The organism is Spirosoma gilvum, assembly GCF_054776815.1.
Genome location: NZ_BAAHBH010000001.1, coordinates 865,071 through 922,741, shown reverse-complemented (window position 1 = coordinate 922,741; position 57,671 = coordinate 865,071). Strand labels below are relative to the sequence as shown.

Sequence of the window (57,671 nt, the reverse complement as noted above, 5' to 3'; positions counted from 1 at the left end):
TGCCAGCATCAGTACGGGTTATTCGGCTCCATCTAGTCAGGAAGTGCATCCCTCGGCGGGTGGATTCAGCACCACACTCAATGCCGAACGAGGAATTAGTTATGAGGTGGGTGTGCGTGGTTCGGCCTTCAACAGCCGACTTCGGTTTGATGTGGCGTTTTATAAACTTCAGCTACGCGAAACCATTGTTCGTCGGTCCGATGCCGCCGGAGCCGATTATTTTATCAATGCAGGGCGCACCGATCAGCCGGGCCTGGAAACCCAGCTCAGTTATGACTTTGTGTTGCCTAATACAACCCATTCGCTCTCGCTGCTCCGCCTTTGGAACAACCTGACCCTGACCAATTACCGGTATCGCGACTATCAGCAAGGTGCTGTGGACCTATCGAACAATCGCATTCCGGGCGTGGCCCCTACAGCGAACACAACCGGCATCGACGCCGAAACCCGGTTTGGGTTGTATGCCCACCTGACCTATTTGTTTTTGCTGGAATTCCAGTTGAACGACGCCAATACGGCCTTATCAAACCCAACTCAGTTGCTCCAGGGAACACTAGGCTATCGGAGGAATCTGGGTCAGCACTGGACACTCGATGTGTATGCCAGTGGCGACAACCTGCTGGATCGGGCTTATTCACTGGGTTATGATCTGAATGCGGTGGGCAATCGATATTATAATGCCGCACCCGGCCGAAATGGGTTGGGTGGTGTTCGGCTAAGTGTGAAATGGTAAAACTTTGGCTCAGGTCGTGAAGAGTGGTTAACCCACATGACAGAAGGCGATAAGTCTGCCGCATTAGATTCTTATTTTTGGCACTTATCAATAAGCTTTCCCTTGCTCACCGTATCCAATCTTACCAAAGCCTACAACGGTCGTACCGTTCTGAGCATACCTGAACTACAGTTTTCGTCGGGTATTCATTATTTCCGGGGCGGTAATGGCTCTGGGAAAACCACATTCTTCCGAACCGTTGCCGGACTCCTCCCCTTTTCCGGGCAAATCTGGCTGGCCAACCAGTACGAAATCAACTGTGATCCAGTCGCGTATCGACTCCGGGTTAATTATGCCGAAGCCGAGCCACTTTACCCCTCGTTTTTAACGCCCCGTGATCTGACCGGATTTGTCGGGAAAGCCAAGCAGGCTCCGGCAAGACAGGTTGAACATATCGCCGGTATTTTAGGGGTCGATACCTTCTGGACGCAGGCAACGGGTACCTTTTCGAGTGGGATGCTCAAGAAGTTATCGCTGCTATTAGCCCTGCTGGGAAACCCTAAGCTCGTGTTGCTGGATGAACCTCTGACAACCCTTGATGTAGCCACGGCAGCAAAGCTTTTTGAATACATTCGTCAACTCCATACGGAACAGGGCGTTTCGTTCTGGCTAACTTCCCACCAGGATGTTAGTCTGACCGGACTTTCGCTGACGGGTATGTGGCAGGTGGGCGAAGGCGTTATCAAACCGACAACCTAACCCGGATCATGCTGACGTTCCTCAATCGAATTTTTGTCGGTCCCTTTTACGCCCGGAATGCCGGTACCTTTCTGGTAATCATTCTGCTGGCCTTTGGCTTTCTGAGCGCCCGCGAACACAAAGCCCTGATTACGGCTTGCCTGGGTTCCTGGTTCTTGCTGGGCCTTGTATTTATCCTATGGGGGTTTTATCTATTGAAGGTCAGCGCCTTTGTTCGGCAGGAATTAGCCGCACCGGAGCATCTGTTTCTGCAAACATTCTGGCTGTTACCAACTCCTATGCGCTGGGCGCTTTGGCTCACGCTGGAAATTGCGTTACTGGCTCCGGTACTTGCCTATGGCGGCTGGATGGTGCAACTGGCCACGGTCTACCAAAAATGGGATTCGCTAGCGGCTATTGTCGCCTACATACTGAGCCTGATCAGTGTGGGTGCCTACCTGAATGATTTCCGGCTTCGGCACCCGAGTCCAGATACTATCCAGCTTCCCCATCTCCGCATACAGCTCCCATACGAACTGTTTTTTCCGGCCTACTGGCTTCGACATGAGCCGCTTTCGCTGGTGTTAACCAAAGCGTTTTCGGGCCTGTTGCTGGCGGGCGTTTGCCGACTCTATCCCACCGACGATTACGACCAGCGATTATTGCTCATCGGGTTATTGTTGTCGGTATTGGGTCATGCACAGGTGGGTGGCCAGGTGAGTGAATTTGAACAAAAGTACCTGTTAGTCCTACCGAACTTGCCTATAGCCTGGTGGCAACGACTGGTACGCTATGCATTAACCTACGGCCTGATCTGGCTTCCCGAACTCTTGATTTTAGTACGAAACTGCCCGACTGCCATCCGGCTTGATTACGTAATCTGGCTTTGGCTGGCAGGCTGGGGCTGGCTGCTGCTTATGCATAGTCTCGCTTACGGCCGCAACATTCTGCCCGAACGTTGGCTCTCGGGCATTTTTGGCGGCTTCATCGGCGGCTTACTCTTAATCATGTTTGGTGTCCCTATAGGAATTTGGCTTGTGCTGGGCTGGTTGGGAGCGGTAGGAATTGGGTATCGAGCGAATTCGTTTCACCCTCATCCTCTGCCCCCTCTCCCAAAGCAGGAGTGAGGAAAACCACTCCGTTAAGCTCCTCTTTTCACCGATACCAGCCGTCCCTGTCGCATCAGTAGGCAGAACAACTACCCAATTAGGCCCCTCTCCCAAAACGGGAGAGGGGTTGGGGTGAGGGTAAAACCCCCTACTCACTTTTCAGCACGTTTGCTGGATTATTCCGGGCGGCTCTTAGCGTTTGTGAGCCAATCATCAGGCAAGCCGGAAACATCACGAAGAGTACGCCCAACAAAAGCTCGTCCAGGCCAATCGGTTGATGATAAGCAAAGTTGCTCAGAACGACTTTATCGAAAAACAGATAGGTCGCTGGAAGGGCGACAAAAGCAGCCAGAACGAGCAGGCCTAAAAAACTCTTGCTTAGCAGGTAAACTAACCCTTCGTCGCTGGCTCCTAATACTTTGCGGATACTGATTTCCTTCAGTCGGGTTTCGGTGGTAAAGACAACCATGCCCAGCAATCCCAAAAATGCAATGCAGATGGCCAGAAAGGCAACAAAGCCAATCACCTTGACCATAATCGAAAATTGCCGATAAGCCTCTTCGATCTGATCATCGTAGAACTTAGCCTCGATCGGGTGCAGCTTATCGACTTTACGCCAGGCTTCCTCAATACTTGCCATTGTAGCGGGCAAATCCGTCGTACTCACCTTCACATTCAGATAGCCGCCGGTATTGTCCGTAAAATAGCGGAACATGACCGGTTCAATCTTATTCGACATCGTTCCGTAATGAAAGTCCTTCAATACGCCAACAATGGTAAGTTTCTTTTTATCGACAACCACCTGTTCGCCCAGCGCTTTTTGCGGATTCCGTTTCGCAATGTTAAATCGATTGAGCACCTGCTCATTGACAATGATTTCGCTCTCCTCCTCTCCTTTTGTAGGCTGTCGGGTAAAATTTGTACCGGCCAGTAACTTATGCTTGTGAATCGGTAAATACTGTTCGTCGACCATATTCTGCCAAACCAGGGCTGAGTCCTGACTATCTTTATACTTCATGGTCGTTCCGCCCATGCTGCCCAGGCTGGTGATCAACTGGGATTTCGAAACGTTGGTTACAGCGGGAATCTGGGCTAATTCCTTAGCCAATACATCCCCCTTATTTTCCTTCAATTTTATATTCAGGATATTTTCGGTTGTAAAACCCAGGTCGAAGGTCAGAAAGCTCCGGTACTGTGCATAGCCAATCAGGGTTGTTGTGATGAACATCAGCGAGAAGGTGTACTGGATGACAATCAGCGTTTTCCGCATGGTAACCCGCCGAAACACTTTCAGGGTCGACATGTCTTTTAGTACCTGAATCGGCTTAATCCGGGAGAAAAACAAAGCCGGTAGAAAGCCAGCCACCAGCCCCACGACAATGGCCATTCCAATGAAATACAGCACAACCCGAGCCGAAAGCTCCAGCGACACCAGGTTATCGATAAATGGATCGAGCGAACGAAATTGGGTTCGTAGAAACAAAAACAGACCAAACGAAACGATCAGCGCCAGCAAGGCAATGATCACCGACTCGGCCATAAACTGCCCCAGCACATGACCTTTCAGGGCACCGATGATTTTCCGGACACCAACCTCTCGAGAACGTCGCAACGACCGGGCCACGGACAGATTGGTGTAATTGAAACAGGCCGATAGGATAATAACCAGCGCCATGCCGCCCAGCACCCAAACCACAATGGGCATCATCGTCGGCCCAATGGCATTGTGAAGTTTTGGCCCCAGCGACGCTTCCTTCAGGGGTTGTAGCGACACCGAAACAGTCCGATTGGCCAACCGGGTATTTTCCTGTTTATTAAACGTATTCAACGCGGTCAGCACCGACTCTGGCTTCGTCTGTTCGGGCAGAACCATGTAGACGTAGTTCGACCAGATATTATCCCAGCCGTAGAAATTAGGGTCCTGCTTGGCAAACTGCGCTTCGGCGGTCGAAAAGGAAGCCAGGGCTTCGAACTGTAGGTGCGACAGTTTCGGCACATCGTCCAGTAAGCCCGTCACTTTATAGGTCAGTGTATCGAACCGGACCGTTTTCCCCAGCGGATCGATGTCCCCAAACAGCTTTTTAGCCGCTTTTTCAGTCAGCACCAGCGAGTACGGGTCCTTTAGCGCCGTGGCCGGATTACCCTCCAGCAATGAAAAAGTAAACACCTTAAAAAACGACGCATCAGCCCAAAGTCCACCCAATGGAATCGTTGCCTCACCCACGGTAGCATCGCCCCCAAAGCCATTTCGCAGAATGGTAACCTCTTCAATGCCTGACACGCTTTCCCGAATTTTTTTACCCACCTTTACCGAGGTCGACGCCAGATCGATCTGGGGCTGTTCGGGCGTTTTAAAGGCTGTAATCACCCGATAGATTCGATCTTTTTTCTCGTGGAAATCATCATATGCCAGCAAATCGGCCACGAACGAAATCACCAGCAACCCCACCGACATACTGACGGCCAGCCCGGCGATGTTGATGAACGAGAATAACTTGTTGCGCACCAGGCTGCGCCGGGAGGTTTTGAGATAGCTGCCAAGCATAATCCAATGGATGAATAGGTTGATAAAATCAGGTTTACGAATCGTGTACAGTCGAAAAAACTTCAGCACATCCAGGCAGTAAATCAACCGGGCTTTTCGGGGGCCTTTTGTTGCCAGATTGCGTTCAAAATACTCATTCAGATCGCCCTGCAAATCCTCCAGAATTGTAGGACGGCAGTACCACTCCAGTAATCCCTGTGCCCAGCGAGGTGGCTGGGGCGGCTTCGTATTATTGACGTTGACTGATTTCATAGTGAACCCTCCAGATTGAAACCGGGAATGATATTCCAGAGCGATTCGCGCACTTCTTTGGCTTTCACCAGACCGACTTTCCCGGCATGTGTCACTTCGTAATACCGTTTGCGTTTGCCCCCGCGTGTACTGGTTGCATCGCCCAGATGACTTTTTACGAGCCCCTTCTCTTCCAGCCGGTTGAGTACGGCATGAACGACGCCCAGTTTTGCCGCCCGGCCCGTATGCTTTTCTAACTCATCGCAAATGGCAACGCTGTACGCGTCATTGACCAGTGCGGCAATGGTCAGCAACACTAGTTCTTCAAACTCACCGAGGTTTGTCCCCTTCATGATTAGGCAGTTAGGTAGAATAGCTATTTACTCACCAAATGTATGTAAAATAAAATCATTAATTCAGTATTTGTATGTAAAATATTTCCTTTTTGTAGAGACCGGTCCGCCGTTGCGGCAATCCCTTGCGTCTCCTGACCGGATGGTTTATTGCTGACGCGTATGAGACGCAAGGGATTGCGTCTCTACTGCCCTGTTATCCAGTCTAATATCTGATTTGACCGGGCGCCAGTTTCGCCTGTACTTGGGCTTTTGCCTTCCCCCCGAAGTTCGCTGACAATCAGCTCAATAAGTGGTTGCTGAACGTGATCTGGGAAGGGTACGTCAATTTGTTCTGTGCCTGACTCGGTTTCGAGTTTTATAATAAACTTTTCGAAGAAGGAAAACGTGAGCTTGCCTTTGGAACCGATCAACTGGGTTTGCTCAAGCCGTTGTTCTTTATTCACAGTCCAGCACCAGTTGCCCGAACCGAGCACACCAGATTCAAACTCAAAGTTGGCCACTACGATGTCGTCGGCTTCGTACATGCCCGCCTGATTTCGGGAAATGCCGTTGGCGGTTTTGACGGGACCAAACAAAAATTCCAGAAAATCGAACTGATGAGAAGCCAGATCATGCAACAACCCTCCACCCGAGAGGGTTGGGTTAACCCGCCAGTTTGGTACGGAGGCTTTACCCAGTTCCCGATCTGCCGGTTCCCAGTTCAATTGAACATGCACATACCGAACATCGCCAATCACTTTCTGATCAACCAGCTCTTTTACTTTTACGAAGTATGGCAGAGCTCGCCGGTAAAACGCGACAAACAGCGGAACGCCCGTTTCCCGACTTACCTGGTTCATAGCTTCGCATTCAGCGGCATTCAGGGCCATTGGTTTTTCGACATAGGTAGGTTTACCGGCCCGCATTGCCCGAATAGCATAATCGGCATGGCTGTCGGGGGGCGTGGCTATGTAGATGGCATTAACGTCAGGATCATTGATTAAGGCATCGGCATCGGTGTACCACTTGGGGACGTTGTGACGCCGGGCATAATCGGCCGCTTTTTCGGCATCTCTGCGCATAACTGCCACCAGACTCGAATGAGGTACTTTGTTAAAGGCCGGGCCGCTTTTCACTTCAGTTACGTCGCCACAACCGATAATTCCCCAAGACAAATGATCCATAAATAATACGTGTTTTGAATAAACTGCTACTTCTTAAAAGCAGTTTATGCCCTGGTTTACCGATGCCCAATTCGCTTTTCAGCAAATGGTCGCTTAACTCCGATATACAGTCCTTTTTGGTTCACCAATCCTCCACTTGTGTCTATTCCCGACGAAAACTCTGCACCTATTTTGATTTAATCCACTTTTAGTTAAATATTTTCACATTCATAATACATAGCGATCTTTTTAATATACCTTATAGTAAAGAAATACACAATACAGTTATCATATGGATATATTGAGCACAAAATACAAACCGCATAGTCCCAACCTATTAAAACCACATTACCGATTCCATGTATATGGAGGCAACAACCAATCAGCATGAGCAGAAACTGCGCACCATAATGAAAAATGCCCCACTTGGCTTAATTGAAATAAACCAGGTGGGATCTATTGTGGAAGCCAATCGGTATGGCGAAAAATGGCTCAACCTAATTCAAACGTCCTTTGCCTGTCCTAGTGACAACTTATTTACGCTACTTGAACTGATTGGTTTTCCTGCGATCGAAAAAGTCCGCTATTTCCCTCAGGAGGAAGGGCTTATTTTACTCGATGAACGCCATCAGGTGACCTTACCCAATACGCCCGATAATCAACCGAACTATTTCACGTTTACGGTCACCAAGTTTGGTACAGACTGCATCATGTTCAGTCTGGAAGATATTACGCAGCGCCATCTGGAAGAGCTACAGCGACAGGAAGCCGAACTAGGTAAAGCCATTACCCAGAGTAAGCTCGAAATTGCCTCCGGCGTATTACACGATATTGGCAACGCTGTGGTTGGTTTTGGTTCTTACATGACACGGATTCGACGAGCCGTTGATCAAAATAGTCCCGATAACTTAACCAATCTGACACTTTTCATGGAACGTCAACAAGAGCAGATGGCTACGGCTATCGGAGCCGACCGGGCGGCAGCGGTCGTTACCATGCTCAAGGGTATTGTCAAAGTCCAGCAAGACACGCAACAGGAGTTGCGCAATTACATTACCGAACAGCTCAATATCATTACGCACATTCAGGAAATTCTGACCATTCAACGGCAGTATGTGGCCGGTAATGATAGCCAGGAGCGAAAGCCTGTCAACCTACGCAGCATCCTTAACGACTGTATGGCCATGCTGTTCGCTTCGCTGGATAAACGAGGCATTGCCGTTACGCTGGAAATACCCAACGAAATCCCGATGCTAAAAGGAGATCGTACCAAGCTGATGCAGGTTTTTCTTAACTTACTTAAAAACAGCATCGAAGCCATTGATAATTCGGCCGTTACAAAGCACATCTTAGTTCAGTTGTCGCTCCAGTCTCCATGGGTGTCGGTTGCGATTCAGGATAGCGGTTCTGGTTTCGACGAGTCAACAGGCCAGCAGCTATTTACCCGTTCATTTACAACGAAAACATCGGGCTCCGGCCTGGGCCTTTACAATTGCAAAATGATTATTGAGAGTCATGCTGGCTCAATCCAATTAACCAGTCCGGGACTGGGTCAGGGAGCACTGGCTACGGTCAAATTTCGTACGGACAAGTAGTGCCTCACAACGTATTTCACTGACATATTCCTTTAAAACCAACAGGTGTGATGACCGATATTACCAATACGGCCGTGCTCGTCATTGACGACGAAGAACTAGTACGCAATAACATCGAAGAAATATTAGTGCCTCACCGGAACGTACCGGAAGACGAATCTATGCGTCTGGCAGCCAATCTGCTCTTCGAGAGCCCACAACCCTTACTAGCACCCCGAACCAGTAATCTACCAACGTTCACCGTCGATAAAGCGGCTAATGGTATGGAAGGGCTGGAGATGATAAAACAGGCACTAGCTGCCGGTCGCCCGTATGCCGTTATTTTCCTGGATATGCGAATGCCGGGATGGGATGGCCTGGAAACAGCCATTCATATCCGGGAGTATGATAAAAAAGCTGAAATCATATTTGTAACGGCCTATAGCGATCGATCGATTGAAGACGTGATTACCCAGGCCGGACAGAATGTAGGGTATCATTGTAAACCTTACGCTGCTGAGGAAATAGTCCAGTTGGCCACGAAAGCGATTGCAGACTACCATAAGCTCCGTAATCTCGAAACCCTGATTGCCGACATTTCCTCGATCAGTCTGAAAGGCCACCAGTTGACGCATTTGCTGCAAAATATTTTTCAGCAACTGACCACGCATCTGCAAACCGATCTGGCCGTACTGGGCAAACTCCATGAAGACTTCTCGTACGAAAAGATATTCGCAATTGGTACAGTTGAGGAATCGATCAATCTGGAACGCTTGAAAGATATGGTTCAATCGACGGCCTGGTATGGCGAAGACGTGGTACAGATGGACGAACTGGTACTCACCCGGCTGGACAAATACACGTTATTCGCCATCTTAAATAAGCCTGACCAGTTAAAAACCGAGAAATTATATCTACTTAAACTCTACGTTCAAAATGCCGCTAAGGCCATTCGGAATGCTGAACTTCATGAAGAGTTGATCCAGAAAGAGAAGCTATCCGCTATTGGTCAGGCCATGAGCATGGTGCTGCATGATTTACGGACTCCGCTCAATAACATTCGGATGATGACCACGATGATGCGATCCGAAAATATTCGAAGCGAATGGCTGGATTTAATAGATGAGTGTGGCGATCAGGCGGCTTTGCTTTTTACGGATTTTCTGGATTTCGTGAAGGGAGCGTCGATTGACAAGCAGGCAGTCAGTGTATCGAAACTCCTTGACAATAGCCTTCAGTTCTTAACAAATCAGGTAGAATTACAGGAGGTTCACATTCAGAATGATATTCCGGAGAGCCTAATCTTATGGGGAGATGAGAATAAACTCCGCCGAGTGTTTATCAACTTGTTCGCCAATGCCGTTGACGTATTGAAAACCTATAAAATTGCGAATCCAACCATTAGCCTGACGGCCAGGGAGAACCAAGCCACTCATCAACTGGAGCTGACAATTAAGGATAATGGCCCTGGTATTCCCGGCGACATTCTCAAAACATTGTTTGATCCTTTTGTAACGCGCCAAAAAGCCAATGGAACAGGATTAGGGCTAGCCATTGTCAAGCAATATATCACAGCGCATGGCGGAGGAATAACGGTAGCTAATCAGGATGGGGCTGTGTTTACGATCAGTTTGCCAATTCCTGACGTTTCTAGTGGTCAGCCTACTCATATGGCCGATTTCCTAACCGCTTCTGTTCATTAATCCCTGATTTGCTAAACACACGAATTTTGCACGATTCAGTATGGTTTATCGGTACGAACCGGTTTGTTTTACCGCCGAATAGCAGGTACTCAACTGAGTTGTGATGAAATCGTTTATGTATTATCTGGTTGTGGCCGGTTTAACACTAGCCACTATTTATTGCTTCAATTTCCTCCCCCAGCAGCCGGTCAATCATGGGCAGTCTGGAAAACTGGTACTGGGTGAGATTTCCGCTTTTTTAAACGTATTTGTTCTGGCTTACCATTTTAGCCATCCACCCCACCCCAAATTCTTTATTTCCAGGCAACGCCAATTGCTTCTCTACATTCATATTGGCTCGGGCTGTCTCGAATTAGCCAGTTGTCTATTGGCTTACTTCACCGAACATGCAGGTTGGGCAATGCTGGCAGCAGGCGTTGCCTTAGCCGGGCATATACCAACGTCCTATTCTCAAACTCCGATCGTATCAGGCTCAAAAGCGGTTATGGTGTCGAGCTATGTATTTGTCACAACACTCCACCTGTTCTGCGCGCTCCATCTGCTACAGGAACCTCACTCGGCGTCCTGGTTACTCAGTCTGTTTCTGGTGTTGAACACCTACGTTTGGGTGCGGGTATTTTATTTTCTGTTTGGCCGGATTGGGCTGTTCACCGAATCACTATACACTACCTCGGTGTTATTTGCCGTACTGCTTATCCTGCCTTCTGTTTTGGGTGCTATGGGTAACGTTTTGTTCATCGGTTACCTAATCGCAACAGTATCTTCATATTACCTGCTCATGCGGCCTAATCGCCAGAAGCGTTCGCAACTGGTCGTCGAAAATGCTCGTCCGTGGCTGGTTGCCAAAGTCAGGAAGGAGTTGAATGAGCACTCGTAGCCTACCGCTTTCTCTATATATGAAAAATCCCGTAACATGTCAGGCCACGGGATTTTTTATAATCAGCTTTTCTTTTGCTTACTGGCCAGGGCCTGTTTTTCCGATATGGCCGTGATGGCAGTAACCAGTCGGTCGAGGTCTTTAGGCGTGTGATATACGTGCGGGGTTACCCGTACGCCCTTAATGTTTTCCCACTCAATGGCTGTTGTATGAATTTTGTATTTGTTCAGTAGCTGTCCGTCAATCTCCGCCGGTTTCATACCATCGATGGAAAACAGCGCAACGGCCCCGGCAAATTCAGGCTTGAGGGATGTATGGATTTTCACCCCCGGTAAATCCTTCACCCGCTCCATCCAGTAATTTTTGAGGTAATGCGCCCGCGCAAACTTCCGCGCCGATCCAATGCTGTTATGAAAATCGACGGCAGTGCCGATGGCCATTTCCGAAGCAAACGAACGCGTACCCAGGCTCTCAAACTTTCGAATATCCGGCCCATCGGGTTCGTTGTTTGACAGCAGTGCCCAGATGTTACGAATCTTGTTTTGCTTAATATAGAGCATGCCACTACCAAATGGCGCACACAGCCACTTGTGCAGACTTGTTGCATAATAATCGGCACCCAGATCAGGGATTTTGAAATCGAACAGCGCAAACGAGTGCGCTCCATCGGCAATTACCTCGATGCCACGCTTATGGGCTTCATCGGCAATTTTTCGTACGGGCATCACCTGCCCAATCCAGTTGATCATGTGCGTGACATGGACCACTTTAGTACGGGGGGTAAAGGCCCGGATATACTGCTCCGCCAGGGCATCTTCATTCTCACTAGGCAGGTTCAGATCCAGGAATACCAGTTTGATGCCATCCCGTTTTTCACGCTGCTTCCAGGCGTTGAGCATATTGGGGTAATCCTGTTTGGTCAGCACCACCTCATCACCGGGTTTCAGATTTAGTCCAAAAATGACAGTATTCAGCCCCTCCGTTGCATTTCGGTTGATCGCAATTTCTTCAGGTGAGCAGCCTCCCAGATCGGCCAGTTTTTCCCGCAACGACTCACGGCCCTGGTCCAGAATCCGCCACATGTAATACGAGGGGGCCTCGTTGCTGTACTGATAAAACCGGATGTGCGCATCCTGCACGACCTTGGGTTGCGGGCAAACACCCCCGTTATTCAGATTCAGCAGGTTTGGCGATACAGTGTACTCCGATTTTACCCAAGCCCAGAAGTCTTCATCCTTTGCCCACTCGGTAGCTGATTTGAGTCCGGCATCGGCGGTTGAGACAGGACTGGCGAAGGTTTCAGGAAGAAACGATGGAAGAGTAAGGGCGCCGGTGGCTGCGGCCGCGGATTGACGGAAAAACGCTCTGCGAGTCGACATTGTAGCTATGTATATGAGGATGAGTGCTGTACCGGTAAATCTACATGTTTTTTCGGTTGTTCATGCGTTTGAGATTCCCTTTTCGATAGGACGAACAGGATTGTAACAAAAATAACCCTGTTCATCCTGTCGAAAAGAATCTGATTAGTTTTGTCTATGCAAACGACTGACGCGATTGATAGCTATCGCCCACTTCTGTTTTCCATCGCTTATCGGATGACCGGCGAGATCATGATCAGTGAAGATATTGTTCAGGATACGTTGACGAACTGGCTCAGCCGGTCATCGGAAACCATTCAGGATATGAAAGCGTATCTGGCCAAAAGTGTTATAAACGCATCGCTTAATCACCTGAATGCCGTCAAACGTCAGCGCGAAGCGTATAAAGGTACCTGGTTAGCCGAACCAATCGTAAGTCCACACCCAGTACTGGATGCCAAACTCGATATTTCCTACGGTTTCTTATTACTGCTGGAAAAACTTTCACCCCTGGAACGAGCCATTTTTTTGCTGAAAGAAAGTTTCGAGCTGGACTATTCCGAGCTGGCCGAGCAGTTCGACATAACCGAAGCCAACTGTCGTCAGCTCTATCACCGGGCGAAGGAAAAAATAGCCAGGTCGAACCGTCGATTTACGCTCGATCCACATCAACAGCAAACGTTACTCAACGCCTTTTCCCAGGCCAGCGAAACCGGCGACATCGACAGTCTGATGCAATTACTAAAAACGGATGTTGTGCTGTATTCCGACGGAGGAGGCAAAGTACCCACCGCCATTAATCCGTTGTTTGGGCAAACTGTGGTTGAGCGTTACCTTCGGTCACTGATCGACAAGCGAGGTGAGGAATTAACCGTCAGAGTGGCGCTGATCAATGGATCAATCGCCTTTCTGTTTTCTGATCGTGACACGCAAACGCTGACAACAATTATGGTGCTGGATATTGATGAACAGGGCATTAGTCACATTTTCTCCCTCCGCAATCCCGACAAACTGGCTCACCTCCAGAAAAAATAACCGAAGGCTGTCACAAAACCGACGGTTGGTTTGTCTTGCGCGAAACAGTTTCAGGTTTCACGCATATGGTACACAAACATCCCCGTTGGGTGCAGGTCCTCCTGCTTTATTTCATGCTAGCCAACAGCGTACCGGGCATCTGGGCGTTCGGTTGGCCCCACGATTTTTATAGTCATTTTCCAGGCTTCGGCCATGTATGGGTCGCTGTCGATGGTCCGTACAATGAGCATCTGGTTCGCGATGTAGGTGCGTTTTTTCTAGCGCTTACCGTCCTCAGTTCGTTGGCTCTTTTCGCTCCACATCTCGTTACGGCCAGAGCAGTTGCGATCAGCCTGCTGGTGTTCAATGTACCTCATTTATGGTATCATATGGGGCATTTGCATAGGCTGCCGATAGCTGATCAGATTGGCAATGTGGTAACGCTTTCACTGAGCGTGATTTTACTGATTCCCCTCCTGCTATACAGACCCAACACAACTCAAAAAATTAACCCCTGATTTTCCTGATGAATAAAATCTTAGTTCTTGGCGGTACGGGTGTACTGGGCTCGGCCGTGGTCAATTGGCTACACAACAAACAGGTTGATTTTCTGATCGGCAGTCGGCATCCGGTCAAATCGGAGTCTTACAGCCTTGTCAATCAATTGGCGGCTGATAACTGGAAGCATGTCGATCTGATTTCGGGCGAAGGTTTGACGGAATCGCTGGAGGGTGTCGATACGGTTTTTCACCTGGCCAGCGGCAATGGAAAAATTGGCAGGGAATCTTTCGAAGCTGTTTTAACGCGGAATTTAGTAAACGCCATCCCGACGTCAGAGGTAAAGCATCTGATTTACAGTTCTATAGTGGGAATCGATAAAATACCGTATTCGTATTACCAGGCCAAGCTCGAATCGGAAGCCTTAATCCGTAACAGTCAGGTTCGATATACCATTCTACGAGCCACTCAGTTTCACAACTTAATCGATTTTTTTATCGGTAAGCTGATGCGCTATCCCATTGGTTTTTTGCCTGGAAAGCTACTGGCCCAGCCCATCCATGTTGACGCGGTCGCCCACGAGCTTCATCAACTGGCCTTGGCTGGCAATCAGAACACCATACTCAATCTGGGAGGGCCACAGGTATTGGATTTCAAAACACTGGTTCGGTCGTGGATGAACTACCAAAACTTGTCGAAACCAATCCTGCCCCTTCCTGTGCTGGGGACACTCATGAAGGGTTTCGCCATAGGGGCCAATACCTGCCCGGAAAAGGCCATAGGCTCAAAAACCTGGGAAGACTATTTACAGGAAACCTGACACGTTGCTGGTTCGTCCGCGATTGTATCGTGGGCGAGCCAACATGTAGTAATTTAGTTTGGGACTTTAGCCTTTTCTGGCTATCTATGCGATCATACAATGTTCCATCCACTAATGACTCGTTTTTTCTTTTCGCTTAGCCTTATTCTTTGGGCTGTCTCGGCCAGTGCTCAAACCACACCCAAAATAAAAATACTTCTTATCGGCACATTCCATTTCGGTCCCACTGGCGACAAGGGTAAAATTGCCTTCGACGATTTATTCTCGGTAAAACGACAACAGGAACTTCAGCAACTAACGAATCAACTAGCTCGACTGAAACCAGATAAGATTTTTGTTGAAAATGAACCCGATCGGCAGGCCCATTGGGATAGCTTATATGCACAATACCAGTCTGGGAAACTCGACACCAACTCGGTAAGTAATGAAATTTTCCAGGTGGCCATGCGAACCGCCCGTAAAGCTGGACTTCCGCGCGTTATTTGCGTCGACCATCAACAACCCCTCCCCTACGATAAGTTGCAGGCCTTTGACGCGCGAACCAGTAAAGATTCGGTAGCTCTTCGTAAAATGGCTGCTTACAAACTACTCAGCCTGTCCTATCCGTATCCAAAGAAAACCAAAAAGCTAGCGAACTCAACCCTGATCGACTATCTGCTTTATGTCAACTCACCCGAAGCAGGGGCTGGCGACCGCGCCGATTTTTTTGTATATGCTCCATCTTCCGGCTACGACAACGACTACACAGGCGTTGAATTCATAACAAGCTGGTACGACCGGAACGCGAAAATTTTCACGAACATCCTCCGTCAGGCCGAACCAACCGATCAGTTTCATATTGTTCTGTTTGGGTCTACGCACATGCTTTCTTTACGCCACTACTTCCAGATGCACCCGTATTTTGACCTCATTGACTTAGCCGACGTGTTGAAGTAAGCAGTCAATCAATACCAGTAATCCAAAGCAGCTTTGGCAATTCGGGCAATAACGGCTTCGCGTGTTTTCGTGTCGGTTTTGGCGTCGGAGACGAACACGGCAATGGCTATATGACGCCCGTTGGGCAAGGTAAAAATGCCAACATCGTTGGTAGCGGCTGTCACGCCGTCGATCGTCCAGGAAGTGCCGGTTTTATGCGCTACCGGTGTGCCTGGCGGAAGTAATCCTTTCAGTCGCTGAAGGCCTGTTTGGGTATCGGTCAGCAGATGGAGCAGGAATGCATGACTAGTTTTGGAAAGCCCCTTCCCTTCCTGAACGGCTCGCAATAAGGTAATTACCTGGGTTGGTTTTGCCCAGTTCCGGTACTGGACTGCGTTGTCGCTACCGATCTCTTTCTCCGTATTCAGGACCATCACTCCTATAACACCCAGCGTTTTCAGGTACGACATCACTACCTGCGACCCACCAACTACCCGCAACAAAACATCACTGGCCGACCCGTCGCTTTCTGAAACAGCAAACCGAAGAAGTTCAGCAATCGTTATGTCGGTTCCCTGAGGGAATTTGTCTCGAATCGGACTGTGCTGTCGCTCAGATATATAGTCACTCTGCGTCACATGAATCACCTGGGTTAGGGCAAGCTTCCCCTGATCGACCTGATGCAGCACGGCCATACCGATTGGCAGTTTATAAACACTCTGCATTGGGTACTGCTCATTCTCCTGAAACCCTACCGACTCTCCCGTTTCCAGTAACGTAGCCGCAACACCTACACGCCCTTGGGCATCCTGCGCAATCTGCTCGATCTGGCGACGAAGCTGCTCGACTGATTTAGGAATTCGTTTCTCCACTTGGGCGTTCGTGGAAACGGTCATAACCAACGTAGTCGTAACGAGAAGGAAGCTTTGGAATAAACGTGTGTGTACCAGCATGATTGAGGGAAAACTGTCGGAAAATTAGTCATATCTCCCAACTTTCCGACAGTCAACCTGTCATAAAGCCATCCATGTAAAATAGATTCAGGCGGTTTGGCGTAACGCGTATCTTTCACTTCTTAGCCGCATCGTTACGTACAGTCTGGCGACGATTGGTGCTAAGTGTTCATTGGTTCTGTCCCCTAATTCGCACGCTCGTTTATGTTTGGCAAGAAAACTGAGGCTACTGACAAAGCCCCTAAACCTAAAAAGTCACCCCTTCGGGAATGGCTCGACTCGATTCTGTTTGCGGTTATAGCCGCCACACTTATTCGGTTCCTCACCTTCGAAGCCTTCGCTATTCCGACCCCTTCCATGGAGAGCGACCTGATGGTGGGCGATTACCTGTTTGTCAGTAAGCTCCACTACGGCGTTCGTACACCCAAAACGCCCTTGCAGGTCCCCCTCACCCATCAGAAAATCTGGGGCACCGAGATTCCGTCGTTTAGCAAAGCGATTCAGTTACCCATTTATCGGCTACCCGGCTTTACGACCGTAAAAAATGGGGATGTCGTTGTGTTCAATTATCCACCCCCAAAAACGGGTGAGACCGATTACCCTACCGACCTGAAAACCGATTTTATCAAACGCTGCATCGGCATTCCCGGCGACATCATTGACATTAAGCAGGAGCAGGTGTATGTGAACGGCAAAATGATGCCCACACCCGACCGGGCACAGACCACCTATTTCATCAAAACCACCGAAGAACTTGATGAGCGCTTTTTCCGCAAATACGACATTGTCAACGATTTTAAATCGGCGGAAGGGCCTTTCATCAACTGGCAGCCTCTTGCCGTTTACAACGATACAACCAAAACGTATAAGCTGGTCGGTTATCGGGTCAACACCACCAAAGATATGATTGCCAAATTTAAAGAGTTCGACTGGGTTAAAGGCATCGAGTCCATGATGGAACCAGCTGGTCAGGCAGGGCCCGGCATTTACGGCAGTTCAGCATTTACCTGGAATCAGGACAATTTCGGGCCGCTTACCATACCAAAACAGGGCATGACGATCCCAATCAACCAGCAAACCATTGCGTTATACGGCCCCGTCATCGAGCGATACGAAGGCAATGAAAAGGTAGACGTAACGCCAACGAGCATTAAAATCAACGGGCAGCCTATAACATCCTACACCTTCAAACAGGGCTATTATTTTATGATGGGCGACAACCGGCACAATTCGGAAGACTCTCGCTATTGGGGTTTTGTGCCTGCCGACCACATTATTGGTAAAGCCGTCTTTGTCTGGATGTCTATTGATCCGGTTCCGGCCGATGTGTGGCACAAAATCCGCTGGAATCGCCTGTTCCGATTAATTGATTAAAGGCGAATAGGTTTCTCCTTTCCAGCAGTTCACAGTACAGATTAATCTAGTCGGTAGATATACTTATACAACCAGAGGCCAGAATTTTGTTAGCGGATTCTGGCCTTTGGCGTATAAATAGCTTAATATCTACTGAATATCAGCTTTTTGCAAACCAATCATTTCTAAATTCTTTAAGCCTTTCTTTTGGTGAGTTAAATTCGGACTTACTTATCCTTGTCGCTCAAAAACCCCGATCCACCACCCAAAATCGGGCATTCGGCAACATTCATTTTCGGACGCTGGCTTTACATATCAATTTCGGCCCATCGATTTAAGCACCTCACTACAGCGGAGTAATCCCATGAAAAAAATACTTCTTTTGCTTTTACTGAGCAGTACAGCTTTTGCTCAATTTGGACCAGGTGGCGGTGGACCCGGTGGTGGTCGATTTGGTGGCCCCGGCGGTCAGGATGGTTTTGGTCAGAAAAAAGAAAAAACGTTTATCCCCGGCACCGATACCGACACGCAACCCAAAGGGAATGGTAAAATTTCGGGTATCCTGATGGATTCAACAACCAGCAAACCCGTTGAATATGCCACCATTGCCTTGATCAATACGCAAACCAACAAGCCCATTGACGGTACCACCGCCGACGAAAAGGGAAAGTTCACCCTGTCGAAACTGGCACCCGGCACGTACAAACTTCAGTATTCGTTTATTGGCTACAAAAACCGCCTGTCGGCTCCGATCACCATTGCTAAAGGTTCAGAAATCAACGTGGGCGTCATCAACCTTCCGGCCGATGTTCGGACTCTGGCCGAAGCCACCGTAACGGGCCAGGCAGCTATGATTGAAGAACGAGTGGACCGTCTGGTGTACAATGCCGAAAAAGACGTAACGACCAAAGGGGGCGATGCCGCCGATGTGATGCGGAAAGTCCCGATGCTGACGGTTGACCTCGACGGCAACCTGACCCTTCGTGGGAGCAGCAACATTCAGGTCCTGATCAACAACAAGCCGAGCACCATTGTCGCTTCCAGCGTAGCCGATGCGTTGAAGCAGATTCCGGCCGATATGATCAAGAGCGTTGAAGTGATCACCAGCCCTTCTGCCAAGTACGATGCCGAAGGATCGGGTGGCATTATCAACATTGTTACTAAGAAAACCACCTTACAGGGTCTGACCCTCGACGTAAACAGTGGGGTCGGCAACCGGGGATCGAACCTGGGGCTGAATGCGAACTACCGCACCGGTAAAATGGGCTTTTCATTAGGGGGATTTGGCCGGGCCGAGTACAACGTGAAAGGTGAATTTCAAAATACACAGACCACCAAAACGGCTACCGGCAATCAGGTAACCATTCAAAACGCCAATACCCTTTCTCAGCGGCTGTTTGGCAACTATCAGTTGGGCTGGGATTACGACATCGACAAAAATACGTCGCTGACAGCCAGTGTACGCTACGGCGCACGGAACGGTAGTGTCACCCAGAATGGCCTGCTGACAACCACCTACCTGCCTGGTGTCACTAATCCTGTGCTCAACCTTCGTGATGTGTCAACGAAAGACAACAATGGCAATCTCGACGCAAATGTAACCTACACCAAAACCTACAAACCACAGCAGGAACTAAGCGTTCTGGGATTGTTTAGCCAGAACAATCGCCAGAATGATTTCACGGCCGATCTGCTGAGTGCCACAGATATGCATACCATCCTGTCGCGGCAGCGGAACGACAATCCCAGCCAGAACAAGGAATCGACGTTGCAGATTGATTACCAGACACCCCTGAGCCAGAAAACATTGCTGGAATTTGGAGGTAAAGGCATTGTCCGTCAGGTAAATAGTGACTATACCTATTTCATTGCGCAGGGCGCTACCGGCGATTATGTGGTAGACAATACCCGGTCAAACAATTCGCTGAACTATCAACAGCAGATTCTGGGTGTTTATGCTTCATTTACGGCCGCACTGCCTAAAAAATTCACCCTTAAAGCGGGGGCTCGGTATGAATATACGCTGCTGGATGCCCGGTTTGGCTCGGAGCAAACGGGTACACCTATTTCACTGTCGAACTATGGGAACCTGGTACCTAGCGTCAATATTTCGAAGAGTCTGAAAGGCAACAAAACCCTGAAACTGGCCTATAACCGTCGGCTCCAACGGCCTGGTATCCAGTTCCTGAACCCCAACGTCAATTCATCGAACCCAACTAACATCAGCCAGGGTAACCCATACTTATCGCCTGAACTAACCGACAATGTGGAGTTGAGTCTGTCGATGCCTCTGAAAGCGGTTTACCTGACGACGTCCATTTTTGCCCGCCGGACCAACAACGAGATTACCAGCGTACGGGATACAGCTTCCGTACTGGTGAACAACATCGCCCAAACGGCCATTCGGACCAATTACCAGAACGTTGGCTACGAAGACACCTATGGCATGAACGTGTTCGGCAACATCAACTTCTCATCGAAACTACAGCTTAATGGCGGCTTCGATCTGATGCACGTTAATTTGACAAACAATAACGCCAACCCGATTTATGCCGCATCCAATTCGGGCTGGGTATTGGGCGGACGGCTCTTTGGCACCTACACCATCGGTAATGGCTGGGGCCTTCAGGGCGGTGGCGGTATGATGGGTCGCCGAATTCAGCTACAGGGGTATCAGGGCTCGTTTGCCTTCTACAACATCGGTTTCCGGAAAGAGATTGCCCAGAAAAAAGGGAGCATTGGTCTTGTTGCCGAAAACTTCCTGAACCATCCCTTTACGGTCCGTTCGGAGTCGAGCTCATCGATCCTGAGCCAGTCGAGTATCAATAGCTTCTACAATGCGGGTGTTCGATTGACCTTCAGCTACAAAATTGGTAAGATGAAGTTCGTCGACAGCAAACGGAAGAAGTCAATTGAAAACGACGATGTAAAAGGTGAAGGCGGTGGCGGCAACGATGGCCAGCAGCAACAGGCAGCCCCTGCTGGTGGTGGACGGGGTCGCCCATAGATACACATCCCGTAGTTGGTGGACCAGTAACAAAAACTGGACGCAGTCCCCACGGGCGAACACGCAAATTCCTTTATACTGAAAAACTGCTTGTTATGCTATAGCTCGACGTTGAAACTTCTGTAGTTTCAACGTCGAGCTTTTGGTACTTTCTTCTTATTTTCATAGTCCACTAAGTCAGATCGTGCTTTACTTAATGGTCGGTCAATTGTATCAGCTTCCGTTATAGGCAATAAGTCAAATTTCATTCACCAGCAGACGGCTTGCTTTTCTGCTTCTGCCATTCGAACAGCCCATACCCAACGAGTAATCCGTATTCCACAAAGACAAGGGGTATATTCTCGTTGTAAGGATAGGTTTGGTAAGCACCATAAGATAGGATGGCAAGTCCCGACCAGATAAAGGGATAGCGAAACGGGGTAAATAGAGCTACTGCCAACAGCGAGGTAATATACCAGGGGTGAACCGTTGTGGACAACAGCCAGTATAGGCTCAGCGTCAATAGTAGTTGAATCGATAGTTTACGAGATGATGCCTCTCCACGGCTCCAGACCGCGATGGCAATCGTACCGAAGGCAATCAGTATGAATAGATATGGACCCGCTTCTTTGATAATGCTACGTCCTGAAAGTACAAAACCAACCGCCCGGATTAAATAGTAAATGCTGGCATTGAATTCAAGCTTTTGGAAATAAAGACTCAGACTGCTAAACACATTCCGGATCAGATTTATATCAATAAACGGCACAAAAAGCAATCCTGTAAAACCCAGAGTAACTGTAGCATACACAAATCCACGCTTCCAGCCTACGTATCGAATCAACAGCGGAAAAAAAATGATCGGCAGGAGTTTTGTACCGATACTGAGGGCCAATGCCATGGAAGAGGCTACCCATCGTTTTTGCAGATAGGCCCAAACGGCGAAAAGAGCGCAGAAAATTAGAATTGCCTCATAATGTACATTTCCCGTAAGTTCCAGAATTACCAGTGGATTGAGGCCGTATAGCAGGGCTAGATTTGGGTTTTTCCCGAACCATCTAAGGAGAGTTGACAACAACCACAGCGTACCAATTTCTGCCAGCAGAATCGGGATACGTAAGCCAATCACATTACCCAGCAAATGATGGGGCGAAAGAAAGGCGGCTAATCCAAACAAGGCCTGATTGACGGGTGGATAAACCGTGAAGAAATTGGGGGAGTTCAGGCTCCTGTACAGCGATTCGGTTAATCCAGCCGCCAGGGCTAAAGGAGTATGGATAATCTGGCTGGGCAGATAAAGATACGGGTTATAACCATTAGCAACCAGATGCCCATCCCAGATGAATCGAGCATAGTCATCCGATAGGTTCGGAATAACTGCCAGCAGACTGAGTCGGAATAAAATGGCCGCCAGAAAAAGAAATCGGTCGGGCTCAGGTTGAGTAACTGACGGGAGTAATGACTGACTTGGAACGGACCACAGCGGTCGGGTAATCCGAACATAGCCCCAAAAGGAAAGTCCGTATAACAGAATCAGGAGGTTAAATTGCGGACGAGCCACCCCATATCCTATCAGGCTATACAAAGCCAATGAAAGAAGTAGCCAGCCAATCCGGAAGGGCGTAATCATGGCTGTAGAACAGTCTGCTTCGGCGCGACGTTCGTTTCCTGGGCCCAGCTATGCACCAGCGTATAACCAACCACCAAACAATACCCAATGACCAGCAAACTATGGAAAACTACCATTGAATAGTCGTCCAGGTATAGCCCCAGGCCGAGCCCTGTCAGAAAATACAGCCCAAGTCCAATTTCCCCAAAAACAGATTTGGGTAATGTTTTCTTTAGGTAAACATTGCTGGTCCAGTCAACTGGCGTTGTCATACTATTGAATTTTGGCGTACGGACAAAGGGCGTCTTTTTTCCAAACAGGCCTTCCAGCACGGCCAGACTGTTGTGCAACGACAGACCCAACATGATGGAAATAAAGGTAGGAAAGAGCCAGAAAAATCGTACGGATCGACTAACGATATTCGCTTTTACCTGAGGGCCATTTAACATTTGCTTTATCTCAGCTTGATAGTAAGCAACTCCATAAAAAAGGGTCGAAATGAGGGTGGCCAGTAAAAATAGATTGGATAGTTTTTGGTCGATAGCTGCCCAGTCGGGATGGCGGTGGTGAATCCACAAAACAGGTAAGCTCAGCATAGCCATCCCTAGAATAAGTACCAGCAGGGAGCTATTCAATAAATGAAAACAGGCTTGTATTTTTTTCTGGACCGAGATGCCTGATTTCTGCCATACCTTCCCCAAAAGCTTCCGACTACATTCGGCTGGCCCTTTCATCCATCGATACTGCTGCGACTTAATCGCATCCATCGTAATCGGCAGTTCGGCTGGCACCCCGACATCGACCCGGTAAACGATTTTCCAATTCGTTAGCTGCGCGCGGTAACTTAAATCCAGATCTTCGGTTAGGGTATCCGCTTGCCAGCCGCCACTGGCTACTATTGCTTCGCTACGCCAAATACCGGCCGTTCCACTAAAGTTTAAAAATAGCTCGGTGGCATAGCGGGCATATTGCTCAATAAGAAAGTGGGCATTCAGGCCAAAAGCCTGAATCTGCGTTAGAAGCGAATAGTTCTGATTGGTGTGTAACCAGCGTGTCTGAACAACACCAATGTCGGGCTGCGTGAAACTGGGAAGCACACGTAGTAAAAAATCGGCATCCGGTAGAAAGTCCGCATCGAAAATCGCAATGTACTCGCTATCGATCAGGTTAAGTCCGTAGGCTAGTGCACCTGCCTTAAACCCCGATCGGTCGGGCCTGCGGATGTGTACCACCGGAAGATCTGCTGCTTTATAAATAGCTACTTTTTCAGCAATCAGCAACGTAGTGCCGTCCGTCGAATCGTCCAGAATCTGAATGGACAGCTTGTCCAAAGGATACCGCAACCGGGCGATTGTATCAATCAGCCGCTCTACTACGTATAACTCATTATAGATGGGCAATTGAACCGTGATCGAAGGCAGCTCTTCCCAATCGATAGCCGTCTCTGGAAAGCGGTCATTTCTCAAACACCATCGACCGTATGCGTACCGTACAAGAAGCCCCAACTGACCGATACTGAACAGAACGACCAGGAGAATCAGCAGGTTGTAAAGAAAGAGAATGAATAACTCCATGGTGTCAAACCCAGCTCACGATCCGCCTGATTACCAGTATTTAAAGATGGTTGTCAGGATTTTATAGCCCGCCAGAACCGTACCTTTAATTGTGCCTGAAATCTTTGAGTGACCGATCCGTTTTCGATAACTCACGGGCACTTCGGTTGTTTTACAGCGCAACTTGGCCGCTTTTAACTGCATTTCGACGGTCCAGCCATATGTTTTATCCTGCATGTTCAGGGCCACTAACGTATCGAACCGAATGGCGCGAAAGGGACCTAGATCCGTGAAACGTACGCCATACAACCAACGTAGCAACCGGGTAGCCAGCCAGTTCCCGAAGAGCTGCTGGGGTGTCATGGACCCCCGTTGTCGGTTACCCAGCGCCCGCGAACCAATCACTAAATCAGCTTTCTGTTCCAGAATTGGGGCAATGACGTAGGGCAGTTCTGCCGGAAAATCAGAATAGTCGGCATCCAGAAAAACAACGATGTCGGGTACTGGCTGACGTTGTTTAGCGTAGGCAATGCCCCGTAAACACGCCCGCCCATAGCCTTGAATGGGTTCGTCGAGCACGGTAGCACCAGCACGGGACGCTTCAACGGCGGTCTGATCGTTGGAGTTGTTGTTGACGACAATAATTTCCTGTACGAGCGCATCGGGTAGTTCACGGATTACCTGTCCAACTGAATTTTCCTCGTTGAAGGCGGGTATGATCACGACGATAATGGGCTGATTCAAACGTAGCGTGGCAATAAGGGCGAAAAATAAAGGTGATGTCTCATAATGGCTGACCTATTTTCAAAAGATAACCCTCATAATCAGCCCATTCGTCAATGTCGGTTAGTTCTTCAAGCTGGGCGTAGGTTAAGCCATGCTGTAAGATAGCCAATTCGGTCAACTGTCTTAACTCGGGTTGGCTCCAGGGCATATGATGAAATAAAAAAGGCTGAAGTTGTTTCATGCCCAGCAAATAATACCCGCCGTCGGTAGCTGGCCCGATGACCACATCTACGGTATCAAGAGCTGCAAACGCGTTATGAATGTGACTGGGGGTTATATCAAAACAGTCACTGCCAATAATCACTACTTTCCCGGCCCCCGCTCGAAATTGTTCCTCAAACGCATTGTGCATACGCTCGCCCAAATCCATGCCCGATTGTTGATACTTACCAAAAGGATTCCACCCGTCATCGGCATTTACAAAATCACCGTAGTAGACAGCACAGCGCCCCTTAAACTCAGAAACCAGATTCTGGGTGTACGTCAATAAGTGTTGGTACACGTCCAGGGCTTTAGTATCCCCCACCGTTCGGGCAATGCGGGTTTTGACCTGACCAGGAATGGGATTTTTGACAAAAACTATCAGTTGCTCTGCTGCCATGACTATTACTAACGAAACAAACGAACAATCGGTTATTGAAATCGTGTGATTAACCCTCAACGCTTATCTTGCGAAAAAGATAGCCTAACATCGTTTATGACCATCCTCGAACAGATTCAGCAGACAACCCAGTTTATTCAATCGAAAACACAACTTACTCCCCAAGTCGGCATTATTCTTGGCACGGGCCTTGGCGCACTGGCGCAGGAACTAACCATCGAAACGACATTATCCTACGAAGCCATTCCGCATTTCCCCCTGTCGACGGTTGAGTTTCATTCAGGGAAATTACTGCTGGGCACCCTGGGCGACAAACCGGTCGTTGTGATGCAGGGACGGTTTCATTTTTATGAGGGCTATTCCATGCAGCAAATTACGTTTCCGGTACGGGTCATGCACGCGCTGGGCGTTCGAACGCTGCTGGTCTCCAATGCTGCCGGTGGCCTGAATCCAGCGTTTCAGACAAGCGACCTGATGGTCATTGACGATCATATCAGTTTGTTGCTCCCTCAAAATCCGCTTGTAGGACCAAACCCACCCGAATTTGGCGACCGCTTTCCCGATATGAGCGAACCGTACAGCAAGTCGTTGATCGATCAGGCTTTTGCTATAGCCGATGAACTCGGCATTCGTCTCCAGCGTGGCGTTTACGTCAGTGTAACAGGTCCTCAACTCGAAACACGGGCTGAATATCGAATGCTTCGCCAGTGGGGTGCCGATGCCGTGGGTATGTCCACCGTTCCGGAAGTGATTGTCGCCAGTCAGATGGGGATGGCCGTTTTTGGTGTATCGGTCATCACCGACATGTGCATACCGGAAACTCTGGAAAAAGCCGACATCCAAAAAATTATAGCGGCTGCGGGTGCGGCAGAACCCCAGCTGACTCGCCTGACGCGGGCCTTGGTCAGCCAGCTGTAGCTCAGGCGGTTGTACCTCCGCAACTGGACCCGGCCCCAGCCGTGCAACCGTAGCAATGCTGGTTGATAACCACCGAACGCTGATTTAAGGTAGTCAAGTCAAAATCCTGTACGTGCTGGACCGGACTGGCTACTTTTAAATCGAGCATCTGATTAAAGTCACAGTCGTATATGAACCCATCCCAACTAATCGACAGGGTATTTCGACACATGACGCCAGCAGCGGCTACCGGATTGAACGCATTGACCAGTTTTTCCATGTAGCTGTCATAGTTACCGGACGAAATCAGGTAGTCCAGAAATCGACTGATTGGAATGTTGGTGATGGCGTAGAGGTCATTGAATTGAATGCCAAACTCATCCTGCAGAACCCGTTTGAACTGCCGCTTCAAACTTTCCTGCGCACCAGGCAGAAATGCGCCATTTGGGTTGTAAACCAGATTCAGCAGCAGGCCCGTATCGGGCTGACCGTAGCCCACTGCATTCAGCATACGTAGCGCTCGGACAGAGTCCTCAAAAACGCCTTTCCCGCGCTGCCGGTCAGTTTTGTCGGCATTGTAGAACGGCAACGAACTAACGACTTCAACCTCGTGCTGCCGAAAAAAATCGGGTAAGTCATTGTATTTTGGGTTGGCAACGATGATCGTCAGGTTGCAACGGACCATCACTTTCCGGCCTAGTTTCCGAACCTCTTCAACGAACCAGCGAAAATTCGGATTCATTTCCGGGGCTCCGCCCGTCAGATCGACCGTCGGGATGCTCGTTTGGGCCAGCGCATCCAGACACGCCTGCATCGTTTCGCGGGTCATGATTTCTTTCCGGTCGGGACCCGCATCGACGTGACAGTGTCGACATACCTGGTTGCACATTTTTCCCAGATTGATCTGAAAAACAGCAGGCTCAACGGTGCTTAGTGGAAATAGCCCAGCGGATTGAAGTTTCTGATGAAATAGAGGTAATTGCAACGTATCGGCCACCTCGCTTTGCAGCGTTTGGAGTTGTACGTCAACGTTGGCTAACTGATGCCCACTGGCTTTAAGTGATTTCATAGGTTGAATGAGCGAAAGAGTGAAAGTGCGAAAGAGCGAAAACCATCCGGTAGATACTTTCACCGCGACGACGGCCTGCTCTTTCGCTCTTTCATTCTTTCGCTCTTTGATTTACATCGATAATTCTTTGGCTTTGTTCATCATTTGCACGCCGTGTACCAGTGAAGCTCCTCCGCGAATGGCGGCTGCTACGTGAACGGCTTCCATCATTTCGGCTTCCGAACAGCCTTTTTCGAGCGTGTCGGATGTATAGGCATCAATACAATAAGGGCATTGTACGGTGTGGGAAACGGCTAGGGCAATCAGTGATTTCTCACGGGCGGTCAGCGCACCTTCCGCAAAAACAGAACCGTAATAGGCGAAAAACTTGTCGGCCAGTTCTTTCTGGAACTCACCAATCTTGCCAAATTTCTTGAGGTCTTCAGGATTATAATAGGTCTGCATAAGGTCGGACCGGCGCACCGGCTGAATTAAGTTAAATAGAATACGAGAACTAGCTAAAAATAGATTTCACTCATAAAAATGCCGGAGCCTACGAATCGTGGTGAGCACAATCCAGTCGCCTAACCGGGGCAGATGCGTATGGACCAGCACAATGAGTCTACCCAGCGCCGAAATTACCGTTCGCTGCCGTCGTCTTCGAATGTGATTGAGAATAATTCGGGCCACTTCCGCCTGACTTTTCTGCCAGCGAGGAGGCCGATGGGCGATGGGTACCGGTCGACCATCGGCGTCGAGTACTCGTTTGTCGGGGTCATTCTGCGTAAAGCCAATATGAACTACGCCAAGCTGAATACCCGTATGAGCCAGTTCCAAACGTAGCGTGTGGGCCAAATTCGCCACAGCTGCTTTCCCCGCGCAGTAGGCCGAGCCGCTCGGCATGCCATTCAGTGCCGATATAGATGAAATGAACGTAACGACACCTTTGGTTTTGATCAGATGGGGTAAAGCGGCTTTCAACGGATAAACCGTTCCGTACACGTTGCTATCGAGTACCTGCCGGAATACGTCGGGCTGCATATCGGCAAAGTAAGCCCGCATGGAAATACTGGCGTTCGTAATCAGAATATCCAACTGCCCAAACGTATCGATAGCGGTGGCAATCAGACGTTCGCAGTCCTCGAAGCAGGTTACGTCGGCCAGGCAACTTACTACGTCCAGCCCCTCGTCCAGTAGCTCATCTTCGGTTTGGACCAAACGCTCTGGTGTGCGTCCATTCAAAATCACCTTAGCCCCTGCTACGCACAAGGCCCGTGCCGTAGCTTTACCAATGCCCGATTCCGAACCGGTGACAATCGCTACTTTCCCGGCAAACGGCCCCGAAGTTGCGGCTACACCGGATTTACGTTTTTTCGAACCATCGGTAATGGTACTGAATGAAGCCGACGTTTGTACGTCTACAGGTTCCGATGGGACGATTTGCTTAGTTAGTTCGAGCACGTTGAGTAAGATAGTTATGTCGTTTAAACCAGTTGAAGGCTTCGTCTACAGCTTCTTCGATCGGCGTTTGGGGAAGTCCCAACTCGGAAATGGCTTTATGCGGACTGAAATAATGTCCATCATTAGCCACTGCAATCATGGATGAATTTAGCTGTCCCGGATGGTGAGTCAGTCTGGTCAAAGCATCACAGCCCAGACCATACAACTTGGCCAGGCCGGGTGGAATCGGCCAGCGCGGTGGTGATACGTTCATACGCAGTGCCATCAGTTCAAACGCTTCCTGATAACTCAGGTTAGTGTTTCCCAGAATATAGGATTCACCCAATCGCCCTTTCGTCAGTGCGTTAACCGTTGCGACTGCTACATCCCGCACATGCACGTAATTTTTCCCACCGACCGGATAGCCGATGACGCGCCCCTGGTAGAGTTCCAGCAACATCCGCCCGGACGTTGGTTTGGCATCGAATTCACCCAGCATAAACGTCGGATGAACCAGAATAGCGGGTAGACCTTCCTGCTCTACTGCTTCCTGAACCCGATCCGTGGCCGCCCGTTTACTGTCGATGTAATCGGAACCATACCGCTGTCCCGCAAACGGATACGTTTCGTTTCCAGGTTGCTGCTTCGTTCCGAACCCAAACACGTTGGCTGTGCCCACGTAAACAAATCGTTGAACACTGGCTAATCGGGCTGCGTCAATCAGATTTTCTGTTCCGGTCAGATTCACCACCCATACGGCCGGATTACGGGCTGGGTTCACCTGCGCCAGAGCAGCTGCGTGAATAATGGCATCACAACCGACAACGGCTTTTTTCAGCGACTGTTTATCTAAAACATCGCCTTCGTACTGTTCAATGGGCAGGTCATCCAGCGTTGGGCAATCTTGCTGCCGAATCAATACCTTTACCCGGTATCGACGCGCCAGCAATTCGCGGGTCAGGTGCGCCCCCAAAAAGCCACTGGCTCCGGTTAAGAGTACGGTTGTTTCCATCAACGATAGTTCAGCATGGCTTTATACGTACGGGCAATCCGGCCGGGTGACACGTTCATAAAAAACAGCGAAAAGGCGGTCAGGTTCGCTATTTGTACGCGAAACCAGCTATTGGTATCGTATTTTCGGGCCGATACCAGTACGTCTTTCGGTATGATACAAAACCGGGCCACCTTCCGAATCCGGATAATGATGTCAAAATCCTCCATGATGGTATAGTACTCATCGAAACCGCCCAATCGGTCAAACAGCGCACGGGTTATGAACAGCGTCTGGTCGCCCCCGCGACTCATGATGCCTGGAAAACGGGTTCCGTAGCTGTTAAATCGGAGCATGGTTTTGTCCGAATTGAACCGAAACCGGTAACAACCCGCTTCATATCCCGCTTTAACGGCCTGCTCAATATCCGCAATGAAATCAGGATTTATACCTACATCGGCGTGAACAAAATACAGAATATCTCCCTTGGCCAACGTAGCTCCGAAGTTCATCTGGGCAGCCCGGCCCGGCTTTGGCGATTGCCTGACCGTAGCACCCGCCTGTCTGGCCACCTCAGCCGTGCTATCGGGGCTTCCCGCGTCAATCACCAGGACCTCCCGTAAGGAAGCTCCGCCAAGGGTCAGCAAATTCTGGACTAACCGCCCAATTGCCGCAGCTTCATTATACGTAGGAATGATAATGCTAAACGTCATTGACAATCGATAAGTAAGCAAAATAGACTATTTATCATCCTCTGACAACCCCCTGAGCGCAAAGCACTTTTTCTCTTAAAAAGCCTCTCCAATGGTCAGATAAAAACCGCTCGATTGCCGTCCCAACCCGTAATCCAATCGGATATTAAGATGGTCACGACGGTTTATGGTAAACCGTAATCCGGCTCCATAAGCCAATTTAGGCTCAGTCAACCGTAGTACTGATTGCGCATCACCCAGAATGCCAGCGGCTCCAAAAACCACTCCACCCAGCCGTTTGTACAGATCAAACCGGACTTCGCTCTGAATGAGGGCTACGTTCTGGTCGCGGTATCGACCTTCATAATAGCCCCGCATTCGTTTGGTTCCTCCCAGCAATGACAGGGCATTGAAGGGAGCGTCGCCCGTTGTAAAACTTACGAAATAATTGACTGCTAAGATTGCCTGATTGCTCAACGAATGATAGGACGATACGTCAGCCGTGTAGCGCCCGAAGCGAACATTGCCACCTAAGGCTTGATTCTGAGCCAGATACGCAATGTCGGCCACAACGCCTTTGGATGGAAAGAAGATAATATTACGCGAGTCGTAAAACAGGCCGAGCCCTGCCCCGGACAATCGACTGCCTAACCCACCGGTTACAGTTCCCGAAGCCAGCAGTCCACCCGGCTCGACGCTGGTGACCTGATAATCTTCATACTGATACCGAATCCCAGCATAAAGCTTTCCCTGATTCAGATTTGGAAGAATCCGTCGGAAGGCATTGATCCGTATACGTGGGAAGTTTACGCCGTACAACTCACGCACAACTTCCTGTTGACCAACGCCATAGAAATAATAACTGTAGCGATAATACCCAGCCTCGCCATTGATGTAGTACTTGTCCCGGTCGTAAAAAATCTGAAAGGGCAGGTAAAACAGGATTTGCTTGTTCTGCGTATAGGCAAAGCCTAGCGTAATCTGCGACGGTCGAACCGCGGCTCTGGCCTGAGCGGATGAATCGGTCCGTAAAAAGGCCATATCGCGCCTAAAACGAAACGTAGCCGTAGCCGCTACCCCATACGCCAGCCGGGTTTCGGGCGTATAATAAATCAGGGGAAGCGGTAAGACACTGAATGCTTTGGGAACACTGTCGGGCGGGACCGAAATGAGCAGGGCAGTTACCAGCGACGAAAGGAACATCAAAAATTTAAATTGCTTACCCTATGCATACGAAAAGTTGCCTCGCAGGGTTTGAATTTAGGATTATTAAAACCATTCCATAGATTGGGGCGTATATGTTATAGTAAAAATTAACGCTCATCATGAAAATATACCCCACGTATAAATTCCTTCTATTTGGTTGGTTGTGCCTATTAGCCACGGCTTTCACGGAGCCAGCGGTCGCTCCTGTTGACCATAGTGCCTATGACCGACTGCTGAAAAAATACGTCAATGAAAAAGGTCTGGTCAATTATAAAGGCTTCAAATCGGAGGAGAAAACATTCAATGAGTACCTGGCTATGCTCAGCAAAAATCCACCGGCGGCTTCGTGGAGCAAAAACGAGCAGATGGCGTACTGGATTAACGCTTACAACGCTTACACCATTCGGCTCATTCTCGACCATTATCCCGTAAAAAGTATCAAGGACATTGGGTCAAAAATCAAGATTCCCTTTGTGACAACACCTTGGGCGGCCAAGTTTTTTACGATTGGTGGCGAAAAAATGAGTCTTGATAACATTGAACACGGTACCCTGCGTAAAAAATTTAACGACCCCCGTATTCACTTTACCCTGGTTTGCGCATCCATTTCATGCCCGCGCCTTCGGAATGAAGCTTATATGGCCGATAAACTGGATGCGCAGATGGACGATCAGGGCCGCGATTTTCTGAATAATCCGTCCAAGAATAAAATCAGTAAGGACGAAGCTCAACTGTCGAATTACTTCAACTGGTACAAAGGTGACTGGACCAAAAATGGGCAGTCGGTCGTGAAATGGGTCAATAAATATTCCAACACAAAAATTTCAGACAATACCGACATCGAGTTTCTGGACTACAACTGGAATCTCAACGAGCAGTAATCTCACCTGAATCGGGCAGTTATGAAGCACCTGATCATTATCGGAAACGGTATTGCCGGTATCACAACCGCCCGGCATGTTCGCCAGCAGGATTCAACGATACGGATTACACTCATTTCGGCTGAGTCTGAGTATTTTTACTCGCGTACTGCGCTCATGTACATCTACATGGGGCATATGACCTACGCGCATACCAAGCCTTACGAAGACGGATTCTGGACCAAAAACCGCATCGACCTACTACGCGGCTACGTCGAACAGGTCGATACGTCGGCGAAGCGAATCCGGCTGGCTGATGGGCAATGGCTCGATTATGATGTACTGGTGCTGGCTACTGGCTCGGTGTCTACAACGTTCGACTGGCCGGGCCTGACCGCTTCTGGCGTGCAGGGTCTGTATGGCCTGCCCGATTTGGAGCGGATGGAGCAATTCACTAAAAACATCGAACGGGCCGTAGTCGTTGGTGGGGGGCTAATTGGCGTTGAACTAGCCGAAATGCTACGTTCCCGACACATAGACGTAACGATGCTCGTCCGCGATCCGCATTACTGGAGTTCCACGTTACCCGCCGAAGAAGGTAAGCTAGTCGGTCGGCATTTACTTAGACATGGTGTCGACCTCCGACTTGAAACCGAACTCAAGGAAATTCTGGCCGGGCCGCGCCAGGCCGGGCCACGACAGGCCGGGCAGCGTTCGGCTGATGCGTCGGGTCGGGTGCGGGCGGTCGTGACAAAGTCAGGCGAAGAAATTCCCTGCCAGTTTGTGGGGTTGGGGATCGGTGTTACGCCGAACGTAGCCTTCCTGAAAAATTCGGGTATCGATCTCGGGAAAGGGGTTCTGGTCAACGAGTGTTTTGAGACCAACGTAGCCGACGTGTACGCCATTGGCGATTGCAACGAGTTTCGGCAACCCATAATGGGAACAGACGGAGCCCTGCGTAAATCCATCGAACAAATCTGGTATACGGGTCGGATGCATGGCGAAACCCTGGCTCGAACGCTCTGCGGTTCCCGAACGGCTTACCGACCAGGCGTCTTTTTCAACTCGGCCAAATTCTTCGATATTGAATACCAGACGTATGGCACCCTGAACGCCCAGCTTACTGACGACGAACAAACCTATTACTGGGAGCACCCGACGGGTGAACAGTGCCTTCGGATCAACTACCGAAAAACTGACCAGTCCGTTTTGGGCATTCATGCGTTTGGGCTCCGCTTACGTCAGGCTGTCTGCGACCGTTGGATTCAGGATCGGACACCATTTGAGCATGTAGTAAGCCAGTTTCAACAGGCCGATTTCAATCCGGAATTTTCGGAATCATATACTGACCAACTGACTGGCCACGCGCCCGCCGGATCGCCAGACCGCCGAAAAGGTTGGTTTCAACGGTTATTTTCAGCAACGCACTAATCCATTACCACTATGCGAACTACCGGGCAACGTATTGGTCTCACCGCCTTTCTGATTGGATTAACGCTGTTTATTGCTACCCTTCCCCTTAGTCGATACGTATTGACGGATAGGGTTTTGAGCGAAACAATCAATAAAGAGCAGTTGGCGGCTGTTCGTATGGCTACGGCTTCCATGCAGGGAAAGGTGTATTCGTCGTCATTCGGGTTTGTTGGAGATTTTCGGGCTGCAATCGCTCGGCTCAATGAAGGCTATAAACAACGTGGTGAGACCAATCGGCTTATTCAGGATTACACCTTTCCGGTAACGAAGACTGCCAGCACCGGTTTTTTCCCAGATAACAGCAGCCTTTTTTTCTGGCTAATTTTGCTGTTGTGCGTTGGCGGAGCCCTGCTTTACATGTTGCCAGAACAGCGGGCCTTACCCGGTATAAAAAACAATGGCATCTATCAGGACCCAGCTACAAATCGGGGCTGGATTGGCCTCGTCGTGTGTGGCTTTCTGATTGGGTTCTATGTACTTCTCTATTTCTTCCCTGAGTACATAACCAACTGGGTGCTCCTATTCGATCCGCTGAGCCAGCTCCTGAACGGCGGCCCCGCCAGCCAGTGGTTCGTGTATGGTACGCTCTACACCCTGGTGATTCTGGTCATGGGCGTGCGGATGTTGATTAAGTACCGACACAGCCGCTACCAGCAGTTTCGCACGCTTTCGGTGATGTTTTTCCAGACGATCTTTGCGTTTCTGATTCCCGAACTGCTGGCTTTTTTTCACCAGCCCGCCCAAGATTTAAAAAACATGTGGCCACTGGATTACAGTTTTTATTTTGACTACCGAATCGACGAAAAACTTAAGGCCGGTACGTTTGGCATCTTTCTGCTCGTTTGGGGAACGGCTCTCTGGCTACTGGGTGTGCCGATACTGACTTATTTTTACGGCAAACGGTGGTACTGCTCGTGGGTATGTGGCTGCGGGGGACTGGCCGAAACCCTGGGTGATCCCTACCGACAACTCTCCGACAAACGCCTGGGTGCCTGGAAATTGGAACGTATCGTTGTGCATTCAGTACTCGTCTTTGCCGTTGTGATGACGGCAATGGTGCTCTATACGTACCTGAGTGGACAGCCCTCGGTATTTGGGTTTCTGGATTCCTACGGCATCCGTTCGGCCTATGGGTCCGCCATCGGGGCTGTTTTTGCCGGGGTACTGGGCACCGGGTTTTATCCCGTTTTCGGAAGCCGGGTCTGGTGCCGATTTGGTTGTCCGCTGGCCGCTTATCTGGGGCTGGTTCAGCGGTTTAAATCCCGATTCCGCATCACGACCAATGGTGGTCAATGCATTTCCTGCGGTAACTGCTCAACCTATTGCGAAATGGGCATCGACGTGCGCTGGTACGCGCAGCGCGGCCAGGATATCGTTCGTTCGTCCTGCGTTGGCTGTGGTATTTGTTCAGCCGTTTGCCCACGGGGCGTTTTAAATCTGGAAAATGATTCATCAACCAGCCGACTTACCAACCCAGGCCCGATATTGCTGGGAAATAACAGTTTCCGTATTCAACAATGAACGTAAGTAGTATCCGAACCGGGCTTGTTAGCCTTCTATTCGTACTGGTATTGACATGGACGAGCCATGGACAAACTACACCTGCCGATACAGCGCACACGAAAGAATATGCCATTGAAGTGGCTGGCATTAAGGTCGGTACGATGACCGCTAACCGGCAGCAACGCGATAACCAACGTGTGATATATACGCTGATTAGCGATGTGAAAGTCAATTTTTTGATTTATAAAGTCATAATTTATTACAAAGTTGTCAGTCTGGTCCAGCAGGGAAAATTGATTCGTTCTACGGTCGACGCTCACACAAATAAGGGCGATTTCTCTTCCCGAACGGAGTGGAAAGGCGACCATTACGAGATTACAGCTGATCAGTATAAATACACGCACAAGGATACGGAAACCCGGCGCATCGATTGTACAGTTACAGACATGTACTTCACGGAGCCTACGAACCGAAACCGGGCGTATTCTGAATATTTCGGCGATTACTTTACACTGATGTCACCCGTAAAAGGCACCTATCAGGCAAAGTTGAATGATCGGGAAGATGAATACCACTACGAAAACGGGCAACTCGTGAAGATCATCAAGAAAAACTCGCTGAAAAACTTCATCATCCGGCCCATCAGGAAATGAACCTATAACTTCTGTGAGGTAATTATCTGCTTTTTAGATTCCTCATTTAACGTAATGGCCCGGCCTTGTACTGCTTTCTCCGCATCGGGCAAAATCTCGCAGTTATCCCAAATGCCCGTCAATAACGTCTTTGCGTAGGAGTCAGGGAGTCGATTGGCTACCATTAGCCGATGTGCCGTATGGTTGTCGTACGTGAATGTGCGAAAGGTATACGTAAACAAACCATCCGTGTCATCGAGCAGCAGGTACCATACGCGGGGCGTACCATCATTGGCGGGCATCCCGATTACGCCAGCGTTAAGCCAGTATCGACTAACACCCACGTCGGAAACCTGCTTATCCGCAAAGGGTAGTCCGGCGTGACCGGCTAGTATTACGTCGGTCCCGGTAGCCGCAAAGGTTTTTTCTTTCACCGACCAGGGCGTCGAGGCAAACACAAAATCAGCGATACCGGTGGCGGCTCCGTGCAATACGGTTACCGACTTGCCCGCGTACTGAAACGACAGTTGGAGTGGCAACATGCTCAGCCAGGCGACTGATTTCGCAGAAAGCGCCTGAACCGCATACGGAAACCAGGTTCGGGAGAACAGATCACACCGCCCGCCTTCCGTGAAGTTACAACCGCAGTCATCCTCGCCCCGAATAATATTCTGCTCCACGTTGCCCTGAATAGCGTGAATGCCCCAGTTTTTCACGAACTGAACCGACTCGTCAGGCTGGGCGCAGTAGCCGACAATATCACCTGTACAGATAATGTTGTGAGGGGAAATCTGGAGTTGATCGGCAATCGTTTTAAGGGCTTCCAGCGCCTGCAAATTGGAATAAGGGCCACCAAACACAAGCAGCCTGTCGCTACGTGTACTGAGATCTTGAGTATCAGAGCGATCAATCATGGGACTTGGGTTGAAACAGCGCACAACCTGCGAAAACGAGAAAACAGAAGGCTGTAGTGATCAGGTTTACGCTAAGCAGCGATCCATATTTGCCATCTCCCAGCCGGAGGTATTCGGGCAAGGGAAAAAACGTTAGAAAACCGCCCAGCAGCAGTCCTCCAACCACCGACAGATGAAACGCCAGGCGCGGCACCCGTACATTCCAACACAGGAAAACAGGCGCCAGGCCAAGCACCAGGGTACCGCTGATGGTAGTGGCCGACAGGATAGCCGGATCGAAAAATACGGGAATGGTACCCAGCACCGTCAGTACGACCATGGCCCATCGCCCTCTGGTAACGCTCGGCACGACGGCGCGGCTCAAGTCGATACTGATGAGTTTGGAAAACGACGCCATGGCTGAGTCTAGCGTCGATGAGGCTGAGGTTACCATGATGAGGTTCATGAGCAACAGCATCGGTACGCCAAAATATCTTGCTACCGCCACGGGTGCTTCACCCGTCAGGCTGTTGAGCCTGGCGAAGATACCGACGAAGCTGAAGAAGACGATACAAAGCGAGCCTATGACTGCTGCCCAGATGTACGCCTTCTGTGTGGTGCGCGTATCGGAGATAAAGCCCCGGTCGGTCAGCACAGGGTCGTGGAAAGGATAACTGAAACACTGCACCAGCGCCACTAGTAGCAGATCGACACCTTGGTTTAATTCCCAGCGGCCACTAGTTACGAAGGGTTTCAGACTCCCCCCGTAACGAGGTAGAATAAAACCCAGAATCACTGTAAGCAGCACCACAAAGAGCGACAGCTGAATCACGTCGGTCATGATCGAACTGCTCATACCGCCTTTGAGTGTGTAGGCCAGCGTGAGCAGCGTAAATACCAGAATGGCTAGGTAGTAATCGGCAGAGCCTTGCGCTCCGAAGTACGAGCCGATCACAATGGTGTTCGACCAGATTTCGTTGTAGAGCCGAATCATGATCAGTAACGTAAAAACCACCACCGCACTCGCCCCAAACTTCGACTCCAGAAAGTGGTGGATGCTCCGGTAGCCGCCCTTGTTGCGCATCGATACAATCACGAACCCGGCTACCAGAAACGACAGGTAATAGCCCGCATAAGCCACGCCACCCACCAGTCCGAAGCTGTGACCCAGATTGGCGGCATTGGTAATCGATTTGGCAAACAGCCACGAAATGACCAGGCTACTCGTCAGGAAAAGAGTGTTGGGCGTTCGCTCGTTGCGGGCACCCCGGAAAAATTCAGGCGCGGTGCGAGCCAGCGGTGACACGAAAAAGAGTGTAACGCTGGAAGCCAGCACCAACGCCCACTGCAACAGGGTTGTGGTCATGCGGGAATGATTAGCGGGTCGCCCACCAAACGGGTATATTAATGCTGTTGTTCTGGGTTTTGTCAGCGGCTTTTTTATACTGTACCGCGTTCAGTGCGCTCTCCGTGCCGGGGTAAGGCATCCGGACGGGAATCAGCCCATTGTTGAGGCTGGCCGAAATGGGTTTCAGCCGTGGAAAACCAGTCCGGCGGTACTCATTCCAGCCTTCGTAGGCATTGTTAATGTTGCCCAGCCACTTCTGCGTTAGAATCTGCTCGATTGGATCTTGGCGATTCTGCGCATAGGCTACTTTAGCGCTGCTCAGGTAATCCGCTGGCAGCGTCGTTCGCCAGTAGTCAAAAGCCTGCGTAATTCCCCGTTCATACCACCCCTTACCCGAAGCTGACACGAGCCCCCGTTCGGCGGCCTCAGCGAGCCAGAAACTCGTTTCGTGGGCCGTCATGTAGTTGGCATTCAGCTTATCCGACTCTTCCCGAAAAATGGTACCTGTCAGTGAATAGTCAGCTACCGAAATCGACAGCTTAGAGGCATCAGGACCATTTAGTAGACCCTTGTAGGTGCCGGGTTTAGCCGCAGTAGCCCGAAAGTATACCCCGACGCGCGGATCGTTTAAGCCGGTGAGTAGTTCCTGACTGGTCAGCGACATGATAAACAGGTTATAATCTCCGATGCGGGCGGTCGACATGCGGAAATTGTTGGGCTGCGTGAGTGAGTACCGATACACGGCGTTGTCAGTATTAGCCTTGATGAAGTTACCCTCCGTTAGTACTTTCTGCAACGCGTCCTTCACGTTTACTTTGCCCGAGATACGCATCAAGGCTTTGATCTTGAGCGAATTGGCAAATAGTATCCACTTACTGCGGTTGCCATTGTAAAGAATGTCGCCGTCAAGGGTAGTAGCTCCTTTATAATTGTTGACGGACGCAATACCCTTTTCGAGGTTGTCGAGTATACCCCCGGTGCCCGTGTAGATAGCTTCCTGCGTGTCGTAGGCGGACGTAATCTCCCCTGCTTTACCCTGTAGGGCCTCACTGTACGGTACGTCGCCGTAAAGGTCGGTGAGCGCAGCCGCCATGTACGCTTTCATGATCAGCGCCGGCCCTTCGTAAACACCGAACGCTACGTTGGTGCGGGCCTTCTGCAGCAGAATTTCGTTGTCACGCAGGTTCGTATAGATGAACGGCCAGGGGTTCCCACCATACTGCGGTTCGCTGAGACTGTGCCGATCGAACAGGTTGAAGTCGATGGCCGTAAAATACTGACCCAGCAGGTTACCCGCTACAAAGGCTTCGTAGGACATCTGCTCGCCATAATCGAATAAAATCTTGCGGAACAGCAGCGACGGCTGCACATCGACCGGCGCATTTGGGTTGGTGTTGATTTCCTGAAAGTTCTCCGTACAGCCGGGCAGCAGGCTGGTTAGCGTAAGCAGCAGGAGAGTACTATATAAAATCCGTTTCATGATCAGTTGGTTTGAGCCCCATGCCGTGGCCGGACTTAAAAAGTTACGCTTAGTTTCACCCCTATGTTACGTGAGGTGGGGTAGGTCATGTCCTCGATGCCCGTTTGAAGTTGGTTTTGCTGGAACGACGTCTGTTCGGGGTCAAAGTGAGGAATGTGCGACAGGGCCAGCAGGTTACGACCCACCAGAGCTACAGTTAGCCGTTGCATATGCAGTTTACGGGCCAATCCCGATGTTTCGGGCAGGGTATAGCCGATGCTCATCTCCCGCAACTTCACGTAAGAGGCATTGTAGGTGTTATTTTCCTCGTTGTTGCGGTCGTAGTACATCCGGTAATAGGTTTCGGCCGGAATGGCGAGCGTATTGGGCTGATAGTTTGGTTTGTCGACTGTCCCCGTATTGATCACACCTTTGGCAATAATTCCCGCATTGGGACGGTCGGCCGTTTCAATCAGTTGACCTGCTACGCCTGCCAGAGCCAGTGTACGCGATACCAGGATGCCACCCTGCCGCCAGTCGAGCAGGAAGCCCAGGTTCCAGTTCCCGATACTGAGTTGATTCGACAGGCCCACCATGAAATCGGGGTTATAATTACCCAGCTTCTTGAGGGTGTTGTCGGCAATGTATTGCCCATTGCTACCTACGATAAACTCGCCCTGGGCATTACGTAGATAGCCCGTTCCCCACATATCGCCCATTCGATCGCCCTGTCGTACCTGATACCAGACAGTCTGGTTGACGTTGTCGTAAATACGATTGTAACCCAGCGTCAACGTACCGGCCTCCTCAGGCAGCGACACCACGGTGGTCCGGTTGCGGCTGAAATTCAGACCCAGGTTCCAGCGGATAAGGCTCGTCTGGATAGGGACGGCTGTTATCACGGCTTCTATACCTCGAGACTGTACTTCCCCACCATTGATGACGCGTTCGCTATAGCCCGTTGGGATGGCAATAGGCAACGATAAAATCTGGTTACGGGTGCGGGCGTTGTAGTAAGTCAGGTCGACACCCAGTCGATCATTCAGGAAGCGAACATCAGCCCCCACCTCAATCGATGTGATCGACTCTGGTTTCAGGTTGGTGTTGGCAATCGTGCTCTGGTCGCTGAAGGCCGGTTGCGAGAACACTGGGTTGCGGGCGTTGAACACCCCCGTAGTTTGGTAAGGACTGGTATCATTGCCAACGCTGGCTATGCTGGCCCGTAACTTGGCAAACGACATAACCGCAGGAAGCTGAAACTGATTTGACAGCACCCAACTGGCCGATACCGAGGGGTAAAAGAACGACGTATTGGCCGTTGAGGTGGGCGTTGCCAGCGCACTCGACCAGTCGTTACGGCCCGTTATGTCCATAAACAGTACATCCTTATAACCCAATTTGGCCAGCGCATACAGGCTGTTGATACGTTTTCGGGCGCTCCGTTGGTAGACTTCCACCGGCGACGCTGCATTGGTTAGTTTGAATACGCCCGGCTGCGCTAGTGTCAGGGCCTGATACTGATTGAATGAGGCTAACTGATCCATGCGGTTGCCTCCAGCCGACAGATCGAACGAAAATCCCCCTACGCTCCGGGTGTAATTCAGCAAAAAGTCGGTATTGATTTCCCGGAAGAAAACAGCGTTTTCGGCATAGGCGCCATTCTTAAAACGGTTGCTGCTGAAGGCCCGTCGGAACTGCCGATTCTCGTTCGAATAGTCCATGCCGCTACGTACCATCAATGTCAGGTTGGTGGCCAGTTCGCCCGTCACGGCCAGATTCCCGATGAGCCGGTCGCGGGTAAACGAATTGCGGTTTTCGTAGAGCGTGAAATACGGATTGTCGAAGTAGGTGTAGTTATACGAAAACTGCTGGATACCTTCGAGTCCCGGCTGCCAGTACTGTTTCATCGGGTTCACGTCGGTTTGTCGGCCTAGCCAGGCACTCAGGGCGTAATTAATATTTTCCGAGCCGTATTTGGTGGCAGGCCGATTGTCGCTTCCGCTGTTGATATAGTTGATGGATGAGCTGAATTTTAGTCGTTTGACAGGCTCGAACAGTAACCGGACGGCCAGCGTTTTACGCTTCAGATCAACACCTGGAATAGTCGAATAGCTGTTCAGATCGGTGAAGGCAAGTCGGTAGCTACCTTTGTCATAGCTGCCCGAAACCGCCAGGTTGTTGATAGCGGTGTGACCTGTTTGATAGAAGTTTTTCAGGTTGTCAGGATGGGATACAAATGGGGTTGGGGTAATGGGTAACCCGCTATACACCCGCGTATCGGCCCCGCGTACCACCCGGCCATCGGGCAGATTTACGGGGCTGTCGTACTGAGGAATCAGCAGACCTGCATCGAGTTTGGGGCCGTAGCTATAGGAGATATTATCATTAATCCCCCCACCCAGGCCATCGACATACTTAAAAGCTCCGCTATTACCCTGTCCATAGCTGTTCTGAAAGCGGGGAAGCTGAAATGGGCGCTCAGCAAAGAAGGTGCTGGTAAAACTCACGCCAATACCTTTGCCTGCTGACGAACCGTCTTTGGTCGTGATCAGAATAACCCCATTGGACGCCCGAGTGCCGTAGAGGGCGGCTGCCCCCGGACCTTTTAGCACTGATACTGCAGCCACATCGTCGGGGTTAATTTCCATAGCCCCGTTGCCAAAATCGATTTCCTGAAAGCCGTTCGCATCGTCGTCAACCCGGTTCACTACCGTAGCGTTATTAATGACAATGCCGTCGACCACGAAGAGCGGGTTATTGTTGGTAAAAGACGATTCGCCCCGGATCGTAATGCGCGACGATGCGCCAACACCCGTTGAACCACCCGTAATCATCACACCCGCCACCTTACCCGACAGGTTATCCAGAAAGTTAGGGGCCTTGACATCGCTAACTTGCCGACCATCAACTTTCTGGATGGCATATCCGAGGCTTTGGGTATTGCGTTCCAGCCCCAGAGCCGTCACGACCACTTCGTTAAGCGAAACCCCCGCTACCAGTTCAACCGTCATATTGGTCTGACCCGTGTAGGAGATTTCCTGCGACCGATAGCCCAGGTAGGAGATCGTAAGAATGTCAGTTGGTTGTAGGTTATTCAGAACAAATGTGCCCGTGGCATTAGTGAGCGTACCCGCTTGCGTCCGTTTTACCTGCACAGTAGCCCCTACAATCGCCTGGTGGGAGGCCTGATCGACAACTTGCCCGGTTAGTTTTTGAGCAGATGTAGTGACTGAAAATAAAGGAAGAAAGGCAATTAGTAGTAATGACCGCATAGAACGGGAATTAGAAAAGAAATGAAATACTAAGCATATACGTGCTTCGAGGAGAGATAGATGCCTGGCAAGTGAATTAATCAATTACCAGCGAGTTCCAGTGAATGGATTAGTCGGAGGCAAGTTCAAGAAAAGCGAAAGCTTGTACCTTGATCCTATTCAAAAGAAGTAGCCATCCTACTAGTAGGATGGCTACTTCTGCACTATTTTTAGGTCATGTGAGTAAGGCTACCAACTGACTTATAAGTAGGGCGCTTTCCTGTTGTTTTTAATGCATCCAGCCTCCAAGTTCTCCTGGTAGTCTTGGTAGTTCAAGGTGCTGATATACCCGATTAAAGAAGTAAAAATGAATGCTCCTTCGTTGCAACTGGGAGCGTTTTTGCGAGATTTCCGATAAAGCTATTGATCTAAAAAAGGGAATCAGGTGAGATTGAGCCACTCACTTGATTCGCTTTTTCGTTTTACGACAACCTATACTCCTATTGATAAAGGTATCACGGACTTACGTCAGTTTCATGGTAGCTGGGTCCCAATGAACGATCTGTTTGCTGAAATAACTTTCATTACAGGCCAGTGCGGGAGCCGCTGCCCGAAAGCCAAACTGGGCATCTTCCACCACCGGTTTATTCAGCCGAATCGCGTCAAAGAAGTTGGTGAAATGATCGACATGGTCACTGTACCCTTCTGGCGCTCTAAAGGTAACATCCATTTTAATAGGCCGCTTTCGCTGCTCAGTCGTCCATTTGGCATCATACGCCTGCTGCATTTGCGTTTGCATACTTTTCGAGAAGGTGAACAGCGAATCATAGCCACCAAATCCAGGAGCCTGGGGCAGAATGCTGTGTTTAATGCTGAGGTTATTACCCATCACATCAATGACCCCTTCCGAACCAACCAACCGAATCACCTCCTGTCCGCCCGTGCCACTGATGAAATTCACCTGTAAGGTCAACTGAAAGGCAGCGTGTTCAGGACTATCAGGATATTGCATGACCCCCGACATCACATCGGGCATATTCCGCCCATCTTTCCAGTAGCTGAACTGCCCCGTGCTGTAAATACTGTTGGGTCCTTTGGAGCCGGTGATAAAGTGGGTACCGCTTAGAAGGTGAATAAACAAATCGCCCGCTACGCCTGTCCCGACTTCCTTGAAGGCCCGCCACCAGAAAAATTTCTTAGCATCGAAGGGCATTTTGGCCGTCACTTCAATGAACCGGTCCCAGTCGGTTGTCATGGCATCTGCATCGTCGGGAATCGTGTATTCCCAGGCCCCGATAGAGCTTTGCCGATCATAAACGGCATTGACCATGTTGAGTTTGCCAATTTCACCGGCCGCCAGCAGCTCTTTGGCTTTGGCATAACCGATGCTACTGACTCGCTGACTACCCACCTGGAAAACCTTCCCCGCTTTTTTGGCAGCTGCCATTACGGGGTACCCTTCGCTGATTTTATAAACCATCGGCTTTTCGCAGTACACGTGTTTGCCTTTGGCTAGTGCATCCTGAGCGATGCGGGCGTGCCAAACGTCATGCGTCGCAATAATGACGGCGTCAATATCCGGACGGTCCAGTAGCTCTTTGTAATTACGGGTCGTGTAAAGCTCATTGCCAAATTGCTCTTTCGCATTTTCCAAGCGACCCGTGTACAGATCGCAGATTCCGGCCAGTTCAACACCGGGTACTTTTAGGGCTGAACCCAAATCGAAATGGCCCTGAACACCGTAGCCAATCACCCCCAATCGGATTTTATCGTTCGGCGAGATGGGTTTTTCGTAGTGCAGGATGCGTTCTTCGGCCTTAGCCCCAGCCGCCAGCGAGGATAACGGCGAAGACGCGGCTACCAGGCTAGTTGCACCAATCTGTTGCAGAAAGCGCCGTCTTGAGGCCAGGTTGTCATTTTTCATGAGTAACGAAATTTAAGTAGTCAAGATTAGTTAATCCAGTAGTTGACAAAAGCAATTTTTAGGCTTTTGATACTACATAGGTATACGTTGATGATACCCTGAACGCCCTAAAAAGTACGTCTGTACCGCCCCGAAATCACGGTTCGTCCCGGAGTCGCGTTCAACTTGCGGTCACGGTTTCGCCCTAGTAGCTATACTAAACTGCGTACAGCCAGGTATAATATGACCATCCATAGCTGAAAAGGAGTGCTTTTGTGCGAGTAAGCTCGATTCTTAGCCAGATTACGAAATGCGATCTTTGGATAATTACGAAGCATAGTTGTTCAAATAAAGGTGGTCCTGCAGTTCGGCGCTCCCAGGAACCGCGTTACGTTAAGATTAACTAGCTTAGTAAACGCCCCATTAGGGCAGAAAAATCGACTTCGTCTCATTTGAGAGCGTTTGCTGCGACAAGTAGCTTATAATAATTTCGTTGAAGATAATCCGGCTTGAATCACATTCTTTCTCCAATCACTGCCTGGACAATACAAGTCGTCTTCTCCCAGTTAGGCGGGCAGGTACACCTCAAAGCAGGCACCCTGACCTACTTGACTACTAGCCCGGATAGCACCCCCATGATTTTCTACCACCCGCTGACAGATCGCTAACCCTACCCCAGTGCCTGCATACTCGCTTTTGCCATGCAGCCGCTGAAACACCTGAAAGATTCGATGACCAAACTTTTCATCAAACCCGATCCCCTGATCGATCACGCTGATCTGGTGATAAAACGGAGTCTTTACAACCGGCTGTACATCAGTTGGCAAGTCACTCTCTTTTAGATGAACATACGCAATATGGATCTGGGGGCTTTGGCCGGTCGAGACAAACTTGAGCGCATTCGATAACAGGTTCTGAAATAACTGGCTTAGTTGGGACTCATCGCCGTTGACCACCGGCAAAGCATCCAGCGTAAGCTGAGCCCCCGATTGACTAATCGCCCAGTCCAACGTGGTCACCACTCCAGCTACAATAGCCTCCAGCGATACCGGACCGAACGTTTGCTGCCGGGTCGAGATGCGCGAGTAAGCCAGCAAATCTTTGATCAGCGTCGACATGCGACTACCCGCCGAACCGATGCGATCCAGGTAGTTTAGTGCCTTCTCATCCAACTGATGGCCATACTGTTGAGCCAGTAAACTGCTAAAGGATTGGATTTTACGCAGGGGTTCCTGTAGATCATGACTGGCCACGTAGGCAAACTGCTGCAAATTGGCATTCGAGCGGGTCAGATCCTGATTGGCTTGTTGCAGCGCCTGGGTTCGTTCCCCCACGCGCAATTCCAACTCACCGGCTAAAGCTCGGTAGCGGCTCTCACTTTCGGCTAAGGCCTGCTGAGCCCGTTTCCGGTCATCAATATCGACACCCATGCCAACCCATTTGGTAATTTGACCGGTTTGGAGGTCATAGTAGGGTTCACCCACATTCAGAAACCATCGGTACTCCCCCGAAGCTGACCGGTTCCGCTGTTCGATTTGAAATCCCTTGCCCTGCCGCATGGCCTGCTGAAACGTAGCCACCAGCCGGGGGCCATCCTCAGGATGTAAGCTATCCATCGCTACCTGCCAAGCCGTAATGGGCTCAAACGAGATGCCACTATAGACGGCCCACCACTTGTTCATGAACTCGGCCTTACCGGCAGAATCGGTCACCCAGATGGCCAGCGGTAAGGCATCAGCCAGCAGGCGGAATCGTTCTTCGCTTTCCTTCAGAGCTTCTTCGGCTCGTTTTTGCTCGGTTACATCGCTGGCCGTGCCAAACCATTCCAGAATCTGCCCCTGCTCATCCCGGATGGGCACCGCCCTTGAGAAGGTCCAGCCCAACTGACCATCAGCCTGGATGACCTGATGTTCCAACTCGAACACCCGTTTATGGGCAATAGCTTCGTCAATGGCCGCTTCGACCGACTGTTGATCCTCAATCGGGATGTATGTCAAGAGCCAGTCCCGACTAGGTTCACCCGTATCGGCTAAAAAGGTCTTACCCACCAGCTGGTTCATTTGCCGCCAGTCTGCGCTCATCGTATACACCACATCCGAACTGGCCATTACAAAGGAACGAAACCGCTCTTCACTGAGCTGAAGGGCCGCCTGGGCCCGTTTGCGTTCCGTGATTCGCTCAAACAGCACAGCAAACTGGTCATCGGCAAACCAAAAAGCCGTCAGGGCGTACCATTCATTGAGGGGTTGTATATAGTCCTCCACCCGACTTGGCTGACGGGTATCCAGGACTTGCTGGTAAAAGGCAAACCACTTTGGGTCCAGGCCCGGGAGAACCTCCCGGACGGTCTTGCCCAGTGTTTGAGCCGGATCAAGCCCCGTTAATTTACTAAAAGCAGGATTGACTTGCCGGAAGCGGTAGTTAATCAGTTGCCCGTCCGCATCGCGAATGGCTTCACAGACGGTGTAGCCATCTTGCATGGCCTCAAACAGCATGCGATAATTTTTTTCTGACTCCCGTAGTGTTTGTTCAGCCTGTTTACTCTCGGTAATGTCACGGGTTGTACCAGCAACGGCCTCTACCTCGCCCTGTTCATTCAGAACCGGGGCAAAGACATAGTCGTAGATTCGTTTTCCCAGTTGGGCATGCGGAAACGCCACCTGGCCCCGAATGGCTTGCTTAGTGGCTACTACCTGGTCAATTTCCCGTTCGTGCAGTTGGGCATGCCAGGGCTCATAGCCATTTTCCAACAGACCTTTGCCGATGGCTTTTTCCCAAGTGCTGCCCCACATGGTCAACAGGGCCTGATTGGCGTATATAAACCGGTAGTTCAGATCAAAGACATACATCAGATCAGGGGTACTGCTGGCAATGGCTTCGTAGATCCGTTGCTGGCGTTGGGCCTCCTGGCGGGTAGACGCTTCCCGCTGTTGAGTGAGAACCTGCTGAGTTACCTCTTGAGCCACCCCGGCAAAGCGGTAAAGTGCACCGGCCTCTGAGAAGTAACTTCGTCCATAAAAGCGAACCCAACGCAACTGCCCGTCATCGGCACCGATGGTGCGGTAGGTTTCATCAAAGAGCCCATTCGACCCAGGGCTCATCGCCCATTGCACAGCTTCGCTGACCCGATTTACATCCTCACCATGAATGTATTGAATGGCCTGTTCATAGGAGAGGTAGTTATGCCTGGCCAATCCGAATAGCTCCCGGCAACGGTCGTCCCAGACGACTAGCCGGGTAGCCGGGTCCATTTCCCAAACGCCCAGTCCAGCTGCCTGGAGGGCAAAATCAATATCGAGTCGCTGATTTAGTTTTTCAGTGGACTCAAAAAGGGGTTGATCACCGGTCATGGACGCATCAGGTAAACAGACTACAGTAGTAGAAAGAATCCCTAAATTAACTAGTTGTCTATAGACGAACTAATCAATTCGTTTTAGCGGGCCAATTCATCTGCTGGCTCGGATGAATGAAGCGATGCTGGTTCTTTTAGGCTTCTGTTCCTGACTACCGCTATCAGCTTTATACTCCATTACTACAACTCATTTGGAAATAAGAACAACTCATGGCTATTTATTGCAGTCATCAAATCCACCTTTACATGAGCGTGTTTTAAATGACATGGTAAACAGCTTCGCCTTGTTAGGCATGGCATTTTGGAATGAGAGTCGCTCCCGTCTGATATCCCTGAATGTTGAATAGACGTATTGACAATCTTCACCTGGCAGCCTACAGGAGGTTATCCTTGCTGGTGTTAAACAACTGACTCAAAGGTTACGGGTCCATTGGCTGACGCCAGTGTTACTTTCAACCGGCAATCTTCCTCCGTGCTTATGGGGTTGGCGGTGAAAGAGCCGTCGTAGCCTATTTCGGTTAACCAATCCTTTAATTCAGCTGCCTTGTGATGTAGGATTTCTATTGCCGTCAGTATTACATCCGAAGCAGGTAAACCTTGCGCCGGGTGGGCTTCACTCGACCATTGGATGATGGTCGGCGCAATGCCTTGCAGAGGCAGTTGACCATCTTCGGCAATCGCAATCTGCCAGTGATAAATACCACGTTGCAGCGATTCAATTCGGCCATGCTGCCAGGTAGAACGACGTACGGCTCGCTGAATGTCGGTGGTCCTAACCACCCAGGTCAACAATTGGGGCGGGCTGCCCGGTTGCAGGTTGTCCATCCCAAACCAGCGGGGCCTGGATGGCTTGGGCAGGTCCGGATCAATGGCAATGACTTCCAGATACGTGGTATCCGCCAGCTTAAGAACAGCGTTGTGCGTGCCCATAGTCAGGTGCTGGCCACCTTTCTGGGGTCGAACGCCCAGTTGCTCAAAAATGAAGTCAACACCGTCTTCAAGGTAGTACGAAGCAAAAATCAGATGGTCAAATGTTGTTTGGATGCTTTCCTGTCTGTTCATCGTGTCTATTGGAGATTATATGGAGTCCCTGTACAGGACCAGTACGTCTTCGGTATGAACTCACAGTTCCCTGGAAAGTGCGCCCGGAATGGTCTTTAGAAGCGGCACGTTGAATTGGGTGTAGACTACGGCAGCCTTCGCTCGGCCGGCCTCGTCGATTTGTAAAGCAATTTCTAAATACGCACTTGCCATCGTCAACGGGTTTTTAACGTACGAGGCAAAATTCCGAAGCGATCATTATTCGGGAAATGGACAGACCCGAAAAAGGATGGTAGTTTCAGGAGATGGCCTTACGAAACTCCGATGGGGAAACGCCGGCATTTTTTTTGAAGTATTTAACGAAGTAAGACGGGTCATTAAACCCTAGCCGATACCCGATCTGATTGATATTAAGCTCGGAGTGCAGTAGCAGCCGCTGCGCTTCCAGGATGATGCGCTCCTGAATGATCTGGGAAGGGGTCTTATTTAACAATTGCCCCGTAATTTCTGAAAGTGTCCGTGATGACAGATGCATCAGGTTCGCATAGTCGCCAATCGAAAGTCCATTTTTGTACTGTTCATCGACCAGGTTGATATAGCGTAACAGTTGTAGTCGTTTCTCGTCGGCGACGAAAAGAGGCACTTCCTGGTTGTTTTTAAAACGTTGTAGCTGGATCAGAAAGGCTTTCAGATAGCTGCGCAGGAGTTCTTCTTTGCCCAGTGGAGAAGGGTCTGCCAATTCGGCTTGTAATTGCGTCAGGTAAGTTGCCAGCTTTTGATGGATGGCCTGGTCAATATAGCAGACGGGGGATTGGTAGGGGTTATTGAAAAAATTGGATTTAAGAAAAAATTCAACCTCACTGTCATTGTGGATCAAAAATGATTCATTGAAGTGGAGCATATACCCCCTATAATCGGTGTTGCTGTCAAAATAATGAACCTGGTTTTTAGTCACAAAGAAGATACTGTCTGGCCGCACGGCATACGTATTGAAATCGACTATATGGCTTCCCATACCTTCCTGAAACCAGATGATCTGGTAGTAACTGTGGATATGGGGACGGGTCGTATTGGCTTGATTCTTTTTGAGGTAATCGCTCAACGTATAGAGCACAAACTGGGCCTTGTCGGGCTCGTTTTTGTTCAAGTGGTATTCATGAATTGTCTGGATATCTGTTGTCATCATTGATGATCATTTCGGCTTAGCCAGCGACTAGGCACGCCAGTTAGCCAGTTCACTATCGAGCACTCTATCGACAATAGGAAGGGCAATTTGTCAATTACGAAAACTCATGATTCCGGAACGTAACGGATGATACGGGTAACTCCCGGTTTCCAAATGTAAAAAACTACCAGAAAAATTCGGGCTTTGCCAATGAACAATCCGCAGTTAAGCCGGAATTTTGCGCCATGAAATCAACCAGCAACATCATTATTATTGGGGGCGGATTAAGTGGGCTTACCCTGGCCTATTTACTGGCAAAAAAGGGGGTTGCCACGACCATTCTGGAAGCTTCTGACCGGCTGGGCGGGCGAATTCAAACGATAACCGGCCCCCTGGGCACGCCATTGGAATTAGGAGCGACCTGGTTTTCTGACATGCATACCCACTTATTAGAGTTGCTTACCGAATTAGGCCTCCCAAAATACCCGCAATTCTCCGGCGGCATCAGCCTGTTTCAAACCAAATCATTCGAACCGCCCCAGTCCTTTTTTGTCCCGGCGGCCGACAATCCGTCCTATCGATTAGCTGGTGGTACGCAACGACTCATCGACCGACTGGCCCAATCGCTACCGGCTCAATCGATCCGATTAAATGCACCTGTCGGGGCCATTCGGCAAGCGGAAGGTCAGTTAAGCGTCGAGCTTGCTGATGGAACCATCCTGAAAGCTCACCAGGTCATTTGCTGTATGCCCCCGCAACTTGCTGCCAGCCGTATTCAGTTTTCCCCAGCATTACCCGATGCAATCGCCGGGTTGCTGCCGACGGTGCAAACCTGGATGGCCGGTTCGCTCAAATTCGTACTGGAATACGAGGAGCCGTTTTGGCGACAAGCGGGTTATTCGGGTATGCTCTACAGTCATGCTGGGTTAGTAACGGAAATGTATGACCACACCAACAGAGAAGAGAATCGTTTCGGCTTCACGGGCTTTTTGAACCCCGGCGCTGCCTCCTTCAGCCATGAGACACGGCAGGAATTTGTCCTGAACCAGTTACGTGAGCTGTTCGGTCCCCAGGCTGCCCAACCCAGTGCGTATGTCGATAAAGTGTGGAATGACGAGTATGTCCTGGCTGGAAATCCGGTTATTTTGAGACCCCATCAGCATAATGGCCACCCCGCCCTGCAAACGGCCTATATGGATGGCCACCTGCATTTTTGTGGTACCGAAACCGCATCCGCATTTGCAGGCTACATGGAAGGAGCGGTGATGGCTGCCCAGTCGGTTGCCGAGCGTTTCGCCGGTTAGACAGGTTCATATTTGGGATCAGGAGCCTTTTTCGCGAAGATTCTAAGGATATTCTAATTAGTCTTTTCGCTTACATATAAAGCTCTATGCCGATCTTTGGGCTGCATCAATGCGATTCTTCATGCAAAATCAGTCGCTGGGTATTGTCAAGTACTTCCTCAAATCTACTTCATTTCCTGGTATCCTTTTACTGATTTGCGTTGCCGCTTCCCTACTGCTTGCCAACTCCTCAGCAGGACAGAACTTCGATTTTCTATTAGCTAACGAGATAGGCTTCAGCTCAGATGTTATCCACCTGCGTTATTCCCTTTTATCATGGATCAATGACGGGTTAATGGCCATCTTCTTTCTGCTCGTTGGCCTTGAAATTAAGCGTGAAGCACTCAACGGTGAATTAGCATCGATCAAAAAAGCGGCTTTGCCTATCGTTGCCGCTTTTGGTGGTGTCATCGTTCCGGCTCTTGTATATGCCTTCATCAATCAGGGAACATCCACTGCCAACGGGTGGGGCATTCCAATGGCAACTGATATTGCCTTTGCTTTGGCTATTGTCATTTTGCTCGGCGACAAAGTCCCAACTTCCCTGAAGGTGTTTTTATCCGCTCTGGCTATCGTGGATGACTTATCGGCTATCATTGTCATCGCTGTTTTTTACTCGACCAGCCTGCAGGCTGTTTACCTGCTCTACACTATCGGGATTGTATGCCTGCTGCTTGCCTTTAATCGGGCCGGAATTCGAAATCTTGCATTCTACCTGATACCTGGTTTAGTGATGTGGTATTGTATCCATCACTCCGGCATCCATGCCACGATTGCAGGCGTATTGACTGCACTCACCATTCCAGCCAACCAAATCAAACGGTATTCACCTCTTGAAAGCCTGGAACACGCCTTAGCTCGTCCTGTGAATTTTTTAATCATGCCGCTTTTCGCTTTTTCCAATACCAACATTCGGTTTGAGGCCGGCATGGCAGAGGGACTGACAACACCTCTGGGATTAGGCATTCTACTTGGCCTTTTGATTGGCAAACCGCTAGGCATTTTCCTATTTTCGTTTCTATCGGTAAAAATGGGGGTATCCTCGCTTCCCGCTGGTGCTCAATGGAAACACATTATCGGCATTGGAATTTTAGGAGGCATCGGGTTTACTATTTCAGTTTTTGTGGCCAATCTCTCCTTTGATCAGTTGGATACACTGTCTCAAAGTAAGTTTGCCATCCTGACTGGCTCTGTTCTGGCGGGCACTATAGGGTATTTTACGCTACGTAGTTTTTCCCGGACATAGCTATTAGCATTTCCCATATTGCGAAACGCCCTAATTAGGAAGCTGACCCATAAACGTTCGATCGACTCAGGTGCGAGCGTTCTTTGAGGTTTTGTCAACTCATATACCTTATTCGAATTAACCCCACTCTTTAAGCTTAGCTTTAGGAAGTCTAAGTGATTCGGCATGAAGTCGACTTACGACTCGTTACTAGACAGTATGTTTAACAATGTTTTCTTAGCAAGTCTACTCACTCCTGGGTTTAGCGATGAACGCAAAAAGCCACTCATGGCGATTATTCAGTAGCACTGCCTTATTGTTTGGCCTGCTCTACTTTCTGATTGGTAGGAATGGCGCCGACCGGTCGTTCCCGTTCGGTTTGTTCGACATAGACCGCGTTATCTGCCGGTTCAATCTTAATTCCGAACTGGTTGGCGTAGGCAAGGGTGAACTCGGCCCCAAAATACAAAATAGCGGCCGTGTAGTAGATCCATGTTAGAATCACAATCAGCGAACCAGCAGCTCCGTAGGTTGATTCGGTAGCAGTCTTGTCAATATACAACCCGATCAGAAACTGGCCCAGCATAAATAAGATGGCCGTAAAGAAAGCGCCCAGGCGGACATCTTTCCAGGCAATCTTGGCATCGGGCAACACTTTAAAAATAACCCCGAACAGGACCGTGACAACGGCAGTGCTAATGGCAAAATTCAGGGCGGTGATCAGGTAAACACCCAGGCCGGGCAGAAAACGGGTTAACCCATCGCTCAGGGCAACGACGATGCCATTAATAATCAGTGACACCAGTAACAAAAAGCCTAAACTAACTACTAACGAAGACGATAGGAGCCGATCTTTGAGCAGTTTGAGCCAACCCTGTTTGGGTTTAGCTTTCACCCGCCAGATCAGATTGACCGAATCCTGAATTTCAACGAAGAGGCTGGTGGCACCAATTAATAAGGTAATAATACCGATTGCTAAAGCCGTGTTGGTTTTCCCCGCCAGCCCCACGCTCTTAATCATCTCCTGAATTTGCTTGGCCGCCTGGTTACCGACCAATCCGTTTATCTGACCAAAGAGTTGGCCCTAGATGGCCTCTTCGCCCAGAAAAATACCGGCCAGTGCAATCATCAGCACCAGCAAGGGTGCTAGCGAAAAGATGGTGTAGTAGGCCAGAGAGGCACTCAACTTCAGACAGCGATCGTCGAGAAATCCATTGAAGGCGTCCCGTAGCACCACCCAGGCATTGGCCAGGAAGCCTTTGGGTGGCTTGGTCGGGGGAGTCGCCGGGGGGATGGAATCGGCAAAAAGATGAGCATAAAAACGGGTTATAAGATTACTCATATGTGTAGGCGGTTAAGAATGAGATAAACCCAATTCAGCAACTCTGGTGTTTACAGCAACTGTAAAAAAATAAAACCGCTAATCAGCAGTGGCTAACAACCTTCTAGTGGCCAGACTTTACAGCTCAATCCTGGATAAGATCATCATTAGGTTTCTTTAAGGAGCTCATGGTTTAGGTTTCCCAGGCAAAATAGTCCGTTCGCTAAGCACGTAGGCTTGTTCCGGGAGGATCAACGGGATAAATACCGTTCGTAGTTGACTAAGCAGGATTGTCGCTATATTAGCCTGGCAACAAGAAAGTTAACTCTGTTACCAACGGGTCGACCCATGGGCGGCCTTCTTTTAGTAGCAGAGTTAACTTTGGTTCTTGCATGAGCTCGCCTATTTAGTCGAATAGGTGACCGTATCGTCATCAGTCAGGGATGTGCCAGCCGGACGAACGGTCTGTTCCGTTGTTCCCAAATTCTCGACATCCACTTCGGTGTTCCGAACCGTGTCGTGAATCACTTCCTCGCGTTCGGTAACATCTTTACCGACCGATATTTCTTCCACCACATTCGCCGTCTTGGAGACAACCGGTACTTCGGCGTGTTCCGTTATGGATATCTCTCCTTCCTGGAAGGCATTCAGATCAGCCGCCGTGGCTGGGCGGTTGACGGGGTTGCGCTGGACGATAACCCGCTCTTCCCTCAATCGAATGCTTTCCTCCACCGGCCGTTCCACAATGCGGCTACGTACCCGTACACCACCGGTTTCCACTTCCCGTTTACCCACCGCCAACTCTTCGTTGATCACGTTGATCGTCTGATCACGATTTGTACCCAACTCGGGAGTGGTATCGACAAGCGCAGTCCCACTGCCACTAATGGTATCTACAGAATCGGCTGTACTGCCGTAGCCGTATTGGGCAGCTCGTTCATCCACATCCACCGCCCCGGCCTCGTCTAGAATATCAGCGGCTCTTTCGGCCTCGTCTTCTGAGGTCGCGTGCACCGTAACGACCGAACCGCGCTCAGCAACCGAGGAATACCGGCGCGTATCGTCCTCATCGTCGCCCCCAAACAGCGAACTGAAAAAGCCGCCAATGCCGGTGTCTTTCGTATCCTCATCGCTATCACTGCGCGTACTGGACGTGGTCATAGTATCCAGGCTTCGGCCGGCGGAAAGGTCAATGTTATTCTGGCTGAACCCTTCTTTTACCAAAGTGTCAACCGCCTGTTGTGCTTCGCTGGACTCGTCGAAAATTCCGATGACTGTAAGAACCATGATCTGTACTGGTTTTGTTGAGTAAAAATGAATTAATCTATAACGAAGGCTAGTATCTCAAGCCGAACGTTCAGGATTGGGACCGCTGCGCTCCACGGTTATTTCTTCTTTTCGCAGAATTTCCTCCTGGGTTTCCTGACGAGTAATGTGGCGCTTAGTGACATGAACTTCCTCCACAAGTAAAAGACGTTTTTCGGTGACCAGTACCTCCCGAAGGACTGGGATAATCATCGTCTCTCCCTCGTAGCGAACCGGGGGTGGCGAATCCACATACTGATACACCGCCACGTGGTTAACCGTTACTTCCTCCTGAAAAACGGAAATGTCAACTGCCTGAGCCTCTTCAGTGACCTGTTTCTGAATGCGAACCGTTCCCGTCTCAATCACCTGCTTTTCCAGTAGTATCTGTTCTTCTATTACTGGAATAGTGATGGGTGACGTCTGGTGCAACGAAGCAGTTCCTGTCTGCGGTGATTCAGAGATTGGGCTTTGAAGGGAGTCTGGTTGATCATTCATTTCCGATTGACAAAAGCAGGCTGAGTTGGGCAGCGTTTCTGTTATAAAGAACATATTAACCTATTTGTTCTATATTTTTTATATTATTCAAGCTAAATCCTCGTTGGTCTTTCTGAATCCTGCCTGCCAGTGTGGCGGTTTGAAAAGCGACTAGAGCGGAGCCAGGGAATCCTGATAGGCAGGGCTCAGGCTGGTTCTAACCCGGTTGTTAGTCCCATATGGCTCTTTCTGAGTCAACGTCTTTACGGACGTCGCTTTTGAGCCAGTAATACTGCAACGTAAATAAAAAATCAGCCCACTCCTCGGTACTGACGGGCCTGTCCAGATAGCTAGCACCCAACTGGTTAACCGCCTGACGGTTCTTAGGTTCCATTGACGAACTCATGACAATGACAGGGGGCTGGCCATACAGGGAGGTCGCTTTTAACGCACCCAACAATTCCAACCCAGCCACCCGCTGGGGCAGATACAGATCGGTTAAAATCAACCGGGGCAGCCGCTGGCGGTGGGCCAGGCAAGCCTGTAGGTAATCAAGCGCTGCCGGACCGTTGGGACTGCAGATAACGGACAGTTGGGTAAACACCTGCTTTAACCGCGCCTGTAAAATGAGCCAAAGGTCCATCTGATCAACCACAATCAACATCCAATCGGACTCGTGAACCATAGTCAATCCGCACGAAGGCAAGTTTAGTTAATAACCTGGTTAACTCGTGAATAGGTTGATTCAGGCGAAAAACGGGACCAAAGTGAGAAAGCGGTAATTAGGTTGTCGTCTGTACTACTGGAAGCGGGGTAAGGATACGCCGATACGCTGTTTAGAAGCCCTTGGAAAGGGAAAATAGACTTACTACCCCAGTTAGCAGAAAATCATGGGTTGAAAATCCTTCATTCGTGCTGACTGCGTTGGTCCTGGGAAGTAAGAAAAACTAGTTGGCCGAACGGCTGATAAATTCATCCACGTTTTCTTTCGTGATACGCAGTAAACCCGTATTCACCGCGGTAGGAATATTGGTGATGCCAGCCTGTTCATCATGTGCCGAAAGCCGGTTCGTCTGATGAACCATGTCGTACAGGAACTGCGCACCGTACCAGGTAAATAATTCCCTTTTTTGACCGGCAAGCATCTGGATAACCCCTTCACGAACTAGTTGAAGGTGCTCCGGCTCCCAGTCGACCGTAGTGATTTTTACCTGTCCAACGCGCCCGGCTTCTTTCACTGCCAATCCCATGCCCGGCCCCGAATTGGAGTCGAATCCGCATAGACCAGCCAGGTCGGGGTGAGCCGCCAGGAGGTCGGATGTGATTCGGGCAGCATCTTCCACGTTGGCTTTATCATCAAATTTTCCGATTATTTCGATACCAGGGTAGTTCTTCACCACATCCAGCAACCCG

General features: G+C 49.9%; 46 protein-coding genes and 1 pseudogene (2 of these 47 cut by a window edge). 19 read left to right on the top strand and 28 right to left on the bottom strand.

Translation table 11 applies throughout. The features are described 5' to 3' along the window. The 3 genes from ACYVFD_RS03715 to ACYVFD_RS03705 all read left to right on the top strand — a co-directional run. Positions 1 to 733, top strand: partial view of a TonB-dependent receptor gene (locus ACYVFD_RS03715; RefSeq protein WP_461088407.1) — the 3' portion only. It extends 1,385 nt beyond the left edge of the window; the window shows 733 of its 2,118 coding nt (coding positions 1,386-2,118); its start codon lies off the left edge, out of view; the stop codon is at positions 731 to 733. A 102-nt stretch (positions 734 to 835) separates the two neighbouring features. Then, entirely contained in the window at positions 836 to 1,471 is a 636-nt protein-coding gene (locus tag ACYVFD_RS03710) for an ABC transporter ATP-binding protein (protein WP_461088406.1), read from the top strand. 8 nt (positions 1,472 to 1,479) lie between these two features. Beyond that, complete coding sequence (locus ACYVFD_RS03705) at positions 1,480 to 2,577, top strand: hypothetical protein (RefSeq protein ID WP_461088405.1); 1,098 nt, start codon at positions 1,480 to 1,482, stop codon at positions 2,575 to 2,577. A gap of 130 nt (positions 2,578 to 2,707) precedes the next feature. On the opposite strand, the gene ACYVFD_RS03700 is transcribed toward ACYVFD_RS03705, so the two are convergent. From ACYVFD_RS03700 to ACYVFD_RS03690, 3 genes are all read right to left on the bottom strand, one after another. Next, positions 2,708 to 5,356 carry an ABC transporter permease gene (locus ACYVFD_RS03700; RefSeq protein ID WP_461088404.1) on the bottom strand — a complete coding sequence of 883 codons (2,649 nt, stop codon included), beginning with the start codon at positions 5,354 to 5,356 and terminating at the stop codon, positions 2,708 to 2,710. Next, the gene (locus ACYVFD_RS03695; protein ID WP_461088403.1) at positions 5,353 to 5,688 is read right to left on the bottom strand and encodes a PadR family transcriptional regulator; all 336 of its coding nucleotides are present in this window, start codon (positions 5,686 to 5,688) and stop codon (positions 5,353 to 5,355) included. Before ACYVFD_RS03695 ends, ACYVFD_RS03700 begins: the two co-directional genes overlap by 4 nt. Positions 5,689 to 5,873: 185 nt before the next feature. Next, on the bottom strand, positions 5,874 to 6,854 hold the full coding sequence (locus ACYVFD_RS03690) for a Gfo/Idh/MocA family protein (protein WP_461088402.1): 981 nt from the start codon (positions 6,852 to 6,854) through the stop codon (positions 5,874 to 5,876). Between the two features lie 344 nt (positions 6,855 to 7,198). On the opposite strand from ACYVFD_RS03690, the gene ACYVFD_RS03685 reads away from it, so the two are divergent. From ACYVFD_RS03685 to ACYVFD_RS03675, 3 genes are all read left to right on the top strand, one after another. Next, positions 7,199 to 8,428 carry a sensor histidine kinase gene (locus tag ACYVFD_RS03685; protein WP_461088401.1) on the top strand — a complete coding sequence of 410 codons (1,230 nt, stop codon included), beginning with the start codon at positions 7,199 to 7,201 and terminating at the stop codon, positions 8,426 to 8,428. A gap of 50 nt (positions 8,429 to 8,478) precedes the next feature. Next, positions 8,479 to 10,110 carry an ATP-binding protein gene (locus ACYVFD_RS03680; RefSeq protein ID WP_461088612.1) on the top strand — a complete coding sequence of 544 codons (1,632 nt, stop codon included), beginning with the start codon at positions 8,479 to 8,481 and terminating at the stop codon, positions 10,108 to 10,110. A 103-nt stretch (positions 10,111 to 10,213) separates the two neighbouring features. Continuing rightward, entirely contained in the window at positions 10,214 to 10,987 is a 774-nt protein-coding gene (locus ACYVFD_RS03675) for a hypothetical protein (RefSeq protein ID WP_461088400.1), read from the top strand. Positions 10,988 to 11,049: 62 nt separating this feature from the next. On the opposite strand, the gene ACYVFD_RS03670 is transcribed toward ACYVFD_RS03675, so the two are convergent. Then, positions 11,050 to 12,366 carry an aminotransferase class V-fold PLP-dependent enzyme gene (locus ACYVFD_RS03670; protein WP_461088399.1) on the bottom strand — a complete coding sequence of 439 codons (1,317 nt, stop codon included), beginning with the start codon at positions 12,364 to 12,366 and terminating at the stop codon, positions 11,050 to 11,052. Between the two features lie 156 nt (positions 12,367 to 12,522). On the opposite strand from ACYVFD_RS03670, the gene ACYVFD_RS03665 reads away from it, so the two are divergent. From ACYVFD_RS03665 to ACYVFD_RS03650, 4 genes are all read left to right on the top strand, one after another. Further along, entirely contained in the window at positions 12,523 to 13,380 is an 858-nt protein-coding gene (locus ACYVFD_RS03665) for a sigma-70 family RNA polymerase sigma factor (protein ID WP_461088398.1), read from the top strand. A 65-nt stretch (positions 13,381 to 13,445) separates the two neighbouring features. Continuing rightward, the gene (locus tag ACYVFD_RS03660; RefSeq protein WP_461088397.1) at positions 13,446 to 13,877 is read left to right on the top strand and encodes a hypothetical protein; all 432 of its coding nucleotides are present in this window, start codon (positions 13,446 to 13,448) and stop codon (positions 13,875 to 13,877) included. Positions 13,878 to 13,885: 8 nt separating this feature from the next. Further along, positions 13,886 to 14,677 carry an SDR family oxidoreductase gene (locus ACYVFD_RS03655; RefSeq protein WP_461088396.1) on the top strand — a complete coding sequence of 264 codons (792 nt, stop codon included), beginning with the start codon at positions 13,886 to 13,888 and terminating at the stop codon, positions 14,675 to 14,677. 99 nt (positions 14,678 to 14,776) lie between these two features. Next, positions 14,777 to 15,613 (top strand): DUF5694 domain-containing protein, encoded by an 837-nt coding sequence (locus ACYVFD_RS03650; protein ID WP_461088395.1) that lies wholly within the window; start codon positions 14,777 to 14,779, stop codon positions 15,611 to 15,613. A gap of 8 nt (positions 15,614 to 15,621) precedes the next feature. Here ACYVFD_RS03650 and bla read toward each other — a convergent pair whose 3' ends face one another. Next, positions 15,622 to 16,488, bottom strand: coding sequence for a class A beta-lactamase (gene bla / locus ACYVFD_RS03645; protein ID WP_461088394.1), 867 nt, complete (start codon positions 16,486 to 16,488; stop codon positions 15,622 to 15,624). Positions 16,489 to 16,749: 261 nt separating this feature from the next. Here bla and lepB point away from each other — a divergent pair, with 261 nt between their 5' ends. Together lepB and ACYVFD_RS03635 are read left to right on the top strand one after the other, a co-directional pair. Further along, positions 16,750 to 17,919 (top strand): signal peptidase I, encoded by a 1,170-nt coding sequence (gene lepB, locus ACYVFD_RS03640; RefSeq protein ID WP_461088393.1) that lies wholly within the window; start codon positions 16,750 to 16,752, stop codon positions 17,917 to 17,919. Between the two features lie 343 nt (positions 17,920 to 18,262). After that, positions 18,263 to 20,905: a TonB-dependent receptor gene (locus ACYVFD_RS03635; protein WP_461088392.1), complete on the top strand. Its 2,643-nt coding sequence runs from the start codon at positions 18,263 to 18,265 to the stop codon at positions 20,903 to 20,905. A gap of 244 nt (positions 20,906 to 21,149) precedes the next feature. Here the strand turns inward: ACYVFD_RS03635 and ACYVFD_RS03630 are convergent, their stop codons facing one another. Genes ACYVFD_RS03630 through ACYVFD_RS03615 form a run of 4 tightly spaced genes read right to left on the bottom strand, consistent with a single transcriptional unit; the run spans position 21,150 to position 25,433 of the window. Next, on the bottom strand, positions 21,150 to 22,514 hold the full coding sequence (locus ACYVFD_RS03630) for a hypothetical protein (RefSeq protein ID WP_461088391.1): 1,365 nt from the start codon (positions 22,512 to 22,514) through the stop codon (positions 21,150 to 21,152). Further along, positions 22,511 to 24,067, bottom strand: a complete 1,557-nt coding sequence (locus ACYVFD_RS03625) for a glycosyltransferase (protein ID WP_461088390.1) — start codon at positions 24,065 to 24,067, stop codon at positions 22,511 to 22,513. The genes ACYVFD_RS03630 and ACYVFD_RS03625 overlap by 4 nt, the downstream gene beginning before the upstream one ends. A gap of 30 nt (positions 24,068 to 24,097) precedes the next feature. Continuing rightward, positions 24,098 to 24,790, bottom strand: coding sequence for a glycosyltransferase family 2 protein (locus ACYVFD_RS03620; protein ID WP_461088389.1), 693 nt, complete (start codon positions 24,788 to 24,790; stop codon positions 24,098 to 24,100). Between the two features lie 40 nt (positions 24,791 to 24,830). Then, positions 24,831 to 25,433, bottom strand: coding sequence for a TIGR04282 family arsenosugar biosynthesis glycosyltransferase (locus tag ACYVFD_RS03615; RefSeq protein ID WP_461088388.1), 603 nt, complete (start codon positions 25,431 to 25,433; stop codon positions 24,831 to 24,833). 96 nt (positions 25,434 to 25,529) lie between these two features. Here ACYVFD_RS03615 and ACYVFD_RS03610 point away from each other — a divergent pair, with 96 nt between their 5' ends. After that, complete coding sequence (locus ACYVFD_RS03610) at positions 25,530 to 26,351, top strand: purine-nucleoside phosphorylase (protein ID WP_461088387.1); 822 nt, start codon at positions 25,530 to 25,532, stop codon at positions 26,349 to 26,351. A 1-nt stretch (position 26,352) separates the two neighbouring features. Here the strand turns inward: ACYVFD_RS03610 and arsS are convergent, their stop codons facing one another. The 6 genes from arsS to ACYVFD_RS03580 form a co-directional block, all read right to left on the bottom strand. Beyond that, positions 26,353 to 27,399, bottom strand: a complete 1,047-nt coding sequence (gene arsS / locus ACYVFD_RS03605) for an arsenosugar biosynthesis radical SAM (seleno)protein ArsS (RefSeq protein ID WP_461088386.1) — start codon at positions 27,397 to 27,399, stop codon at positions 26,353 to 26,355. A 111-nt stretch (positions 27,400 to 27,510) separates the two neighbouring features. Further along, complete coding sequence (locus ACYVFD_RS03600; RefSeq protein WP_461088611.1) at positions 27,511 to 27,843, bottom strand: arsenosugar biosynthesis-associated peroxidase-like protein; 333 nt, start codon at positions 27,841 to 27,843, stop codon at positions 27,511 to 27,513. Positions 27,844 to 27,909: 66 nt separating this feature from the next. Beyond that, a complete protein-coding gene (locus ACYVFD_RS03595; protein WP_461088385.1) occupies positions 27,910 to 28,839 on the bottom strand; it encodes an SDR family oxidoreductase in 930 nt (309 codons plus the stop codon). Then, positions 28,823 to 29,830: an NAD-dependent epimerase/dehydratase family protein gene (locus ACYVFD_RS03590; protein WP_461088384.1), complete on the bottom strand. Its 1,008-nt coding sequence runs from the start codon at positions 29,828 to 29,830 to the stop codon at positions 28,823 to 28,825. The genes ACYVFD_RS03595 and ACYVFD_RS03590 overlap by 17 nt, the downstream gene beginning before the upstream one ends. Further along, positions 29,830 to 30,522: a TIGR04283 family arsenosugar biosynthesis glycosyltransferase gene (locus ACYVFD_RS03585; protein WP_461088383.1), complete on the bottom strand. Its 693-nt coding sequence runs from the start codon at positions 30,520 to 30,522 to the stop codon at positions 29,830 to 29,832. The genes ACYVFD_RS03590 and ACYVFD_RS03585 overlap by 1 nt, the downstream gene beginning before the upstream one ends. 75 nt (positions 30,523 to 30,597) lie before the next feature. Continuing rightward, a complete protein-coding gene (locus tag ACYVFD_RS03580) occupies positions 30,598 to 31,704 on the bottom strand; it encodes a BamA/TamA family outer membrane protein (RefSeq protein ID WP_461088382.1) in 1,107 nt (368 codons plus the stop codon). Between the two features lie 122 nt (positions 31,705 to 31,826). On the opposite strand from ACYVFD_RS03580, the gene ACYVFD_RS03575 reads away from it, so the two are divergent. The 4 genes from ACYVFD_RS03575 to ACYVFD_RS03560 are packed head-to-tail and all read left to right on the top strand — an operon-like array spanning position 31,827 to position 36,196. Further along, positions 31,827 to 32,588, top strand: a complete 762-nt coding sequence (locus ACYVFD_RS03575; protein WP_461088381.1) for a DUF547 domain-containing protein — start codon at positions 31,827 to 31,829, stop codon at positions 32,586 to 32,588. Positions 32,589 to 32,609: 21 nt separating this feature from the next. Further along, a complete protein-coding gene (locus ACYVFD_RS03570; protein ID WP_461088380.1) occupies positions 32,610 to 33,998 on the top strand; it encodes an NAD(P)/FAD-dependent oxidoreductase in 1,389 nt (462 codons plus the stop codon). Positions 33,999 to 34,010: 12 nt separating this feature from the next. Further along, complete coding sequence (locus ACYVFD_RS03565; protein WP_461088379.1) at positions 34,011 to 35,561, top strand: 4Fe-4S binding protein; 1,551 nt, start codon at positions 34,011 to 34,013, stop codon at positions 35,559 to 35,561. Further along, the gene (locus tag ACYVFD_RS03560; protein WP_461088378.1) at positions 35,558 to 36,196 is read left to right on the top strand and encodes a DUF6134 family protein; all 639 of its coding nucleotides are present in this window, start codon (positions 35,558 to 35,560) and stop codon (positions 36,194 to 36,196) included. Before ACYVFD_RS03565 ends, ACYVFD_RS03560 begins: the two co-directional genes overlap by 4 nt. 2 nt (positions 36,197 to 36,198) lie before the next feature. Here the strand turns inward: ACYVFD_RS03560 and ACYVFD_RS03555 are convergent, their stop codons facing one another. From ACYVFD_RS03555 to ACYVFD_RS03520, 8 genes are all read right to left on the bottom strand, one after another. Further along, a complete protein-coding gene (locus ACYVFD_RS03555) occupies positions 36,199 to 37,089 on the bottom strand; it encodes a metallophosphoesterase family protein (RefSeq protein ID WP_461088377.1) in 891 nt (296 codons plus the stop codon). Next, entirely contained in the window at positions 37,082 to 38,434 is a 1,353-nt protein-coding gene (locus tag ACYVFD_RS03550) for a sodium:solute symporter family transporter (protein WP_461088376.1), read from the bottom strand. Before ACYVFD_RS03550 ends, ACYVFD_RS03555 begins: the two co-directional genes overlap by 8 nt. A gap of 10 nt (positions 38,435 to 38,444) precedes the next feature. Beyond that, on the bottom strand, positions 38,445 to 39,896 hold the full coding sequence (locus ACYVFD_RS03545; RefSeq protein WP_461088375.1) for a SusD/RagB family nutrient-binding outer membrane lipoprotein: 1,452 nt from the start codon (positions 39,894 to 39,896) through the stop codon (positions 38,445 to 38,447). A gap of 35 nt (positions 39,897 to 39,931) precedes the next feature. Next, entirely contained in the window at positions 39,932 to 43,147 is a 3,216-nt protein-coding gene (locus ACYVFD_RS03540) for a SusC/RagA family TonB-linked outer membrane protein (protein ID WP_461088374.1), read from the bottom strand. Between the two features lie 502 nt (positions 43,148 to 43,649). Next, positions 43,650 to 45,050: a Gfo/Idh/MocA family protein gene (locus tag ACYVFD_RS03535; protein ID WP_461088373.1), complete on the bottom strand. Its 1,401-nt coding sequence runs from the start codon at positions 45,048 to 45,050 to the stop codon at positions 43,650 to 43,652. 545 nt (positions 45,051 to 45,595) lie between these two features. Further along, positions 45,596 to 48,379, bottom strand: a complete 2,784-nt coding sequence (locus ACYVFD_RS03530) for a PAS domain S-box protein (protein ID WP_461088372.1) — start codon at positions 48,377 to 48,379, stop codon at positions 45,596 to 45,598. A 401-nt stretch (positions 48,380 to 48,780) separates the two neighbouring features. Beyond that, a complete protein-coding gene (locus ACYVFD_RS03525; RefSeq protein WP_461088371.1) occupies positions 48,781 to 49,443 on the bottom strand; it encodes a VOC family protein in 663 nt (220 codons plus the stop codon). A gap of 277 nt (positions 49,444 to 49,720) precedes the next feature. Next, on the bottom strand, positions 49,721 to 50,608 hold the full coding sequence (locus ACYVFD_RS03520; protein ID WP_461088370.1) for a helix-turn-helix domain-containing protein: 888 nt from the start codon (positions 50,606 to 50,608) through the stop codon (positions 49,721 to 49,723). A gap of 224 nt (positions 50,609 to 50,832) precedes the next feature. Here ACYVFD_RS03520 and ACYVFD_RS03515 point away from each other — a divergent pair, with 224 nt between their 5' ends. Then, positions 50,833 to 51,891, top strand: coding sequence for a flavin monoamine oxidase family protein (locus ACYVFD_RS03515; RefSeq protein ID WP_461088369.1), 1,059 nt, complete (start codon positions 50,833 to 50,835; stop codon positions 51,889 to 51,891). A 121-nt stretch (positions 51,892 to 52,012) separates the two neighbouring features. Continuing rightward, positions 52,013 to 53,176 (top strand): Na+/H+ antiporter NhaA, encoded by a 1,164-nt coding sequence (gene nhaA, locus ACYVFD_RS03510; protein WP_461088368.1) that lies wholly within the window; start codon positions 52,013 to 52,015, stop codon positions 53,174 to 53,176. A gap of 292 nt (positions 53,177 to 53,468) precedes the next feature. Here the strand turns inward: nhaA and ACYVFD_RS03505 are convergent. The 5 genes and pseudogenes from ACYVFD_RS03505 to ACYVFD_RS03485 all read right to left on the bottom strand — a co-directional run. Then, positions 53,469 to 54,497: pseudogene (locus tag ACYVFD_RS03505) on the bottom strand (YihY/virulence factor BrkB family protein). A gap of 381 nt (positions 54,498 to 54,878) precedes the next feature. Then, a complete protein-coding gene (locus ACYVFD_RS03500) occupies positions 54,879 to 55,763 on the bottom strand; it encodes a YsnF/AvaK domain-containing protein (RefSeq protein ID WP_461088367.1) in 885 nt (294 codons plus the stop codon). A 57-nt stretch (positions 55,764 to 55,820) separates the two neighbouring features. Next, a complete protein-coding gene (locus ACYVFD_RS03495; RefSeq protein ID WP_461088366.1) occupies positions 55,821 to 56,279 on the bottom strand; it encodes a YsnF/AvaK domain-containing protein in 459 nt (152 codons plus the stop codon). A gap of 208 nt (positions 56,280 to 56,487) precedes the next feature. Further along, positions 56,488 to 56,943, bottom strand: a complete 456-nt coding sequence (locus ACYVFD_RS03490) for a response regulator (RefSeq protein WP_461088365.1) — start codon at positions 56,941 to 56,943, stop codon at positions 56,488 to 56,490. A gap of 262 nt (positions 56,944 to 57,205) precedes the next feature. Then, positions 57,206 to 57,671, bottom strand: the 3' end of a protein-coding gene (locus ACYVFD_RS03485) for a substrate-binding domain-containing protein (RefSeq protein WP_461088364.1). It continues 545 nt past the right edge of the window; only the last 466 of its 1,011 coding nucleotides appear in the window; its start codon lies beyond the right edge, outside the window — the gene reads right to left on this strand; its stop codon occupies positions 57,206 to 57,208.

Excerpts from the sequence above, each read along its gene's own strand:
- ACYVFD_RS03705 (WP_461088405.1), top strand. The coding sequence starts at position 1,480 with ATGCTGACGTTCCTCAATCGAATTTTTGTCGGTCCCTTTTACGCCCGG.
- ACYVFD_RS03700 (WP_461088404.1), bottom strand. The coding sequence starts at position 5,356 with ATGAAATCAGTCAACGTCAATAATACGAAGCCGCCCCAGCCACCTCGC.
- ACYVFD_RS03695 (WP_461088403.1), bottom strand. The coding sequence starts at position 5,688 with ATGAAGGGGACAAACCTCGGTGAGTTTGAAGAACTAGTGTTGCTGACC.
- ACYVFD_RS03690 (WP_461088402.1), bottom strand. The coding sequence starts at position 6,854 with ATGGATCATTTGTCTTGGGGAATTATCGGTTGTGGCGACGTAACTGAA.
- ACYVFD_RS03685 (WP_461088401.1), top strand. The coding sequence starts at position 7,199 with ATGGAGGCAACAACCAATCAGCATGAGCAGAAACTGCGCACCATAATG.
- ACYVFD_RS03680 (WP_461088612.1), top strand. The coding sequence starts at position 8,479 with ATGACCGATATTACCAATACGGCCGTGCTCGTCATTGACGACGAAGAA.
- ACYVFD_RS03675 (WP_461088400.1), top strand. The coding sequence starts at position 10,214 with ATGAAATCGTTTATGTATTATCTGGTTGTGGCCGGTTTAACACTAGCC.
- ACYVFD_RS03670 (WP_461088399.1), bottom strand. The coding sequence starts at position 12,366 with ATGTCGACTCGCAGAGCGTTTTTCCGTCAATCCGCGGCCGCAGCCACC.
- ACYVFD_RS03665 (WP_461088398.1), top strand. The coding sequence starts at position 12,523 with ATGCAAACGACTGACGCGATTGATAGCTATCGCCCACTTCTGTTTTCC.
- ACYVFD_RS03660 (WP_461088397.1), top strand. The coding sequence starts at position 13,446 with ATGGTACACAAACATCCCCGTTGGGTGCAGGTCCTCCTGCTTTATTTC.
- ACYVFD_RS03655 (WP_461088396.1), top strand. The coding sequence starts at position 13,886 with ATGAATAAAATCTTAGTTCTTGGCGGTACGGGTGTACTGGGCTCGGCC.
- ACYVFD_RS03650 (WP_461088395.1), top strand. The coding sequence starts at position 14,777 with ATGTTCCATCCACTAATGACTCGTTTTTTCTTTTCGCTTAGCCTTATT.
- bla (WP_461088394.1), bottom strand. The coding sequence starts at position 16,488 with ATGACCGTTTCCACGAACGCCCAAGTGGAGAAACGAATTCCTAAATCA.
- lepB (WP_461088393.1), top strand. The coding sequence starts at position 16,750 with ATGTTTGGCAAGAAAACTGAGGCTACTGACAAAGCCCCTAAACCTAAA.
- ACYVFD_RS03635 (WP_461088392.1), top strand. The coding sequence starts at position 18,263 with ATGAAAAAAATACTTCTTTTGCTTTTACTGAGCAGTACAGCTTTTGCT.
- ACYVFD_RS03630 (WP_461088391.1), bottom strand. The coding sequence starts at position 22,514 with ATGATTACGCCCTTCCGGATTGGCTGGCTACTTCTTTCATTGGCTTTG.
- ACYVFD_RS03625 (WP_461088390.1), bottom strand. The coding sequence starts at position 24,067 with ATGGAGTTATTCATTCTCTTTCTTTACAACCTGCTGATTCTCCTGGTC.
- ACYVFD_RS03615 (WP_461088388.1), bottom strand. The coding sequence starts at position 25,433 with ATGGCAGCAGAGCAACTGATAGTTTTTGTCAAAAATCCCATTCCTGGT.
- ACYVFD_RS03610 (WP_461088387.1), top strand. The coding sequence starts at position 25,530 with ATGACCATCCTCGAACAGATTCAGCAGACAACCCAGTTTATTCAATCG.
- arsS (WP_461088386.1), bottom strand. The coding sequence starts at position 27,399 with ATGAAATCACTTAAAGCCAGTGGGCATCAGTTAGCCAACGTTGACGTA.
- ACYVFD_RS03600 (WP_461088611.1), bottom strand. The coding sequence starts at position 27,843 with ATGCAGACCTATTATAATCCTGAAGACCTCAAGAAATTTGGCAAGATT.
- ACYVFD_RS03590 (WP_461088384.1), bottom strand. The coding sequence starts at position 29,830 with ATGGAAACAACCGTACTCTTAACCGGAGCCAGTGGCTTTTTGGGGGCG.
- ACYVFD_RS03585 (WP_461088383.1), bottom strand. The coding sequence starts at position 30,522 with ATGACGTTTAGCATTATCATTCCTACGTATAATGAAGCTGCGGCAATT.
- ACYVFD_RS03580 (WP_461088382.1), bottom strand. The coding sequence starts at position 31,704 with ATGTTCCTTTCGTCGCTGGTAACTGCCCTGCTCATTTCGGTCCCGCCC.
- ACYVFD_RS03575 (WP_461088381.1), top strand. The coding sequence starts at position 31,827 with ATGAAAATATACCCCACGTATAAATTCCTTCTATTTGGTTGGTTGTGC.
- ACYVFD_RS03570 (WP_461088380.1), top strand. The coding sequence starts at position 32,610 with ATGAAGCACCTGATCATTATCGGAAACGGTATTGCCGGTATCACAACC.
- ACYVFD_RS03565 (WP_461088379.1), top strand. The coding sequence starts at position 34,011 with ATGCGAACTACCGGGCAACGTATTGGTCTCACCGCCTTTCTGATTGGA.
- ACYVFD_RS03560 (WP_461088378.1), top strand. The coding sequence starts at position 35,558 with ATGAACGTAAGTAGTATCCGAACCGGGCTTGTTAGCCTTCTATTCGTA.
- ACYVFD_RS03555 (WP_461088377.1), bottom strand. The coding sequence starts at position 37,089 with ATGATTGATCGCTCTGATACTCAAGATCTCAGTACACGTAGCGACAGG.
- ACYVFD_RS03550 (WP_461088376.1), bottom strand. The coding sequence starts at position 38,434 with ATGACCACAACCCTGTTGCAGTGGGCGTTGGTGCTGGCTTCCAGCGTT.
- ACYVFD_RS03545 (WP_461088375.1), bottom strand. The coding sequence starts at position 39,896 with ATGAAACGGATTTTATATAGTACTCTCCTGCTGCTTACGCTAACCAGC.
- ACYVFD_RS03540 (WP_461088374.1), bottom strand. The coding sequence starts at position 43,147 with ATGCGGTCATTACTACTAATTGCCTTTCTTCCTTTATTTTCAGTCACT.
- ACYVFD_RS03535 (WP_461088373.1), bottom strand. The coding sequence starts at position 45,050 with ATGAAAAATGACAACCTGGCCTCAAGACGGCGCTTTCTGCAACAGATT.
- ACYVFD_RS03530 (WP_461088372.1), bottom strand. The coding sequence starts at position 48,379 with ATGACCGGTGATCAACCCCTTTTTGAGTCCACTGAAAAACTAAATCAG.
- ACYVFD_RS03525 (WP_461088371.1), bottom strand. The coding sequence starts at position 49,443 with ATGAACAGACAGGAAAGCATCCAAACAACATTTGACCATCTGATTTTT.
- ACYVFD_RS03520 (WP_461088370.1), bottom strand. The coding sequence starts at position 50,608 with ATGATGACAACAGATATCCAGACAATTCATGAATACCACTTGAACAAA.
- ACYVFD_RS03515 (WP_461088369.1), top strand. The coding sequence starts at position 50,833 with ATGAAATCAACCAGCAACATCATTATTATTGGGGGCGGATTAAGTGGG.
- nhaA (WP_461088368.1), top strand. The coding sequence starts at position 52,013 with ATGCAAAATCAGTCGCTGGGTATTGTCAAGTACTTCCTCAAATCTACT.
- ACYVFD_RS03500 (WP_461088367.1), bottom strand. The coding sequence starts at position 55,763 with ATGGTTCTTACAGTCATCGGAATTTTCGACGAGTCCAGCGAAGCACAA.
- ACYVFD_RS03495 (WP_461088366.1), bottom strand. The coding sequence starts at position 56,279 with ATGAATGATCAACCAGACTCCCTTCAAAGCCCAATCTCTGAATCACCG.
- ACYVFD_RS03490 (WP_461088365.1), bottom strand. The coding sequence starts at position 56,943 with ATGGTTCACGAGTCCGATTGGATGTTGATTGTGGTTGATCAGATGGAC.